This is a genomic window from Mesobacterium hydrothermale (genome assembly GCF_035818635.1).
GTDB lineage: Bacteria > Pseudomonadota > Alphaproteobacteria > Rhodobacterales > Rhodobacteraceae > Mesobacterium_A > Mesobacterium_A hydrothermale.
On the sequence record NZ_JAYLLH010000017.1, the window covers coordinates 1 to 56,831 of the forward strand.

Annotated in this window: 51 protein-coding genes and 1 pseudogene (1 of these 52 running past the window's edge); 30 read left to right on the forward strand and 22 right to left on the reverse strand. The window is 62.6% G+C overall.

From position 1 onward, the window contains the following. The 3 genes from VK792_RS12305 to VK792_RS12315 all read left to right on the forward strand — a co-directional run. Positions 1-321: TrbI/VirB10 family protein (locus VK792_RS12305; RefSeq protein WP_326297807.1), on the forward strand; the 321-nt coding region annotated here is incomplete at its 5' end. Between the two features lies 1 nt (position 322). Beyond that, positions 323-571: a DUF2274 domain-containing protein gene (locus VK792_RS12310; RefSeq protein ID WP_326297808.1), complete on the forward strand. Its 249-nt coding sequence runs from the start codon at positions 323-325 to the stop codon at positions 569-571. Positions 572-619: 48 nt separating this feature from the next. Then, the gene (locus VK792_RS12315) at positions 620-898 is read left to right on the forward strand and encodes a hypothetical protein (protein ID WP_326297809.1); all 279 of its coding nucleotides are present in this window, start codon (positions 620-622) and stop codon (positions 896-898) included. Between the two features lie 113 nt (positions 899-1,011). Here the strand turns inward: VK792_RS12315 and VK792_RS12320 are convergent, their stop codons facing one another. After that, entirely contained in the window at positions 1,012-1,884 is an 873-nt protein-coding gene (locus VK792_RS12320) for a MurR/RpiR family transcriptional regulator (protein WP_326297810.1), read from the reverse strand. Positions 1,885-1,970: 86 nt separating this feature from the next. On the opposite strand from VK792_RS12320, the gene VK792_RS12325 reads away from it, so the two are divergent. Together VK792_RS12325 and VK792_RS12330 are read left to right on the forward strand one after the other, a co-directional pair. Continuing rightward, entirely contained in the window at positions 1,971-2,723 is a 753-nt protein-coding gene (locus tag VK792_RS12325; RefSeq protein ID WP_326297811.1) for a COG4280 domain-containing protein, read from the forward strand. Then, positions 2,720-2,932 (forward strand): hypothetical protein, encoded by a 213-nt coding sequence (locus VK792_RS12330; protein ID WP_326297812.1) that lies wholly within the window; start codon positions 2,720-2,722, stop codon positions 2,930-2,932. The genes VK792_RS12325 and VK792_RS12330 overlap by 4 nt, the downstream gene beginning before the upstream one ends. Positions 2,933-2,970: 38 nt before the next feature. Here VK792_RS12330 and VK792_RS12335 read toward each other — a convergent pair whose 3' ends face one another. Together VK792_RS12335 and VK792_RS12340 are read right to left on the reverse strand one after the other, a co-directional pair. After that, the gene (locus VK792_RS12335) at positions 2,971-3,282 is read right to left on the reverse strand and encodes a rhodanese-like domain-containing protein (protein ID WP_326297813.1); all 312 of its coding nucleotides are present in this window, start codon (positions 3,280-3,282) and stop codon (positions 2,971-2,973) included. 51 nt (positions 3,283-3,333) lie between these two features. Beyond that, positions 3,334-3,642 carry an ArsR/SmtB family transcription factor gene (locus tag VK792_RS12340; protein ID WP_326297814.1) on the reverse strand — a complete coding sequence of 103 codons (309 nt, stop codon included), beginning with the start codon at positions 3,640-3,642 and terminating at the stop codon, positions 3,334-3,336. 81 nt (positions 3,643-3,723) lie between these two features. On the opposite strand from VK792_RS12340, the gene VK792_RS12345 reads away from it, so the two are divergent. The 3 genes from VK792_RS12345 to VK792_RS12355 are packed head-to-tail and all read left to right on the forward strand — an operon-like array spanning position 3,724 to position 5,242. Continuing rightward, positions 3,724-4,578: a sterol desaturase family protein gene (locus VK792_RS12345; protein WP_326297815.1), complete on the forward strand. Its 855-nt coding sequence runs from the start codon at positions 3,724-3,726 to the stop codon at positions 4,576-4,578. Then, positions 4,485-4,904 (forward strand): MerR family DNA-binding protein, encoded by a 420-nt coding sequence (locus tag VK792_RS12350; RefSeq protein WP_435404853.1) that lies wholly within the window; start codon positions 4,485-4,487, stop codon positions 4,902-4,904. The genes VK792_RS12345 and VK792_RS12350 overlap by 94 nt, the downstream gene beginning before the upstream one ends. Continuing rightward, a complete protein-coding gene (locus VK792_RS12355) occupies positions 4,901-5,242 on the forward strand; it encodes a YnfA family protein (protein WP_435404852.1) in 342 nt (113 codons plus the stop codon). The genes VK792_RS12350 and VK792_RS12355 overlap by 4 nt, the downstream gene beginning before the upstream one ends. Positions 5,243-5,363: 121 nt before the next feature. On the opposite strand, the gene VK792_RS12360 is transcribed toward VK792_RS12355, so the two are convergent. The 4 genes and pseudogenes from VK792_RS12360 to VK792_RS12375 form a co-directional block, all read right to left on the reverse strand. Continuing rightward, positions 5,364-5,972, reverse strand: coding sequence for a cytochrome b/b6 domain-containing protein (locus VK792_RS12360; RefSeq protein ID WP_326297816.1), 609 nt, complete (start codon positions 5,970-5,972; stop codon positions 5,364-5,366). A gap of 72 nt (positions 5,973-6,044) precedes the next feature. Next, complete coding sequence (locus tag VK792_RS12365) at positions 6,045-7,415, reverse strand: sensor histidine kinase (protein ID WP_326297817.1); 1,371 nt, start codon at positions 7,413-7,415, stop codon at positions 6,045-6,047. Positions 7,416-7,435: 20 nt separating this feature from the next. After that, positions 7,436-8,106: pseudogene (locus VK792_RS12370) on the reverse strand (winged helix-turn-helix domain-containing protein). Between the two features lie 80 nt (positions 8,107-8,186). After that, positions 8,187-8,561: a PepSY domain-containing protein gene (locus VK792_RS12375; protein WP_326297818.1), complete on the reverse strand. Its 375-nt coding sequence runs from the start codon at positions 8,559-8,561 to the stop codon at positions 8,187-8,189. A 193-nt stretch (positions 8,562-8,754) separates the two neighbouring features. On the opposite strand from VK792_RS12375, the gene mprF (VK792_RS12380) reads away from it, so the two are divergent. The 9 genes from mprF (VK792_RS12380) to VK792_RS12420 all read left to right on the forward strand — a co-directional run bounded on the left by mprF (VK792_RS12380) (position 8,755) and on the right by VK792_RS12420 (position 18,974). After that, positions 8,755-11,340 carry a bifunctional lysylphosphatidylglycerol flippase/synthetase MprF gene (gene mprF, locus VK792_RS12380; protein WP_326297819.1) on the forward strand — a complete coding sequence of 862 codons (2,586 nt, stop codon included), beginning with the start codon at positions 8,755-8,757 and terminating at the stop codon, positions 11,338-11,340. A 4-nt stretch (positions 11,341-11,344) separates the two neighbouring features. Further along, complete coding sequence (locus tag VK792_RS12385) at positions 11,345-13,378, forward strand: bifunctional DedA family/phosphatase PAP2 family protein (RefSeq protein ID WP_326297820.1); 2,034 nt, start codon at positions 11,345-11,347, stop codon at positions 13,376-13,378. A 122-nt stretch (positions 13,379-13,500) separates the two neighbouring features. After that, positions 13,501-14,139 carry a hypothetical protein gene (locus tag VK792_RS12390; protein ID WP_326297821.1) on the forward strand — a complete coding sequence of 213 codons (639 nt, stop codon included), beginning with the start codon at positions 13,501-13,503 and terminating at the stop codon, positions 14,137-14,139. Between the two features lie 7 nt (positions 14,140-14,146). Further along, positions 14,147-14,938 (forward strand): COG4705 family protein, encoded by a 792-nt coding sequence (locus VK792_RS12395; RefSeq protein ID WP_326297822.1) that lies wholly within the window; start codon positions 14,147-14,149, stop codon positions 14,936-14,938. 71 nt (positions 14,939-15,009) lie between these two features. Continuing rightward, positions 15,010-15,756, forward strand: a complete 747-nt coding sequence (locus VK792_RS12400) for an ABC transporter ATP-binding protein (protein WP_326297823.1) — start codon at positions 15,010-15,012, stop codon at positions 15,754-15,756. After that, positions 15,753-16,685 (forward strand): ABC transporter permease, encoded by a 933-nt coding sequence (locus VK792_RS12405; protein ID WP_326297824.1) that lies wholly within the window; start codon positions 15,753-15,755, stop codon positions 16,683-16,685. Before VK792_RS12400 ends, VK792_RS12405 begins: the two co-directional genes overlap by 4 nt. Beyond that, positions 16,678-17,676: an ABC transporter permease subunit gene (locus VK792_RS12410; RefSeq protein WP_326297825.1), complete on the forward strand. Its 999-nt coding sequence runs from the start codon at positions 16,678-16,680 to the stop codon at positions 17,674-17,676. The genes VK792_RS12405 and VK792_RS12410 overlap by 8 nt, the downstream gene beginning before the upstream one ends. A gap of 1 nt (position 17,677) precedes the next feature. Further along, the gene (locus VK792_RS12415) at positions 17,678-18,295 is read left to right on the forward strand and encodes a hypothetical protein (RefSeq protein ID WP_326297826.1); all 618 of its coding nucleotides are present in this window, start codon (positions 17,678-17,680) and stop codon (positions 18,293-18,295) included. A 148-nt stretch (positions 18,296-18,443) separates the two neighbouring features. Then, positions 18,444-18,974 (forward strand): DUF1003 domain-containing protein, encoded by a 531-nt coding sequence (locus VK792_RS12420; protein ID WP_326297827.1) that lies wholly within the window; start codon positions 18,444-18,446, stop codon positions 18,972-18,974. A 1,000-nt stretch (positions 18,975-19,974) separates the two neighbouring features. Here VK792_RS12420 and purU read toward each other — a convergent pair. From purU to VK792_RS12435, 3 genes are all read right to left on the reverse strand, one after another. After that, positions 19,975-20,859 carry a formyltetrahydrofolate deformylase gene (gene purU / locus VK792_RS12425; protein ID WP_326297828.1) on the reverse strand — a complete coding sequence of 295 codons (885 nt, stop codon included), beginning with the start codon at positions 20,857-20,859 and terminating at the stop codon, positions 19,975-19,977. 132 nt (positions 20,860-20,991) lie between these two features. Continuing rightward, entirely contained in the window at positions 20,992-22,827 is a 1,836-nt protein-coding gene (locus VK792_RS12430) for a BCCT family transporter (protein ID WP_326297829.1), read from the reverse strand. A gap of 96 nt (positions 22,828-22,923) precedes the next feature. Continuing rightward, complete coding sequence (locus VK792_RS12435; protein ID WP_326297830.1) at positions 22,924-23,868, reverse strand: PDR/VanB family oxidoreductase; 945 nt, start codon at positions 23,866-23,868, stop codon at positions 22,924-22,926. Between the two features lie 282 nt (positions 23,869-24,150). Here VK792_RS12435 and VK792_RS12440 point away from each other — a divergent pair, with 282 nt between their 5' ends. The 11 genes from VK792_RS12440 to mprF (VK792_RS12490) all read left to right on the forward strand — a co-directional run bounded on the left by VK792_RS12440 (position 24,151) and on the right by mprF (VK792_RS12490) (position 39,313). Then, positions 24,151-25,050: a LysR substrate-binding domain-containing protein gene (locus VK792_RS12440; RefSeq protein ID WP_326297831.1), complete on the forward strand. Its 900-nt coding sequence runs from the start codon at positions 24,151-24,153 to the stop codon at positions 25,048-25,050. A gap of 96 nt (positions 25,051-25,146) precedes the next feature. Then, a complete protein-coding gene (locus VK792_RS12445) occupies positions 25,147-26,301 on the forward strand; it encodes an aromatic ring-hydroxylating oxygenase subunit alpha (protein WP_326297832.1) in 1,155 nt (384 codons plus the stop codon). Further along, positions 26,298-27,749, forward strand: a complete 1,452-nt coding sequence (locus tag VK792_RS12450) for an aldehyde dehydrogenase family protein (RefSeq protein ID WP_326297833.1) — start codon at positions 26,298-26,300, stop codon at positions 27,747-27,749. The genes VK792_RS12445 and VK792_RS12450 overlap by 4 nt, the downstream gene beginning before the upstream one ends. Positions 27,750-27,751: 2 nt before the next feature. Then, complete coding sequence (locus VK792_RS12455; protein WP_326297834.1) at positions 27,752-27,991, forward strand: hypothetical protein; 240 nt, start codon at positions 27,752-27,754, stop codon at positions 27,989-27,991. Between the two features lies 1 nt (position 27,992). Next, entirely contained in the window at positions 27,993-28,346 is a 354-nt protein-coding gene (locus VK792_RS12460; RefSeq protein WP_326297835.1) for a hypothetical protein, read from the forward strand. 80 nt (positions 28,347-28,426) lie between these two features. Beyond that, entirely contained in the window at positions 28,427-29,575 is a 1,149-nt protein-coding gene (locus tag VK792_RS12465; protein WP_326297836.1) for an NAD(P)/FAD-dependent oxidoreductase, read from the forward strand. Further along, a complete protein-coding gene (locus VK792_RS12470; protein WP_326297837.1) occupies positions 29,496-30,848 on the forward strand; it encodes a glycine cleavage T C-terminal barrel domain-containing protein in 1,353 nt (450 codons plus the stop codon). Before VK792_RS12465 ends, VK792_RS12470 begins: the two co-directional genes overlap by 80 nt. A 17-nt stretch (positions 30,849-30,865) precedes the next feature. Beyond that, positions 30,866-32,116 carry a sarcosine oxidase subunit beta family protein gene (locus tag VK792_RS12475; RefSeq protein ID WP_326297838.1) on the forward strand — a complete coding sequence of 417 codons (1,251 nt, stop codon included), beginning with the start codon at positions 30,866-30,868 and terminating at the stop codon, positions 32,114-32,116. Further along, on the forward strand, positions 32,116-32,400 hold the full coding sequence (locus tag VK792_RS12480; RefSeq protein WP_326297839.1) for a sarcosine oxidase subunit delta: 285 nt from the start codon (positions 32,116-32,118) through the stop codon (positions 32,398-32,400). The genes VK792_RS12475 and VK792_RS12480 overlap by 1 nt, the downstream gene beginning before the upstream one ends. Further along, positions 32,397-35,342, forward strand: coding sequence for a sarcosine oxidase subunit alpha family protein (locus tag VK792_RS12485; RefSeq protein ID WP_326297840.1), 2,946 nt, complete (start codon positions 32,397-32,399; stop codon positions 35,340-35,342). The genes VK792_RS12480 and VK792_RS12485 overlap by 4 nt, the downstream gene beginning before the upstream one ends. A gap of 1,388 nt (positions 35,343-36,730) precedes the next feature. After that, positions 36,731-39,313 carry a bifunctional lysylphosphatidylglycerol flippase/synthetase MprF gene (gene mprF / locus VK792_RS12490; protein ID WP_326297841.1) on the forward strand — a complete coding sequence of 861 codons (2,583 nt, stop codon included), beginning with the start codon at positions 36,731-36,733 and terminating at the stop codon, positions 39,311-39,313. A 6-nt stretch (positions 39,314-39,319) separates the two neighbouring features. Here the strand turns inward: mprF (VK792_RS12490) and VK792_RS12495 are convergent, their stop codons facing one another. The 6 genes from VK792_RS12495 to VK792_RS12520 form a co-directional block, all read right to left on the reverse strand. Then, entirely contained in the window at positions 39,320-44,764 is a 5,445-nt protein-coding gene (locus VK792_RS12495; RefSeq protein ID WP_326297842.1) for a calcium-binding protein, read from the reverse strand. A 982-nt stretch (positions 44,765-45,746) separates the two neighbouring features. Further along, positions 45,747-46,952, reverse strand: coding sequence for a multidrug effflux MFS transporter (locus VK792_RS12500; RefSeq protein WP_326297843.1), 1,206 nt, complete (start codon positions 46,950-46,952; stop codon positions 45,747-45,749). A 60-nt stretch (positions 46,953-47,012) separates the two neighbouring features. Then, positions 47,013-47,378, reverse strand: a complete 366-nt coding sequence (locus VK792_RS12505) for a potassium channel family protein (protein ID WP_326297844.1) — start codon at positions 47,376-47,378, stop codon at positions 47,013-47,015. Then, positions 47,375-47,617, reverse strand: a complete 243-nt coding sequence (locus VK792_RS12510; protein ID WP_326297845.1) for a hypothetical protein — start codon at positions 47,615-47,617, stop codon at positions 47,375-47,377. The genes VK792_RS12505 and VK792_RS12510 overlap by 4 nt, the downstream gene beginning before the upstream one ends. A 7-nt stretch (positions 47,618-47,624) precedes the next feature. Beyond that, positions 47,625-48,257: a DsbA family oxidoreductase gene (locus VK792_RS12515; RefSeq protein WP_326297846.1), complete on the reverse strand. Its 633-nt coding sequence runs from the start codon at positions 48,255-48,257 to the stop codon at positions 47,625-47,627. Between the two features lie 235 nt (positions 48,258-48,492). Continuing rightward, positions 48,493-50,007 carry a class I adenylate-forming enzyme family protein gene (locus VK792_RS12520; protein WP_326297847.1) on the reverse strand — a complete coding sequence of 505 codons (1,515 nt, stop codon included), beginning with the start codon at positions 50,005-50,007 and terminating at the stop codon, positions 48,493-48,495. A gap of 66 nt (positions 50,008-50,073) precedes the next feature. Here VK792_RS12520 and VK792_RS12525 point away from each other — a divergent pair, with 66 nt between their 5' ends. Further along, on the forward strand, positions 50,074-50,697 hold the full coding sequence (locus tag VK792_RS12525; RefSeq protein WP_326297848.1) for a helix-turn-helix domain-containing protein: 624 nt from the start codon (positions 50,074-50,076) through the stop codon (positions 50,695-50,697). On the opposite strand, the gene VK792_RS12530 is transcribed toward VK792_RS12525, so the two are convergent. The 3 genes from VK792_RS12530 to VK792_RS12540 all read right to left on the reverse strand — a co-directional run bounded on the left by VK792_RS12530 (position 50,698) and on the right by VK792_RS12540 (position 53,023). Then, positions 50,698-50,931 (reverse strand): hypothetical protein, encoded by a 234-nt coding sequence (locus VK792_RS12530; protein ID WP_326297849.1) that lies wholly within the window; start codon positions 50,929-50,931, stop codon positions 50,698-50,700. Positions 50,932-51,072: 141 nt separating this feature from the next. Continuing rightward, entirely contained in the window at positions 51,073-51,189 is a 117-nt protein-coding gene (locus tag VK792_RS12535; protein ID WP_326297850.1) for a putative periplasmic lipoprotein, read from the reverse strand. A gap of 1 nt (position 51,190) precedes the next feature. Next, the gene (locus tag VK792_RS12540) at positions 51,191-53,023 is read right to left on the reverse strand and encodes an extracellular solute-binding protein (RefSeq protein WP_326297851.1); all 1,833 of its coding nucleotides are present in this window, start codon (positions 53,021-53,023) and stop codon (positions 51,191-51,193) included. A 294-nt stretch (positions 53,024-53,317) separates the two neighbouring features. Between VK792_RS12540 and VK792_RS12545 the strand changes: the two genes are divergently transcribed. Then, positions 53,318-54,091, forward strand: coding sequence for a 3-hydroxybutyrate dehydrogenase (locus tag VK792_RS12545; RefSeq protein ID WP_326297852.1), 774 nt, complete (start codon positions 53,318-53,320; stop codon positions 54,089-54,091). A gap of 80 nt (positions 54,092-54,171) precedes the next feature. On the opposite strand, the gene VK792_RS12550 is transcribed toward VK792_RS12545, so the two are convergent. The 3 genes from VK792_RS12550 to VK792_RS12560 form a co-directional block, all read right to left on the reverse strand. Next, a complete protein-coding gene (locus tag VK792_RS12550) occupies positions 54,172-54,831 on the reverse strand; it encodes a cytochrome b/b6 domain-containing protein (RefSeq protein ID WP_326297853.1) in 660 nt (219 codons plus the stop codon). After that, on the reverse strand, positions 54,824-56,452 hold the full coding sequence (locus VK792_RS12555) for a tetrathionate reductase family octaheme c-type cytochrome (RefSeq protein ID WP_326297854.1): 1,629 nt from the start codon (positions 56,450-56,452) through the stop codon (positions 54,824-54,826). Before VK792_RS12555 ends, VK792_RS12550 begins: the two co-directional genes overlap by 8 nt. 147 nt (positions 56,453-56,599) lie before the next feature. After that, on the reverse strand, positions 56,600-56,831 hold the final stretch of the coding sequence (locus tag VK792_RS12560) for a DUF502 domain-containing protein (RefSeq protein WP_326297855.1). Its footprint extends 464 nt past the window's final position; only the last 232 of its 696 coding nucleotides appear in the window; the start codon falls outside the window, past its right edge; its stop codon occupies positions 56,600-56,602.

Sequence of the window (56,831 nt, forward strand, 5' to 3'; positions counted from 1 at the left end):
TTCCCAGCCATCGCTGATCCTCCAATTGCGGGACAAATCTATCCCAGTTGGTGGACCACTTTCAGGGGGCTATTCCAGGCCAGTATCCTGCGCGCCGCCGGGCTTTCGACCTTGCTGGCGGTCGGCGCGGAGCTCTCCCTCGACGAGGAAGACCGTCTCGCCCGTGCCCTCCGCGACGGAGCCCTCGACACGATCAACGAGTCCGGACAACGCATCGTCCAACGCCAACTCGAGGTCCCGCCGACCCTCACAATCCGCCCAGGCTTCCCCGTCCGTGTGATCGTCACGCGCGATCTCGTCTTCGCGCCACCCGGAGGCTGACATGACCAAGCTGAAACTCGGTCCGATCCCAGATAACAAGCCTGTGAAGCTGAACGTGGAAGTGCCCGCAGAGTTGCATCGCGACCTGATCGCCTATGGTGCAATCCTCGGCCGGGAGGCCGGACAGGGGCCGATCGAACCGAAGAAGCTGATTGTTCCCATGCTGGAACGATTCATCGCGACGGATCGTGGCTTCGCCAAGGCGCGTCGATCGCTCCCGAAACGTGAGATGGCGAAGCAAGAACCATGATCCATGACTCCGGTTCCCATAAACTCCGAGTCGACACAACCGGATGGCTTGACCATCGGTCTGGTGATGGATGGTGGCGATTTGGGCAAGATTTCAATTATTTGGGCGATGCTGTGTGCGATGCATGCTCATGTTTCGATCGCGCAATCCGTGCTGGGTCGCATTTTTTCTTGGATTGCCAGGCTGGAGCCAAGGCGTTCACGAATTCCCATGCGGACAAGTGGCCCACGACGCAGGAAGCGCCGAAACCTGCGGTATGGAATTGGTCGTGTTCCGGAATGGTTCCTTGGTCAGTCCTTCGGAGAAATTTCTGTTGCCAGCGTCTGAGCTCCAGTCGGCACGAGTGTGTTGTTAGCGCCAAACTTGAAGAGCGACCGAAACCGACTGTCCGCGAGAAATGGGTGGAACTGATGCTTTGGGAGCCCAGGGCCCTTGTCCGGTTATAACCCCATGCCGGACCCCGAAAGTGCTTCGCGGGCGGCGTTCAGATCCTCGAGCGCCGCCTTCGTCCTGTCGGGTTCGGCCGCCGAAATCGCGAGGAGGAGACCCTCGAGCAAGGCGAGCGTTCCCGCGTGCAGGCCGAAACCGCCTGTGCGGCCGCGGGGCACGCGCACGAGGATGCTGGCGCGCGGGTCGGGAAGGCGCGGCCCGTTCGAGGTGATCAGGAGGGAGCGAAGGTTTAGGCGCGAGGCCCGGTCGAACAGAGCCCGAACCTCGGGATAGGGGCGATCATAGGCCAGGGCCACGACTGCGTCGCCGGCGCCAATCCCCACGAGATCGTCGGCAAACTGAAGGCCGGTGCGCGACAGGGCTCGCGCGTCGAAGCCGAGTCGCCCCAGCTGCGCCGCGAAATACCCGGCGATGAAACCTGACGGCCCGATTCCGAAGACGTGGATCCGGCGCGCGTTAGCAATTGAGCTGACGATGTCCGAAACCACCGCGTCCTCCAGCGCCTCGATGGCGTCCAGCGATGCGCGCAAGGCCTGTGCCGATGTCTGCAGGCCCGGGACAGTGCCAGGCAGGGCAAGTTCGCTCGCCATGCGGTCCGCCAGCGTCAGGTCGCGGCGCAGATCCTCGGCCAGGGCATGGCGCAGATCGGCCAGCCCGGCATAGCCGAGCTTGCGCGCGGTTCGGATCACGGTGGCGTCGCTGGTCCCCGCGGCCGCGGCGATCTCCGCGGCCGAGGCATGCAGGGCGGTCTCACGATTGCGGGCGAACCAGTCGATGAGGCGCGACTCGGCGGGCGAAACCGCCGCGTCGAGGGTGGAGATTCGGTCGGAGAATGTGGCCTTGCTCATGTTCACGACATACATGTTGCAAACACTACAAGCAAGATGTAGTAATTACGACAAGCGAGTCGCAACCGGATCGCAACCAAGCGCAAGATGGGGAGGATCCCATGCCGCCGGATTTCTGGACTGTCCTGTTTCCCGCCGTCACGGCGGCCTTCCTCGCCTCGATCGTCGAGGTGGTGGAAGCGTTCACCATCGTGCTGGCCGTCGGCACCACGCGGGGATGGCGACCGGCCATCGTCGGGACCGCCGCAGCGCTCGCGGTCCTTGGCCTCGTCGTCCTGATCCTCGGGCCGGCGCTGCGCTTTATTCCGATTCAGGCCCTGCAACTGGTCGTCGGCATCCTGCTGCTCCTGTTCGGCATGGGCTGGCTCAGGAAAGCCGTGCTTCGCTCGGCCGGTGTCATCGCCTTGCATGACGAGACCCTGGCCTTTGACGAGGAAACAGCAGAGCTTTGCGCGCAGACGGGGTCGCCGCAGACATTGCAGTGGATCGCCGGGATCGCCGCCTTCAAGGCGGTGCTGCTGGAAGGGCTTGAGGTCGCCTTCATCGTCGTCGCCGTCGGCGCCGGAAAGGGTCTCTTGTGGGAGGCTTCGCTCGGTGCCCTGGCAGCCTGCGCTCTCGTCCTGATCGTGGGCGCGGCCGTGCACAAGCCATTGTCGCAGGTGCCCGAGAACACGCTGAAGTTCAGTGTGGGCGTCATGCTGTCCGCCTTCGGTGTCTTCTGGATCGGCGAAGGGCTGGGCGCGGAATGGCCCGGGGCCGATCTTGCGCTCCTGCCTCTGGCGGCGCTGTTCCTGCTGTCTGGCATCGGCCTTACGCGTCTTGCGCGCACCACTTCAGAAAGGAGCCTCGCATGACCATCCTCGGCGACGTATTCAAGGAACTTCTCAAGATGTTCGTGGCCGACCTGCGGCTCACGCTGGCGGTCCTCGGCGGCGTAGTCCTGGTGGCCATCCTCATGGACAGGGGGGGACTCGGACCCATTGGCGGAGGTCTGGCGCTCGCTGCCGGGTGCGTGCTGGTGCTCGGCGAAGCGGTCCTGCGCGAGGCTCGAAGGTGTAAATGACCTTGGCAGCGTTTTGAAACCGGCCGGAATCGGTCTCTTCAGTTTGCACCTAGGTGAACCGGCCTTCCCTCCTCGCGCCATTCGGGCAGGCCACCGTCGAGCCGGCGGGCGTTGAGTCCCTTCCGTCGCAGGGCGGCAACGGCCTGGTGGGCGTACACGCAGTATGGGCCACGGCAATAGGCGACGATCTTGGCCTCGGGAGCGAGCCCGGACAGGATTCGCTCCAAGTCCGCCACATTCACGTTGCGCGCGCTTGGGATATGCCCCGTGGCGTATTCGTCAGCCGGTCTCACGTCGATCACCGTGACAGAGTCCTCGGCGAGCCGTTCTGCCAGTTCGGTGCGGCTCATCGGCTCGGGCGCGTCGTCGCCACCAGAGAGACCGCGCAGGATGCGCTCGACTTACGCCAGATTCCGTTCGGCGACGATGCGTAGAAGGTCCATCAACGCCAGGGTCTTCGCGTCCGATAGCCGATAGATCACCGCTTTGCCGTCGCGCCGGCTGGTGACGAGCCCTGACCGGCGCAGCTGCTGAAGATGTTGCGAGCAGTTGGCAAACGTCAGGCCGGTCTTCTCCGCAAGCGTTTCCACGCCGCGTTCCCCCTGTGCGAGTTGCTCCAGGATCGACAAACGTGCCGGTGCGGAAAGTGCGCGCGCGACAAGCGCGTATTCCTCCAGCAGGGCGAGTTTCGGGCTGATTGACACGGGCATGCTCCGGACGATATATCAATCAAGTGATAGATTGAATAATAGCGATTCCATCGCCCATCACAAGGCCTGCGATACGAGCCTATGTCCGAGACGATCCTCGCTGCCGAGCCGACAATCCGCCTTGCCGCCTTTCTGGGCGTCCTTTTGGCCATGGCACTGTGGGAGGTGGCGGCACCGCGTCGACGCCGGGATATTCCTCGGGTGATCCGCTGGACGAACAATATCGCACTCGTCGTGATCGATACGGTGATCCTGAGGCTCAGTTTCCCGATCCTCGCGGTCGGGCTCGCGGTGATGGCCGAAGATCGCGGCTGGGGTCTGTTCAACAACATCGGCGCCCCGGCCTGGGTTGCCGTTATCGTCTCGATGCTGCTGCTCGATCTTGCGATCTACCTCCAGCACGTCCTGTTCCACGCGGTGCCGGGGCTATGGCGGCTGCACCGGATGCACCATGCCGATCTCGACTTCGACGCAACGACAGGGTTACGGTTCCATCCCGTCGAGATACTGATCTCCATGGGCATCAAGCTCGCAGTGGTGACCGCGCTCGGTCCACCGGCGGTCGCGGTCCTACTGTTCGAGGTCGTCCTGAACGTCACCGCGCTTTTCAACCACGCCAACATCGACCTACCGCGGCCTGTGGATCGCGTTCTGCGCTGGTTGGTCGTGACGCCCGACATGCACCGGGTCCACCATTCCGTCGATCCGCGGGAGACCAACTCGAATTACGGCTTCAACCTGCCGTGGTGGGACCGGCTGCTCGGCACCTATGTCGCCCAGCCCGCCAAGGGACATGAGAGGATGGACATCGGCATCGAGCAATTCCGCACGCGCCGCGATCTCTGGCTCGACCGGATGCTGGTCCAGCCGCTGCAAGGACCGGCCAGCGGCCACGCACTCGACCCGCGCATCACGACGAGAGAGCTCGGCGAATGACCTCCCGAGACTTCAGGCGCGATATCCGTGAGAGCATCCGGCACGCGCGCGACCTGGGGTTTACGCTCGAGGCGATCCGCGACCTTCTCAGCCTCTCGGACAACCCCGATCAATCTTGCGCGGCCGCAGATACCATTGCGAGGGCGCAGCTTCTCGAAGTTGAAACCCGCCTCGCGCGGCTGACGGCTCTGAAGATCGAGCTTGAACGCATGGTCGTGCAATGCGCAGGCGGGCGGATCGCCGACTGCCGGGTCATCGAGGTGTTGGGGGACCATTCGCTCTGCGCCACGGACCATCGGCATCCCGAAACCGAGGTCACGTCATGAACATTCCGGCGACACTCGCAATCTACGCCGGGGCTGCTCTGGCGGAAATCGCCGGTTGCTTTGCGTTCTGGTCCTGGATGCGAAAGGGCGCGGGTGCTATTTGGCTGCTTCCCGGACTGCTCAGCCTTGCCGTATTCGCCTGGCTCCTGACGCTGGCACCCGCCGAATTCGCGGGACGCGCCTATGCAGCCTATGGCGGGGTCTACATACTTGCTTCTCTCGCATGGCTTTGGTCGGCCGAGGGCCGCCGTCCGGATGTCTGGGATATTGCAGGCGGGGCTGTTTGCCTGATCGGCGCCGCGATCATCCTGTTCGCGCCGAGAATCGCGGGAGACTGACGAGTTATTCTCAAAGCCTGTTGAACGCGCGTTCGTTTGGGACACCGTAAGTTGCAGGCCTACGTTAATTTTTTTGTGGGCTCGATTCGTTCTTGCCGCCGCCATGAACGTTCGTGCGTCCTCAGCGTTTGAACCTCCACATCTTGCCCAGAGGAGCCGACCTTGCAAAGTGATGAATTGTCGCCATGCCGGCATGGGCGATCAGATAGACCCAGACGAGGTTGGCGAGTGCGAAGTGAACGGTCATGGCCAGCGAACCATCGGGCTCGAGCGATTGAAGGCCCGCCCAGACCTGCGCTGCGTAGACACCGCCGCTGACGGCCATTGTCGTCATCAAGAGTAGACCGAAGCCGTGGACGGCCGATGCGAGGGGGCCGGTTTCCTCGCAGGCAGGTAGGCTTCCCTGGACACCGGTACGCAAGTGGTTGCCCAAGTCGGCCGCGAAGGCGCGGCGACGCTCGCCTGAGAACCATGGGAAAAGTGCCGAGGGAGCCGTCCCCCGACGCCGGAACACTAGGGTCATCCAGAACAGGAAGGCAAAGGCCAGCGCCGCGAAACCGGAATAGCGGTGAAGCTGGAAGATCGCGTCGCCTGCCGCGGTGTCGGTCGGGCCCTGCATGATGAGGCTTGTGGCAAGTTGGGTGGAGATGGACAGGGCGAGCCCAGCATGAACCAGCCGAGTGGCATGTGCGTGTTGATCCGGATCGGGAGTTTCGAATGCGAGGGACATTGGAGAGATGCCTTGCTGGCGGGTTCTTCCCCTCATATGGCAGCCGCCGTCCCGGATTGCCTTGCCGCCACCTTACGCTTTCGTAAGAACCGTTGCCTCCGGCGCGAGCGGCTGGAAAACCATCGAAACCCGCAGCCCTGGCGCGTTGTCCTCTAGAACCAGCTCGGCCCGATGCAGAGCGGCAATGGCTGCGACAAGGCTGAGTCCCAGCCCGGTTCCCGGAACCGACCGACTCGCATCGAGCCGGACGAACCGCTCCAGCACCCGGGCGCGGTCGGCTTCGGGAATGCCCGGCCCATTGTCCGAAACCTCAAGGAAAGGCCGCGCATCGCGCAGGCCAGCCCTGATCCGGACTTGTGCCGGGGGCGGGCAATGCTCGATGGCGTTGGCAACTAGGTTCGTCAGGGCCTGCGAGAGCATGTCCTCGTCTCCCTGCACCTCGATGAGTATCGTGGGCAAGTCGAGATAAAGGGTATGACCCTTTTCCTCGGCCGAGGCCTGCAGGATTTCGTGAACCGAGCTGGCCAGTACCGAAAGGTCGATGGAATCGTTGTGCCGCTCTACCGTGCCGGATTGCAGGCGGGCAAGACGGAGGATCGCATCGAATGTCGCCGAGATTGCGTCGATGTCCATGAGGGCCGAGCCGATTTCATGCCGGGTCTCAGTCGGCACGTCGGAGGACAGGGCCTGAGGCTCAAGCCGCATCCGGAGCCGTGCGAGTGGTGCACGCAGGTCGTGCGCGACATCGGTGGAGACCTGCCGGATCGACGCAACGCCTGCTTCTAGACGTTCCAGCATCCGGTCCACTCGGGCCGCGAGCGCAGCCAGATCATCGTTGCCGCTGTCCGCTATACGGCGGTCGATTCTGCCTTCGCCGACCTCGTCCAGAACCTGATCCATCCTGTCGATCCGCCTTTCGTTCTTGCGGGCTATGATGACCGCCAGGCCCATGGACAGAAGCGCGGCAAGCACCAGCGACGAGGCGGTAGTCTGGATCAGGATTTCGCCGCTTTCAGCCACCCAGGCTTCGTCCCGTGCCGCAATGACCCAACCGAGTTCGGTCCGGATGCCGTAGGCAAGATAGGCCTCGGCACTCTCTGTGCCGGTCACGTCGCTTTCTGGAATGTCCTGACCGACCAACAGCCGTCGCGCGCCTTCGAACGGATCGGTAACATGCAGTGATCCGAGCACCTGACCCGATCCAACATCGACGAATGCATAGAGGCTTGCACCGTCGCGACTGGATCGCACTTGAGCGAGGATTTGTTCCCGCAGGTCAGTCCTGTCCCCTGTCGCCGCGATTTGGGCAAGGCTTTCCGCGCTGGACCGCACATCGGCCGATAGGCGCGCGGTCATCTCCCGCGACAGGAACAGATAGGAGAGCCCTCCCGCGGACAGCGTGCCGATGGCGAACACCGCCGACAGCGCCAGCGCGAAGCGCATCGACCATGACAGAGGCCGCCTCATGGCTGAAGCACGTAGCCGACCCCGTGCAGCGTGACGAGGTAGTGCTTGTCGAAGGGCTTGTCGATCTTGTTGCGCAGCCGGCTGATATGGGTTTCGACGACGCTTGTCTTGGGATCGAAGTGCAACCCCCAGACCGACTCAAGCAGCACGGTGCGGGTCTGAACGCGGCCGGGCCGCTCCATGAAGTGCTTCAGGAGGAGGAATTCACGGGGCTGAAGGTCGATCTTCTCGCCATCTCGCGTCACTTCGCGTTTCAGCAGATCGAGCCGCAGGTCGCCGATCACCAGTTCAAGCACCTCGTCGCGTGTCGCCGGTCGGCGGCAAATCGTGTCAATCCGTGCAAGCAGTTCGACGAAAGCGAAAGGTTTCACGATGTAATCGTCGGCACCACCCCGCAACCCGGCGACCCGGTCATCGACCGCGCCCATCGCGTCAGCAGGATCGTGGGTGTGTCGATCTTGGCCGCGCGCAGCGACTTCAGCACGGAAAGACCGTCGAGCCCCGGCATCATCCGGTCGAGGATCAAGAGCTCGTAGTCGCCCGACATCGCCTGCGAAAGCGCGTCCTTCCCATCGGTCAGATGGTCGACGACATGGCCTTCCCCGGAGAGACCCTTCACCACGTAGGCGGCTGTTTCGCGATCATCTTCCGCCAAAAGGATCTTCATGCGGTGCCGTCTTTCCAATAACGAGTCCCGGCCGCCAGACGCGGCCGGGCAATGGTCTGAATTTTCGAGGGGACGTTGGATCAGCCGTCGTTTGTTTCGCCGTCCTGATCTTCGTCATCCGGGCCGTCGCCCTCATCGTCGTGATCATCCATAGACGAAGACAGTGCCGAGGCGAAGACGTTGCCGGTGTTGGCGTCGATCAGAACGGTCCAGGGCTGTCCGTCGCCGCCGATCACCACCGCCTCGTAGGCCGCGCGCCCGTTCTCGTCGCCAAAGGCGACGGCCGCCAGCGTGCCGGCATGTGCCTGAAGTGCGGCATCGCTTGCCTGCTGGATCGTGAGCGATGCGGAGCGGAACATGTCGAGCTCGCTCTGGTCCATGGTTTCGGCCGATGCCGCGAACGGCAGGGCCCCAAGGAGCGCGGCGGGCAGGAGGATCATGGTCTTGCGAAGCATGGGATAGGTTCCTTGTAGAGCACAGGTCTCGTCGCCTGCATTCTACAATTGAGAACCGGTTCCATGGATCGCTTTTCCGGCTTTTTACAACTTCGTAAGAACAAGGCATTTGGGAGATTTGCGGTTTTCAGATAGGGTTTCCCGAGGGTACTCACATCCCGATCACCGAAACGCCGAGCGGACCGGAGTGGGGATGCCCCGACTGAACTTGCAATTCCTGCGAAGCGCCGCGCCCATCATTCTGGGCGCCGGTCTCTTCGCCTTGGGGCTCTATGCACTCTATCACCTCCTGAAGCCCGTCAACCCGGCTGACGTCGCAGCGCAGATCAGGGCGACTCCAATGGGTGCGCTTGCCGCAGCGCTCGGGGCCACCGCCATCGGGTACGTCGCGCTCATCTTCTATGACTGGTTCGGCCTACGGTTCATCGGGAAAACGCTCGACCGGGGCATCGTGGCGCTGGGCGGCTTCCTCGGCTATGCCTTCGGCAACACGATTGGCGTCAGCGTCATCTCCGGCGGCGCGGTGCGATACCGGATCTATTCTGCCGTCGGCCTGAACGTGTTCGAGGTGGCTGCCGTTTCGGGTTACATCGCCGCCGCCCTCGGCACCGGATTGACCCTCGTTGGCATCTCGGCCCTTGCCGTCCATCCCGGCGCAGTCGGTGCCTGGCTCCCATATGCCCCATCGACTATCCAGATCGTTGCCGCCGGGATTACCGCGGTTTCGGTTGCCCTCATCGCCTGGATGTCCGTCTCGCAGCGTTCGCTGAGCATTCGCGGTCATGAACTGCACCTGCCGCCGCCTGCCGACCTTGCCGGACAACTTGTCGTCACCCTGATCGACATCGCCGCTGCCTCGTTCGCCTTGTGGGTTCTTTTGCCCGCGGGAAAGCCCGACTACGCGACCTTCGTCGCCGTCTATGCCGCTGCGACGATGATCGGTGTGCTCAGCCACGTGCCCGGCGGCATCGGTGTCTTCGAGACGGTGGTCATCGGCACGCTGCCGGCCTCGGTGCCGGTCGGGGATGCGGCCGCAGCGCTGCTCCTCTTCCGGTTGGTTTACTATCTGGTACCATTCGCACTGGCGTTCCTGCTGGTCGCCCTGAACGAGATCCGGCTGGCGAGTGGGTTCGGCAGCCGCCTTCTTGCCCGGGCGCCGGCCCTGCAACCGGCCTTTGCCACGCTGCACGGGTTCTCGCCGGGCCTCGTTGCGACCGTAGCCTTCGGGTTCGGAGCATGGCTCCTGCTGATCACGATGTTGCCTTCTATGCGCGCGGAAGCGATGGCGGAAGGCGACCTCGTCGGTGTGCTTCTGCTCGAAGGCGGAACCCTCGCGTCGGCGATCGCAGGCGTCGCGCTGATCATCGTGTCGCATGGCCTCGCGCGCCGGGTTTCCTCGGCCTGGTGGTTCGCCATCGGTGCGCTGTTGGCCGGGGCTGTCGCGTCGCTGCTGAACGATTTCGGGTTCGAGAACGCGGCTTTCCTAATGGCCGGTGCGCTTCTGCTCCTGCCGTTCAGGAAAGCCTTCGACCGACCCGGCCGCCTGACGGCCGGCGTCTTCGATGCCCGTTGGTTCGCTACGGTCATCGGCGTAGGGGTCGCAGCCGCCGCGTTCTTCTTTTTCGTGCACAAGGCCGTCCCGTATTCGAATGACCTGTGGTCGGAGTTCTCGCACGACTCGAACACACCCCGCGCGCTGAGGGCGGGGCTCGCGGCGACCGCGCTCATGTTCTTTTTCGGGATCTACCTCCTGACGCGTCCGATCCGGCGGAAACCGCCCGAGGAGGCGCGGCCAGAAGTGATGTCCCTGGCCGCCGTCCTGTGCGACATGTCCGAAGATCCGCAGGCCTGGCTGAGCCAGACCGGCGACAAGCGGTTCCTGTTTTCCGAAACGGGTCATGCTTTCATCATGTATGCCGTCCGGGGCGGATCGTGGATTGCGCTCGGCGATCCGGTTGGCGATCGGGCTGAGTTCGAGGCCCTTGTCTGGTCCTTCGCCGACCAGGCCGTCCGGTCCAACGCGCGCCCCGTCTTCTACGAGGTCAGCGCGCGCAACCTTGGGCTCTGGGTCGAACTCGGCCTGACGTTGCACAAGGTCGGAGAGGAAGCGGTCGTCCGGCTTCCCGAGTTCAGCCTGGCGGGCGGTCGGTTCAAGACCATGCGCGCTGCGATGAACAAGCGCCAGCGGGACGGGTACGAGTTCACCATGTTGACATCGCCCCATACCCCCGAACTCACTGCAGAACTTCGTGCAATCTCGGATGCGTGGCTCGGCGGCAAGACTGGACGCGAGAAGGGTTTTTCTGTCGGGCGCTTCGATCCGGACTACCTGGCGCTGTTCGACATCTCGGTTGTGCGAAAGGACGGTCGCATCGTCGCCTTCGCCAATATTCTGGCCTCAAAGAGCGGCGCACACTTGGCCGTCGATCTGATGCGCTATCTGCCCGAAGAGGCCTCGGGCCTCATGGAATACATGTTCCTCAGCCTGATCGAACACTACAAGGCGAAAGGAGCGCTGGAATTCAGCCTCGGCACCGCACCGCTCTCGGGGCTGTCCGATCGCTCGGTCGCGCGATCGTGGAACCGTTTCGGGCGGCTGATCTATCGTCACGGCGGCGCATTCTACAACTTCGAGGGGCTCAGGACCTTCAAGCAGAAGTTTCAGCCGGACTGGCGCCCGCGCTATCTGGCGCTGCCGCCCAACGTCTCGCCGATGCGCGTAATGGGTGACGTGGCCCTCCTGATCGCGGGCTCCGCGCGCGGCCTGATCGGGAAGTGACTTCATGACCTTGTCTCTCGACCAGATCCTCCCTTCACTCCAGGCGCTTGGCGTTCTCAGTTACTGGCTCATCGGCCTGGGTTCGATGCTCGAAGCGTTCTTCGTCACCGGCGTCGTCGTTCCCGGAACACTGATCGTGGATGCCGGCGGCATCCTCGTCCAGCGCGGGTTGCTCGACTTCTTCGATCTCGCCTGGTTCGTCGCGCTGGGGTCGGTCCTCGGATCGGAACTGAGTTACTGGACCGGCAAGCTGGCCATGAACCGCCTTCCGGGCCGCCGACGCATCGGGCAGTCCACCGCTTTTGCCCGCGCCAAAGGACTTTTCGAGAGGCGGGGCGGAATGGCGCTGGTGATCGGCCGGTTCCTCGGGCCGGTGGCGGGGCTCGTGCCGCTCGTCGCGGGCATGGCGGACATGGACCGCCGCAAGTTCCTGATCTGGAACATCTTGGGCAGCATTCCCTATGCGCTTGCCCATGTCGCCATCGGCTTTTTCCTGGGCGATGTCATGGGCCGGATCGGCGGATCGCTGACCCGGGTCGCTGTACTGACCGGTATCGTTCTTCTGGCGCTGCTCATCCTCTGGACCACGCTCTATTCGGCGCTGAGACTCCTGCCGCTCGCATGGGCGGTCATGTCTGCCGCGCTGCGCAATCTCGCGGACCTGCCTGCGGTGCGGCGCCGGATCGCTGACCACCCCGAGACGGCACGCTGGGTCGAGGCGCGACTCGACCGAAATGCGTTTTCGGGGCTGACGCTCAGCCTTCTGACGGTGGTCTTTATCTACATCGGTGCCATCTGGATCGATTCCGTCTTCGAGTTTCTCGTCGGCGATCCATTGCTTGGGCTCGACACACGTCTGTCCGAACTGATCCACCATTTCCAGTCACCGGGTCCGATCCGGGTGGCGTCGTTCATCACCGCAGTTGGCGGCTGGCAGGTCGTTCTGCCGGTCATGGTGGCAGCGCTGATCTGGCTGATGACGGAAGGGCGGCGCGCGCTCGCGGTTGGACTGGCGGTTTCGGTGGCCGGAAACACCGTCACCGTCGCGGTGCTCAAACTTGCCTTCGGGCGTCCGCGTTCGCCCCTCGGTGTCTTCGCCGAGACCTCTGGCAGCTTCCCCTCCGGACATGCTGCGGCTTCGGTCGCAGCTTATGGAATGCTGATGTATGTCGTCTGGCGGGCGGGGAGGCTCCGTGCCGAGACGGCGCTTCTGCTGGCCGGCCTGATGGCCTTCGCCATCGGCGTCAGCCGCATCTACCTGATCGAGCACTACCTCAGCGATGTCCTGAACGGCTGGCTGGTCGGTGCGCTTTGGGTCACTGTCGGCATCGCGATTTCGGAATGGCGTTTGTCGTGGACATCCGTCGAGACGGCGCCGATGGCCCGCAGGGCAAGGCTCGCAGCACTCGCGCTGGCCGCAGGACTGGCCGTCCTGGCCGCGTCAAACGTCTGGCGCTATGACCATCCCCGCAATGCGCCTGTCCAGGTCGCGGATCAGGTTCTGTCAGATGCTGCTGCTCTGGCGCAAATGGGCCTCCCTGCGCAAACCGAGTCGCTGATGGGCTCGCCGGTGCATCCGGTCTCGCTCGTCGTTTTCGCCCGAGACGAGATTGCTCTTGCCGCTGCTGTCCTCGCATCGGACTGGACAGCGGCGCAGCTGCCGACCCCTGGCCTTGTCTTCGACGCAATTTTCGCGGCGGTCGGCGGCAGCGAAGATCCAACGGTCGAGACCGTCTCGCATTTCTGGCGCGGGCAGCCCAACGATCTCGCCTTCGTGCAGCGCGCGCCCGGGGCGACGCCTTCGCTGGCCGATCCGAGACTCCGCTTCTGGCGCACCGAATTCGTCACCGCCGATGGGTTGCGCGCCTTCGTCGGAACCCTGGGTGTCGACGAGGCGGGGGAGACGGAAACGATGCAGACCATTGGGGCCAGCCCGATGCTCCGAGATACGCTTGTTCAGGGCCTTGTGGCACGTGGCGCGACCGTCCTCGCCGCGTCGCACACATCGGACAACGTCGTGTCCCTCGTCCTGCCCTGAGGAAAATCGGCTTCTTACCAAAGTGTAAGAAGCACGCCAGACGCTTCGGGAAAGTCCCTGTCATCCAAGCACTCACGGACCTCGATTGGAGGCCCGTCGTGCATTCAGACAGGATGTCTCCCATGAATTCTACCCTTAGAAACCTTGCCTTGTCGGCGACGCTGATCGCCGTCCCGGCCGCAGGGTTCGCGCTGGCCGAGATGATGATCTCGCCAGCCGTCCACGGGACAGCCGCAGCCCGGTCGCCCGGTCTGGGTGATCTCTCGGCCTACACGAGCATCGTGAACGACACCCAGACCATCGCCGCCACCGGCGATTTCGCTGCCGCCGAACACCGCATCACCGACCTTGAAACCCTGTGGGACCAGAACGCCTCGGCCCTGCGGCAGGTCGACCGTGCCGCCTGGAATACAGTCGATGCGGCAGCCGACGAGACGTTCTCGGCCTTGCGCGCGGGCCTACCCGACCAGGCGACGGTCGATGCCGCGCTTTCGGCCCTGTCCACCGCGCTCGATGCCCCCGTGCCAGCCGCGGCCACCGGGCCCGTTCAATACGTCTCGGGCATCGCCGTGACCGACGAGAGCGGCCGCGCAATCCCCTGCGAGGACCTCATCGGGCAACTTCGCACCGCGATCGGCAGCACCACACCTGTCGCCGCGGTCGCCGATCTGCAAGCCAAGGCGCTCGAGCGCTGCAATGCCGATGATGACGCCCATGCCGATGCCTTCTCGGCGCAGGCGCTGGCCCTTCTGAACGGATGATTTCATCATGACCGACGCAACTTTCGCCGATTTCGACCGCCCCGTACCGCAGCCCGCGGGCGTGAACCGGGTGCCCGAAGTCACACCCGGCTTCTGGCTGATCAAGCTCATGGCCGTGACCATGGGCGAAACCGCCGCCGACTTCCTCGCCGTGAACCTCGGTCTTGGCCTTGGCGCGACGACGGTCCTGATGACCGCCGTTCTTGTCGCTGCCATGCTCTGGCAGTTCCGCCAGAAGGCCTATGTGCCGGCCGTCTACTGGATCGCGGTGATCCTCATCTCGGTCGTCGGCACGCTGATCACCGATAACATGACCGACGCGCTCGGCATCCCGCTCATCACCTCGACCATCGGCTTCACGCTCGCGCTCGCCGCCACCTTCGCGGTCTGGTTCGCGGTCGAGCGGACGCTGTCGATCCACGAGGTCTTCACCTTCCGGCGCGAGGCCTTCTACTGGCTGGCGATCCTGTTCACTTTTGCCCTAGGAACGGCCGTGGGCGACCTGGTTTCCGAGGCCTTCGGCGTCGGCTTCGCGGGGACAGGCGTCCTGTTCGGGCTGATCATCGCGTCGCTCGCTCTCGGCTACTTCGCGCTTGGCCTCGGGGGCATGTGGGCCTTCTGGCTGTGCTACATCTTCACCCGCCCGCTGGGCGCTTCCTTCGGCGACTTCCTGGCCCAACCGGCCGAGTTCGGCGGCCTCGGGCTTGGCACCATCGTCACCAGCCTTGCGTTCCTCGCCGTGATCGCCGGGACCGTCATGCTGATGACCAGCAGGGCCGCGCCCGACCTCGCGGAGTGACCTGCCACCCCCGAAACACCTGCGGTTCCGGCCGACGCCGGAGCCGCGCCTTCCCCGAAAGGACCTCGGCCATGACCAACATCATTCCCGCCGTCTCGACCACCGGCCTCAGCAAATCCTACGGCGACACAGTTGTACTGCATCCCCTGACGCTCGACGTGCCCAAGGGGGAAGTCTTCGGCTTTCTCGGCCACAACGGGGCCGGAAAGACCACGACGATCCGCCTGCTGACCACACTACTCGCGCCCAGCTCGGGAACCACGCGTGTCGCCGGTCATGACGTCGTATCCGATCCGCTCAAGGTCCGAGCCGCGATCGGGTATCTGCCGGAAAACGTGCGTCTCTACGACCGGTTCACGACGCGCGAGAACCTGACCTTCTTCGCCCGCCTGTCGGGCGTCGCGAACCCGGTGGACGCCGTAAGGGAAACGCTCGACTTCCTCGATATCGCACCACTGGCCGACCGCCGAGTCGGCACTTTTTCCAAGGGCATGCGGCAGCGCGTCGGCCTTGCGCAGGCCATCCTGCACGCGCCGCAAGTGCTGTTCCTGGACGAGCCGACCTCGGGCCTCGATCCGATGGGGGTGCGCCAGCTTCGCGAGATCATCGAGAAGCTGCACGCGCGCGGCATGACGATCTTCATGAACACACATCTTCTTTCCGAAGTCGCGCGGAGCTGCACGTCGATCGGGGTGCTGGCCCATGGCAAGCTGGTCTTCCATGACAGCATGCAGGCGGTCGCGGACAAATACGACGAGCGCAGCCTCGAAGACCTCTATGTCGGCGTGGCCGCGCGCACGCCGGAGGTGGCGGCATGACCCCGGCGCGGTTCATCGCGAGGCAGTCCCTGGCCGGGCTCACGCGGGACAGGAGCGTCCTGATCCTTATCGCCTTTTTCGCGGCAATGGTTCTGGTCACGGCCTGGCTCGGCTGGTCTGCAACGAACACCGTCAACGCCATCTATGCCGACGCCGCCACGTACCTGTCCGCCTCGGGCCAGCCTGTGCCGCCAAACCCGGTCAGTCAGACCGCTTCGCTGGCAGTGCTGCGTAACCTCGGCGTCTACATCAGCCTGATCGGCGCCTTCGGATCCATCGTGATCGGTCAGCTTCTGATCGAGACCGACCGGCGAGCCGGAACCTTGCCGCTGATCGGCGCCCGCCCGTTCGAGCGCCGCGACCTTGCCCTTGGCAAGATGCGGGCGCTGGTGACGGCAACCGGGGCGATGATGGCGGTCGCCGGGATCATCTCGGTCGCCACGCTTGTCACCATCCCGTCCCTGGTCGTCGGACCGGGGGACCTTCTACGCCTCGCGCTGTTCCTGGTTGCCGGATGGGCCTACATCACCATCTTCGGGTTCCTGGCGCTTGGTGCCGCCGCCCGGATGCCCGCCACCGCGAGCGGCCTGATCGCGGCAACCGTCGTCTGGCTGGTCGTCACCTTCGTCCTGCCCGAACTGACCGCGAACGTGCATCCGACCGCCGCGATCAACCCGGTCTCGACGCTGGCGAACACACCTGACTTGGGTTTCTTCCATGTGATGTCGCGGGTCCTGGGGCCGCTGTCGCTGGCCGAGGGCTTTGCCTGGCTGTCGGGCGATCTCCTGAGTTTCCTGCCCGATGGTCTCGCGCCCCGGGGTCCGATCCCGCCGGCGGTGACGCTTTCGGTGGCTCTGATCCTCGCCGGGCTCTTCGCCGCGCGCTCTGCCGCGAAACTCGATCTCAATGCCGGGGGCCCCGATGCCTGAACTCCTTCCCAGCCTTTCCAGCAGCGTCACGACCATTGCCTTGCGCGATGCCCGCGAACAGCTGCGCGACCGGTTTCTCCTCTGGGCAGTGCTTTCGCTCGTGGTCGCCGCGATCGTTTCCGCCGTGACCGGCGCGATCGCCCTTCATGGTGATGCGGCAACCTACGCAATGGCCCGCGACCAACTGCTGGCGCTTGGCCGGGACGCGTCCTCGATCGCGCCGCCGGAATTCTATCCGCTCAAGCTCTTGCGCGGCACGATCGAGCAGATCGAGATCATGGGCGCCGTCATCGCCTTGATTGCAGGCTACCGGGCCGCCGCGGCCGAGCGGGGACGACAGACGCTTGCGCTGATCCTGACCCGGCCCATGCCGCACTGGACCTACAAGCTGGCCAAGCTGATCGGGGGGCTGAGCCTTGCGGCAGCCTCGCTTGGCATCGCCTTCGCCGCGATGGCGGCCCTCCTGCCTCTGATCTCCGGGGTCGCGCTGACGGGGGGCGATCTGCTTCGCCTCGCGCTCGCCTGGGGTGCGGGCGTCCTGTATCTGTCCGCGCTCTTCACGCTCGGTTTCGGTCTCAGCCTCTGGGCGAAAAGCCCCGCCAGCGGCCTCATCTACGCCTTCGCGCTCTGGATCCTCGTAGTCCTCGTCGCCCCGCAGATCGGCGACACCATGGACCCCGACAACCAGGTCGCGGGCGGCGTCTTCGCGCAGCTGTCGGTTCCGCGCGCCGAGCAGGACCGGATCAAGGCCGGGTTCGCCGGATACGAGAGCTTTCGCAACGGGATCGAGGTCGCTTCCGTCACCAAGCACTTTGAACGCTTCACCTTCGCGATCCTCGGCATCAAGGACACCTATACCGGCACGCCCATCGCCGACGTGATGGCCGACAAGCGCGGCGACCTTCTGTTCCTCTTTTTCTTCTCCCTCGGGCTTGGCGGCCTCGTGCTGCTCCGGCCCATCAACCCAGACCGTCTGACAAAGGAAAACTGACATGAAGACGATCACCTTGACGACCCTCGCCGCCCTTCTTCTGGGCACCAGCCTTGCGCATGCCCAGGCGGCGTCCACGGATACCGACGGCGACGGCGTGCCGGACATCTCCGAGCCGCTGCTGCACACCGATCCGATGAACCCGGATACCGACGGGGACGGCGTGACCGACCTTGCCGATGCCGATCCGGTGAATGCGCAGAGCCCGATCATGGAGGGCGGCGCGCCCGCGACCTATCGGATCGGCGAGTTGCTGGTAGAGAACAACTACGATCCTGCGACACGTTCCGACGCCCCCGATCACCTGGAAATCCAGGTCTTCAACGACGGCGCCGCCGATCTGACGGCGCTCACGGTCTACTATACGATCACGGACGCCGATAGCGGTGCGATGGAAAGCTATATCTACCATCCCGAGGTTACCGTGCCTGCGGGGGGAGAGGCCCGAATCCATGCGGACGAAGGCACGGCGCCTGGCCATCTGCGGGCCAACCCCAACTCGATCTACCTGACCAGCCTCGCCGGCAAGCATGTCACGGTGTCTGTCCAGGCCGACGGCTTCGCCGCGGTGCAGGGCGCGGTCGAGAAGGATCCGGGCGGCGCCGAAACCGCGGACTGATCGTCCCGGCGCTGGACTGTGATGGGGTGTTCCTCCAGAGATCGGAGCCATCACGTACACCGCCGGGTGCCGAATGGAGAAGCGGATGCCGGGATCATCGGCTCCGCACCTCGGCAGCTCCGGCCGGCAGTTGGCGAAGGAGCCATGCATGAGCGATGACACCGAGGCGCGGCAGCCCTATCCTGCGAGACCAGGACGGCATTTCCACTGGCCGACACACCACGCCACGTCAGTCTTCGGCGATGACTGGTTCGGCAAACGTGCGGAAACCTTTGCCCGGTTTTTCGGAACGCCCGTCTTCCTCATCGCGCAAACCATGATCGTGGGCGCATGGATCCTGATCAACGTTGGCGGGTGGACCAGCTTCGATCCTTATCCCTTCATTCTTCTGAACCTCATGTTCAGCCTTCAGGCGGCATATGCTGCGCCGCTGATCCTTCTTGCCCAGACGCGACAGGCGGATCGCGACAAGCTGGACGCCGCAGCCGATGCCCAGCATCGCGAGGCCCTGGCCGCGGCCTCGGAGCAACGCCAGACCATTGCCGCACAGCAGACGGCTCAGCTTGTCGAGTTGATGAAACAAAATACCGAACTGACAGAGCTTACGCGTGATCTCAGCGAGCGCATCGAAAAGATGACAAGTGAGGTACACGGGAAGGTTCTTGCGGGCGGAAGTTGACATGCTTGCCGCTACAGCATGATCGCGAATTGGTCGTTGCCAGCGCGGGCCCGGCACTCACACCACCGTATTGCTACATCGATCGGCAGTTGGGCCCTTCAAAAGAGCCAGCGGCCCTCGGCCCGGGTTTTTCGTCATGGCGCTTCTTAGCTCGCGCGGCAAGTCCTTCGAGGACTTGGATCTCAGGACGACTTCTGGGACGCGATGCTTTGGGGGATCGGACCGAAGCAGTAACGATATGAGGCGGTTGGGCAGCTCGCATGTGCGGCCGGTGTGCGCGGGATGTTTTTCGCGCCTTTGTAGGCGCCAAGGCTGGAAAACGCGGATCGCCTTATTCTCGAAGCGGCCGACATGTCTACGCCGCAATCCGCGGGACCACCCTCTCAACCAACCGCAGAAATCGTGAGTTGCAAGCCCCCGCAACCAATCCCCTCGAGAAACCATATTGATTTCAGTGTCTTGGCGAGCGGCGAGCAATCGCCCGTCATTTGGTTCCAGCGATATCAATGACTTAGCGCCGTAGGTGCAAATCACCCCGCAACCAACTGTGACGGAGTAGAATAGCGGCCCTTCGGCGCCATTTGGTGATGGGTGATTTCGCCTCGTTGGCGAATTCTGTTTTTTGCAATTTGTGGCCGAAACCCCAGTTCAATTGCCGAGCCAGGTTGCAGCGGCGGGTTTGGGCGTTCATGCGGTCTGCGAAACGAGGGCCGCCGGGTCGCGTGGTTTGCGGGCCGCGGAATAGGAACGCTTTAGATCACCCTATCCCACATGCTTATTGTCTAATGCACAGCAAGAGTCTTGGTACCTACCACTTCATGCACCAAACGCCTGAGATATCGCGATGTTGGTTCGGTTTCCTGAGACCAGACTCACACTCCTGACCGCCGCCCATCGAACAGCACATGGCTTGGAAGCGGCCCTATTGGACATGCACGTTCCGAGCATGAAGGAGTCCATGAACGCGGGCGACATCATCAAAATTTGCCACGCGATGGCGTCATCCCATCCTTTCCGACGCGAAAGTTCCAGGCGATGCGGGGAACACAACCGTCTTGCTTCCATTCAGGAAGACCCGGCCATTGACATGTGCATGGATGGCGCGTGCAAACACCTGCGCCTCGACATCGCGGCCCAGCGACACGTAATCCTCGGGCGATTGGGCGTGGGTCACACGGGTGATGTCCTGTTCGATGATCGGCCCCTCGTCGAGGTCGGCGGTCACGTAATGCGACGTCGCCCCGATGAGCTTCACACCCTTCTCAAATGCCTGCTTATAGGGGGTCGCGCCCTTGAATGAGGGCAAGAAGGAATGGTGGATGTTGATGATCCGCCCCGACATTTCGCGGCACATGCGATCCGACAGGATCTGCATGTAGCGCGCCAGAACAATCAACTCGGCGCCGGTTTCCTCGACCACGGACATGATCCGCGCCTCAGCTTCGGGTTTGTTGTCGGGCGTGACGCGGATGTGGTGGAACGGGATGTCGTGGTTCACGACGAGTTTCTGATAATCCATGTGGTTCGAGATCACCGCCACGATCTCGACCGGCAAGGCGCCGATGCGCCAGCGATAGAGCAGGTCGTTGAGGCAATGGCCAAAGCGCGAGACCATGATCACCATTTTGCGCTTGGCGGTTTCGTCGAAGAACTCGGCCTGCATGTCAAAGGCGGTGGATACGGTGCCGAAGGCTTCGGTCAGGGCGGGGATGTCTTTTCCGTCCTCTGACAGGAAGCTTACGCGCATGAAGAAGTTTCCGGTCTCCGCGTCGTCGAATTGCGCACTGTCGGTGATGTTGCACCCATGTTCGGCCAGGAAGGTCGAGATCGCGGCGACGATACCGCGGCGGCTTTTGCAGGTGACGCGCATGGCAAATTTGGACATTGGACGGCGAGCTTTCGTGTCGTGTGAGAAGGCAAAGGGAAGGGAAGATAGCTGGTGATCGAAGAAAATGTCCTGCGCGTGACCGCGCAGGACCGGGGTAAAGCTAAGGGTCGCAGGACCCGGTGGGCCGGGCTATTCCGCCGGTTCGGCGGCCCCAGTGCCTGTACCGCCCAGCTTATCGCGCAACCCGTCGCGGTAGAGCGCCTTGGCCAGCGCGACCACCATAAGCCCCATCACCATCGTGAAGGGCAGCGCGCCGATGATCATGGCGTTGCGCAAGGCGTCCATCGGGTTGTTGTCGCCCGCCGCCAATAGAAGCGTGCCGATCACCGCCGTCAGGATGACGCCCCAGATGATGCGGTGCTTGATCCCGGTTTCTTGGCTTCCGCCCGACATGATGGTGTTCATTACCAGGATGCCACTGTCGGCCGAGGTGACCAAGAAGGTCATGATCAGCACCACGCACATGATGTTCAAAGCGGTCAACAAACCGCCATCGAGCATCTGCGCCAGGGTCACGAACAGCTTGTTGGTGTTCGACGCCGCGATGATGGCGCCGTCCGCGACGCCGGACATCTCCAGGTCGATGGCCGTGGCGCCCAGAATGGTCATCCAGGCAAAGCACACCAGCGCCGGTGCGAAAACGCAGCCCAGAATGAACTCCCGCACGCTGCGGCCCTTGGAGATGCGCGCCAGGAACAGCCCCACAAAGGGCGAGAACGCGATCCACCAGGCCCAGTAGAACGTGGTCCAGCCCGATTGCCAGCCGAATTGGCGCCCCTGTTCGCCGGCTGCGTAGGCGGCGGCCAGTGTCGCTTCGTCCAACTCGGCGGCCGCGCCGCTCAGGCCCGCGACAAAGCCGTCATAGCTGCCCCAGGCATTGGTGGCCCCGGCCATCAGATCGGCGGCCAATGGTGCGGCAGCCTCAGGCAACGCGGCGGCGAACTCCTCCATCGGGAGGGGGGTGTAGGCGCCAAAGCTCAACCCAATGAAGGTCAGGATATAGTCGACGAGCGCCGTGCCATAGGTGGTCATTGCGAATAGGAACGAGCCGAAGACAACGAAGGTGCCCAGCAGGATCACCGACAAGACCAGGTTGAGGTTGGAGAGGTATTTCACCCCGCGCCCCACACCTGATACGGCCGAGATGATCGACAGCAGCATGATAACCATAAGCCCCGCGATCAGGCCCACCTTGCTGGGCGTCGGCGTTTCCGCACCGAGGTTCATGATCCATTCCATCCCGCTGATGGCGTAGATGCCATCGATGAACTGGCTGACGCCGTAGCCGATGGTCACGGAGACACCGAGGATGGTCGCCACAACACCCAGGATGTCGACGAAATGGCCCACGGGGCCGTTCACGTACCGCCCCAACAGCGGCGTCAGTGCAGACCGGATCGTCAGCGGCATGTCGCGCGTGTAGGCGTAATAGGCCAGCGCCAAACCAGTCACGACATAAATCGCCCAGGCATGAAAGCCGTAATGCAGGAAGGTGTAGCGATAGGCACTATCCAGCGCCTCGGGCGTGTTGGGCGCAACATCGCCCGCCACCGTCACCGGGTTCGATCCCCACAGGCTGAGCGGTTCTGCGGTGGCAAACACCATCAGACCCACACCCAGACCGGCGCCGAACATCATCGAGAACCATGAGAAATTAGAAAACTCGGGCTTCTCGCCCGGTGTCCCCATCACCCGCTTGCCTGTAGCCGGAATGATCGCGACTGCCGCCAAAAAGACAAAGAAAAGGCCTACGATAACGATGTAGAAAGCGTTGAAACTCGCGAGGATCTGGCTGTTCCAGCTACCCAGAGTGCTGTTGGCGTTGCCCGGAAATACCAGCGCCCACAGGACCAGCGCCACCATGATCCCCTTGGAGATCAGGGCGATGGGAACGCTGTAGTCTTCATAAAACCCGTGTGGGGCCTTCTTGATGCTCACATCTGTGAACGGCTTTGGAATTGACACGTCGGTCCCTCCTTGTTGTCGCTGCAGTTTGTTGTGTCGACGCCTTCGCGGCGCTCTCTTTTTTCGGGGCGCCTGGGCAGCGCCTTAGGCTCAGAATCAAAGGTTGAGGACCAGGCGCGCGCTTTTGGCGCGTGACACGCAGGTGCACATGAACCTGTTTGAGGCCTGTTCCTCGGGTGTCAGAATGCCGTCGCGGTGATCGACCTCACCTTCAAACACGTCGACCATGCACGACCCGCACAGCCCCTCCGAACAACCGAAATCCACATGCACGGCGTTGGCTTGCAGCACCTCCAGGATGGATTGCTCGGCGCCGATCTCGAACACGGCGCCGGTTGACTTCAGCTCGACCTCGAAACTGCCGTTCTGGTCGTGAACTTCATCGCTGGAGGCCGTGAAGCGCTCGAAATGGATCGTTCCGCCGCGCATGACCTTGCCCGCATCCAGCACCGCATTCAGCATCGGTTCCGGCCCGCAGACATAGACGTCGCTGCCCGCCGGCATGGATTGCAACGAGGTGGCGAGGTCGAGCCGCCCATGCGTGTCGCTGCAATGGAGGTGATACCATTCGTTCAGGCCCAGTTCGCGAAACTTGGCATCCATCGCGGCATAAGCCTTGGACCGTACCAGGTAGTAGACCTGAAAGTCGCGCCCGTTATTGAGCAATTCGCGTGCCATCGCCACCAGGGGCGTGGCGCCGATCCCGCCTGCGATCAGCGTGACGTAGTTGTCCCCGTCGCGCAGCGGAAAGTTGTTGCGCGGCCCGCCCAGGGCCACGCGATCCCCCTCGACCAGCGCGTGCATCGCCGCCGAGCCACCGCGCCCGTCTTCCTCGTGCTTGACCGCGACGTTGAGCTGCTTGCCGTTCTGGCTCCAGGACCACAGCGAATACTGGCGGATCAGGCCATCGCCCAGATGCACATCGACATGGGCGCCGGGCTCCAACCCGGCCACGCGACCGTCCTCGACCTCGAACAGAAAATCGCTCGTGTCCGGACCTAACGGTGTTTTGCGGACGAGTTTCGCGGTTTTGGTATCCATCCGACCTCTTTTCTCCTGCGGGACCGGTCAAGCTCGGTCTTTGCTTCCGCATATCCGCGATGGAGGCACTTGCGCGCCCGCTGTCCAATCGCTTGGCCCCACCTTGTGCAGCGCCCATGGGAGGCCGGGCGGCATGTTGGAGGGCAAGGTCAGATGCGGCGCGAAAGGCTCCTTCGCGAACGAGGACAGGAGGAGACAACTTGCAATAGCATTCAATCGGAAAAAAACTCATACTCACGTGAACTGTTGTAATCTCAAGCCACCTTTGTCACGAGCCGCCCCATGTCCCGACGCCATTACGATCTGCCGCCCCTCACGACCCTTTCGGCGTTCGAGGCGGCCGCCCGGCACCTCAGTTTCAAGAACGCGGCGCAGGAATTTTCGGTCACGCCCGGCGCAGTCAGCCACCAGGTCAAGGCGTTGGAGGGAGAGTTGGGCACGGTGCTGTTTCTACGCCAACATCGCGGTGTTGCGCTCACGCCGGCGGGGCAGGACCTGTATGAAACGCTGTCCACCGCGTTCGGCCAGATCTCGCGCCAACTGGTGCGGCTGCGCCAGAATGAGACGGACCGTGCGGTTGCGGTCGGCTCGACCACCGCCGTGGCTGCGCTTTGGCTGTCGCCCGCGCTGATCGAGTTCTGGCGCGAATTCCCCGAGATCACCATCCATCAGAAGACCCAGGATCGGCCGTTCGAGCATCTGCGGGACCTGGATTTCTTTATACTTTACGGGCCGGAACCCGCCTCTGACCTCGATCAGGTTGCACTTTACCGGGATGAGCTTGTGCCCGTCGCCGCGCCCGCACTGGCGCAAAGTCTGGCCGGAGTGTCGCTGCCAGAACTGGCGCAAAACCGGCTGATCCATTTGCAGGCGCCCACGAAATCCTGGACCACCTGGACCGAGTGGTTTCGGAAACTTGGCCATAACGGGGATGTGGCCAGCGCAGCTCAAGTCACCAGTTACTCGGTGGCGTTGCAGATGGCGCGCAAGGGTGTCGGCATCGCGCTGGGGTGGCGGCGCCTGGTGACGCCGATGCTGCAAACCGGCAAGCTCAGCACCATCGAGATCGCCACCGTTCCCGCCCCGGAGGAGTTCTTTCTTGTCAGTCAGCCAGAGGCAGACCTGTCGCCCAACGCGCGCAAACTGAAACGTTGGATCGTGGAGGCGTCGCACCAGGGTTGAGGTGAACTCATCTTTGAATGAGCTTTTCCGGTATTGAAGCGGCTCGCAACTGGCTCTCAAGTCTCGCCTTGAAAACGTTGCCTGCAGGAGAGTCGCATGAACAAGCACAGCCCGCTGTCCTCCGTTCTGGCCGAGGTGAACACCGCCAATGGCCTTCCCAACGAACACTACATCGACGCACAGGTGTTTGAGGAAGAAAAACGCTCGGTCCTCTTTGCCAATTGGTCCGGCATCGGCTTTGGCAAGGACATCCCGGAGCCGGGCGACGCGAAGCGTGTGGATTTTCTGGGTATGCCCATTCTTCTCGTGCGCGACCGCACAGGCGAGATCGGCGTGTTTCAGAACACCTGCCGGCATCGCGGCATGATCCTGGTCGACAAGCCTCAGAAAATCCGTGGCGCGATCCGTTGCCCCTATCACAGCTGGTGCTACGGCCTGAACGGAGAGTTGCGCACAACGCCCCATGTGGGCGGACCCGGCCAGAACACCCACGAAGACGTGGACATGAGCCAACTTGGCCTGATCCGCATCCGCTCCCACGTGTGGCGCGACGTGGTTTTCGTCAACATCAGCGGCAGCGCGCCCGACTTCGACGTCGTACATGCCGATCTGTTGGACCGGTGGGCCGAGTTCGATCAGCCGATCCACCATGGCGGCGAAGGCTCGTCCCTGACGTTGGAAGTGGCGTCGAATTGGAAGCTGGCGGTCGAAAATTACTGCGAAAGCTACCACTTGCCGTGGGTGCATCCGGGGCTCAACAGCTATTCCCGGCTGGAAGACCATTACAACATCGAGGCGCGCGGCAAGTATTCGGGGCAGGGCACGCTCGTGTACCGGCAACTGACCGATGAAGACGGCGCGAAGCTGCCCGATTTCGATGGGTTGAGCGACACTTGGGACGAGGGGGCGGAGTATGTCGCGCTTTATCCCAATGTCCTGTTTGGCGTGCAGCGCGACCACAGCTTCGCCATCGTGCTGGAACCCAAGGCATGTGACCAGACGGTCGAACACATCGAATTGTATTACGCCAAGAGCGAAAAGGACACGCCAGAGCTGGACGGTTTGCGCGCGTCGAACGCGCAGCTTTGGAAGACCGTGTTCGAAGAAGACGTGTTCGTCGTCGAAGGCATGCAAAAGGGTCGGCATGGCGAGCTGTTCGATGGCGGCCGCTTTTCCCCCGCGATGGATGGCCCGACGCACAACTTCCACCATTGGGTCGCTTCCCAGATCGAGGCCGGTCGCGCGTCATGACACAGCACATGCGGGACGGTCTGGCCCGGAACTATCTGGCGGGCGACTGGGTCGAAGGAGACGGGGGCGCTGCGATCGCGGTCGAGGATCCCGGCCTGGCCGAGCCGGTGGGCGACTGCGCACAGGCGGGCGAAGCCACGCTGGCCCGCGCGCTGGAGACCGCCCGCGCCTCGGTCGAGCGGGGGGATCTGGCCGATATGCAGCCCTCGGCCCGGGGACGGCTGATGCTACGCGTCGCGCAGGAAATCCGCGCGATTGCGGATGAGGGCGCGGTCATGCTCTGCCGCGAAAGCGGCAAGACGCTGGAGGCCGCCCAGGACGAGTTTGAGGAAGCCGCGCAATACTTTGAGTATTACGGCGGCGTTGCCGACAAGATCGAGGGCAAGTCGATCCCGCTCGGCCCCGACTACGCCGACTACACGGTTTACGAGCCTTTCGGCGTCTCCGCGCAGATCGTGCCGTGGAATTTCCCAGTGTCCATCGCGGCACGCTCGCTGGCGCCATCGATGGCTGCGGGCAACGCCACCATCATCAAATCGCCCGAGCTGGACCCGATTGGCCTTGCCATGCTGGGCACCGCGCTGGAACGGGCGGAGGTGCCTGGCGGCGCGGTGTCTATCCTGAACGGGATCGGCCCGGATCTAGGGGCGCGTCTGGTCGCCAGTTCGGAGATCGACCAGATCGTTTTCACAGGCTCGGTCACTACGGGCCAGGCCATCCTGCGCGCCGCCGCCGATCCTGTAACCCCCTCGCTGATGGAGCTTGGCGGCAAATCTGCCGCTGTGGTGTTCGAGGATGCCAACCTCGACACACTCATGGGCAGCCTGAAAACCGGGATCTTCTATAACGCGGGCCAGGTTTGTTCGGCCATGGCGCGGGTGCTTGTGCACCGGTCCCTCTATGACGCGGCGGTGGAGCGCGCGGCAGCGCTCGCCAATGGGTTGAGCGTGGGGCATGGGCTGGAAAACCCGGATCACACGCCCGTCGCGTCGGCCCAACAGTTGACGCGCGTGGAGGAGCTGACGTCCACGGCCCGCCAAAGCGGCGCGCGGATCGCCGCCGGGGGCGCGCGTCTGGACCGGCCCGGCTATTTCATGGCGCCCACAATTCTGGCCGATGTCGACCCCGCAAGCCGCGTCGCTCAGGAAGAGATCTTCGGCCCCGTCACTTGCATGACGCCGTTTGACACGGAGGCCGAGGCCATTGCCATGGCCAACGGCACGGAGTTCGGCCTGGTCGCGGGCGTGTTCACCCGCGATCTGGCGCGCGCGCACCGTGTCGCGGCCAAGTTGCGGGCGGGGCAGGTCTTTGTGAACGAATGGTTCGCGGGCGGTATCGCCACGCCGTTTGGCGGCGTCGGCAAATCGGGCTTTGGGCGCGAGAAGGGATTGGAGGCGCTCTATAACTACGTGCGCACCAAGAACATCGCGATCTCGCTGAAGGGCTGAATATGGACCGGGAGGGGTTGGATCGCGCGCTGCTCAAGGCCCATGCGGACCAAGACATGCCCGCGCTTGTGCAGCTTTACACGCGCGCCGCCGACGACGCGGAGGCCCATCAGGATATCGACGCCGCGTGTTTTTACCTCACCCATGCCTTCGTCTTTGCGCTGGAAGCGGGGGACCCTGCGGCCCCCGGCCTAAACCGCCGCCTGGCCGAGCGTGGCCGCGCACATCTGATCGAGTTCTGACATGATCTTCCCCGAAATCCGCACCGAGGCCGCCGCTGCCATCTGCCCGCTGGATGTGGCTGCCGTCCATGTCTTGAACGCGGCCTGCGCGCCTGATGGCAAGCGGCCCGCGACCACGGGGATCGTCACCCTCAACCAGCCAGCGCTGCGCTGGTCGCTGCGTGTGGGCGTCGTGGTCCATGTGTTGCAAGGGACGTTTCGCACGCAGCTTGGCCCGGCCATCCGCGAGGTGTCTGCGGGCGCGACCGTCTGGCTGCCCCCGGGCACCCAAGTCTCGCATCTGGGCCAAAGCGCGCGCGCCTTCTTCGCCGCCTATCCCCAACACTGGCGGGAGGCTCTGGCGCCCTATGAATAGACCCATCCCGCTCGGGGCCGACACGGTGCTTGCACCGTCCGCGACCCTGCACGCCCCTATGCCCATTGAACGGAGTTCCCATGCGTAACCAAGCCCAAGCCGTCGTGATCGGAGGCGGTGTGATCGGTTGCTCGATCCTGTATCACCTGACCAAACTTGGCTGGTCGGATGTGGTGTTGCTGGAACGGGACGAATTGACCTCCGGCTCCACCTGGCACGCGGCGGCGAACATTCACGGGCTGCATGACAGCACCAACATTAGCCGCATCCAGCATTACACCATGAACCTCTACAAAGAACTGGAGGCCGAAACCGGCCAAAGCTGCGGCGTGTTCCAGCCCGGCTCTCTGTATCTGGCGCAAACCGAAGAGCGCGAACACCAATTGAAGTTACAGGCGGCAAAGGCCAAGCTCTACGGCATGAACTTCTACGAGGTCAGCATTGAGGAGGCCAAAAGGCTCAACCCGCTGGTCAATTTCAACGGTATTCGCTGCGTGATGTACGAACCCGATGGCGGCAATGTCGACCCGTCGGGCGTGACCAATGCCTACGCTGTGGGCGCGCGGCAACGCGGGGCGGAAATCCACCGCTTCACCCCCGTCACCGGGACCGAGCAGCAGGCCGACGGCACCTGGATCGTGAAAACGCCCAAGGGCGACATTGCCACGCCCTGGGTCGTGAACGCCGCGGGCCTTTGGGGGCGGGAGATCGCGAAGCTGGCGGGAATCGAGCTGCCGCTGCAACCGACCGAGCACCAGTATTTCGTCACCGAAACCATGACGGATGTGGACAGCCACGGCACGCGCCTACCATCGGTGTCGGATCGTGACGGCGAATACTACCTGCGGCAGGAAGGGCAGGGCCTTCTGGTTGGCGCCTACGAGAAAGACGTTGTGTTCTGGGCCGAGGAGGGCACGCCGCTCGACTTCGCGCATGATCTTTTTCCTGACGATCTGGACCGCATCGAAGACAACATGATGAACGCCATCGACCGGGTGCCGGCGGTGGGCGAGGCGGGGATCAAGCGGGTGATCAACGGCCCGATGGATCTGGTCGCCCGATTCCAACGTGCTGATGGGCCCGGTGCCGGAGGTGCAGGGATATTTCTGCTGCAACGGCATCATCCCCGGTTTTTCGCAGTCTGGCGGTATGGGCCTGATGGCGGCGCAATGGATTATCGAGGGCGAGACGGAATACGATATGTTCGCCTGGGACATGGCGCGCTTTGACACCTGGGTGACCAAGGATTTTACCAAGGCGCGTGTGGCCGACCAGTATCGCCACCGCTTTGCCATCCACTTCCCCCACGAGGAACGTAGCGCCGGGCGGCCGGCGCGCACGCGACCGATTTACGAACGGCAAAAAGAGATGGGCGCGATCTTTGGCCTCAACGCCGGGTGGGAGCATCCGCTATGGTTCGCTGACAGCCCCGGCGCCGCCGACACCAACGGCTTTGCCCGCCAGAACTGGTGGGGGCCGGTGGGTGCCGAATGCCGGATGCTGCGGGAGCATGCAGGCATCATCGACATCTCCAACTTCGCCAAATACCGCTGCAAGGGGCCGGGTGCGTCCGACTGGTTGAACGCTGTATTTGCCAACAACATGCCAAAGGCTGTGGGCCGGTCCTGCCTTACGCCGTTGATCTCCAAGCGCGGCGGGATTGCGGGGGATTTCACCGTGACTCGCGTGGCCGAGGATGAGTTTCGGATAATTGGCTCCGGCATGGCGGAGCGGTATCACAAACGCTTCTTCAACGAAGTGCCGCTGCCCGAGGGCACCATTTTTGAAAGCCAGACCGAGGCGATGTGCGGCTTCAACGTGGCTGGCCCCAAATCGCGCGAATTGCTGCAACGACTGACGAATACCTCGCTCGCGACCGAGGATTTTCCGTTCATGCGCTCCCAGATGATCCAGATCGCGGGCACCGATGTGCTGGCGCTTCGGGTCTCGTTCACTGGTGATCTGGGCTGGGAACTGCACTGCGCGACCGAAGATCAGCCGCGGCTTTACGAGGCGCTTCTGGAGGCTGGGCGCGACCTGGGCGCGGGGCCGGTGGGCAGCCGGGCGCTGATGTCGCTGCGGGTGGAGAAGGGCTATGGCTCCTGGTCGCGCGAATACAGCCCGGAATACTGGCCCCATGAGGTCGGACTGGAACGTCTGTGTAAAATGGACAAGGAGTTTCTGAACAAGCAGGCAGCTCTCGATGTGATGGCAAAGACCCCGCGCGAGACGCTGGTGATCCTGCACCTCGACGAGGCGGACGTAACGGCCTCCCACGCCGACGCGACGGGTGGCGAGCCGATCTTCAGGGATGGCGAGGGCATTGGGCGCGTTACCTCGGGCGCTTATGGCTATAGCGTTGGCAAATCTCTGGCACTGGGCTTCGTCAAGGATGCCGCCCCCGGTGACGCGGTGGATGTGATGGTACTCGGCCGTCCGCACAAGGCCACGATCCTGCACGAACCGCCATTTGACGCCAGTGGCGCAATCCTGCGCGCCTGAGACCGGAGCAACCTGTAATGCGGTATTCCGGCTTCCGGGTGATCAAGGAGGCGCTGACCGGCCACAAGGGTTGGCTGCCCGCGTGGCGCGATCCCGATCCACAACCCGATTATGACATCGTGATCATCGGGGGCGGTGGCCATGGCCTGGCGACGGCGCATTATCTGGCCAAGGTCTATGGCCAGGCCAGGGTCGCGGTGCTGGAGAAGGGCTGGATCGGCGGCGGCAATGTGGGGCGAAACACGACGATCATCCGGTCGAACTACATGCTCGACGGGAATGAGCCGTTCTATGAGTTCTCGCTCAAGCTGTGGGAAGGGTTGGAGCAAGACCTCAACTACAACGCCATGGTCAGCCAGCGCGGGATCATCAATCTGATCCATTCCGACGCGCAGCGCGATGCCTTTATCCGGCGCGGCAATGCGATGATGCTGAACGGCGCGGACGCCGAATATCTGGATGAAGCTGCCGTGCGGCGCGAATACCCGTTTCTGGATTTCGACAATGCCCGCTTTCCGATCAAGGGCGGTCTGGCGCAGCGGCGCGGCGGCACCGTGCGCCATGATGCGGTGGCCTGGGGTTATGCGCGCGCGGCAGACAGCCGGGGTGTCGACATCATCCAGAATTGCGAGGTCACGGGGTTCCGCATCGAGGATGGTCGCTGCACCGGCGTCGAGACCTCGCGCGGGTGTATCGGTGCGGGCAAGGTGGGCTGCGCCGTTGCGGGCAATTCCAGCCGCCTGATGGCGATGGCCGGGATGCGCCTGCCCATCGAAAGCCACGTCTTGCAAGCCTTTGTGTCCGAGGGGCTGAAGCCCGTGCTGCCGGGTGTGATCACTTTCGGGGCGGGTCATTTCTATGTTAGCCAGTCCGACAAGGGCGGGCTGGTCTTTGGCGGCGACATCGACGGCTATAACTCCTACGCGCAACGCGGCAACCTGCCGGTGGTCGAGGACGTGTGCGAGGGCGGCATGGCGCTGATGCCGATGATCGGGCGCGCGCGGCTTTTGCGGATGTGGGGCGGGATCATGGATATGTCGATGGATGGCTCGCCCATCATCGACCGCACCCATATCGACGGGCTCTATTTCAACGGCGGCTGGTGCTACGGCGGGTTCAAGGCCACGCCCGCCTCCGGCTATGCCTTCGCCCATCTGCTGGCGACCGACACCCCGCACGAGATCGCCACCGCCTACCGCTTGGACCGGTTCCGAACCGGGCACATGATCGACGAAAAAGGGATGGGCAATCAGCCCAATTTGCACTGATGATCATTCCGCACCCTCTGCTTGGCCCCCGCGACGCCGCCGAGTTCGTGTATCTCGGCGACGCGGCCTTGATCGACCGGCCCGATCCCGACACCGCCAGCGATGAGGATTGGTACGCCTACGCCTATCTGCGCGACAACCCCGCAGGCGCCCATCGGGAGTTGTGGTTTCACGAAGGAGGCGATCGGTCCTGGCTGGTCGTTACGCGCAACACACTTACGCATGAGATCACCGATGTGCAGTTGGCGCGCGATGTGGCGCGCGCCAGGGGACGGTCGAAATGAGACAGGTCAACCGGCTGCCCGGCGGTCTGATCGACCGCTCCAAGACCCTGCGCTTCCGTTTTGATGGCAAGGACTATGCGGGTCATCCCGGCGATACGCTCGCCTCGGCGCTGTTGGCCAATGGCGTGCGGTTGATGGGCCGGTCGTTCAAGTACCACCGCCCGCGCGGCCCGCTCACCGCCGGGTCGGAAGAGCCGAACGCCCTGGTCGAATTGCGCAGCGGGGCGCGGCAGGAGCCCAACACGCGCGCCACGACCGCCGAGTTGTTCGAGGGGCTCGAGGCACGCTCGCAGAACCGCTGGCCCAGCCTCGCCTTCGACGCCATGGCGATCAATGACCGCCTGTCGCCGTCTTTGACGGCGGGGTTCTACTACAAGACCTTCATGTGGCCAGCGGCGTTCTGGGAAAGGCTTTACGAGCCGATCATTCGGCGCGCGGCGGGCCTTGGGTCGCTGTCGATGAAAGCAGACCCGGACAGCTACGACAAAGGCTATCGCCATTGCGACGTGCTGGTCATCGGCGCAGGCCCCGCCGGATTGAGCGCGGCCTTGACCGCAGGGCGCGCCGGCAAGCACGTAATCCTTGCCGATGAGGATTTCGTCCTCGGCGGGCGGCTCAACAGCGAACGTCAAAGCATCGCCGAGCAGTCCATGCAGGACTGGGCCGCCGCCGCGGTGGCCGAACTCAGCAGCCTGCCCAACGTGACTGTTATGGCGCGCACCACCGTGATCGGCGCGTTCGATCACGGCATCTACGGCGCGGTGGAGCGTGTGGCCGATCACTTGCCCGTGCCGCCCGAGGGTCTGCCGCGCCAGATCCTGTGGCGCATCACCGCCGACCGCACGATCCTGTGTGCGGGTGCCACCGAACGCCCCATCGCGTTCGAGAACAACGACCGCCCCGGCATCATGCTTGCCTCTGCGCTGCGTAGCTACGCCAACCGATGGGCCGCGACCCCCGCACGCAAGATCGCGGTGTTCACCAGCAATGATGACGGCCACCGCACTGCGCGCGATCTTCACGCGTTGGGCGTGCGGATCGCCGCTGTCATCGACACCCGGGCCGAGGCGCCCGGATCGACCGATTTCAAGGTCATCGCGGGCGCGCAGGTCACGGACACGCGCGGGCGGCTTGGCCTGTCGTCGATCACCGTGCGGCACGGGGACGGGCGCGAATATGCGGTATTCTGCGACGCGCTTGGGGTTGCGGGCGGCTGGAACCCGAATGTGCATCTCACCTGCCACCAACGCAGCCGACCTGTATGGAACGCCGACCTCGCGGCTTTTGTGCCGGGCGCGGCGCTGCCACCGGGCATGGCGGTCGCTGGGGCGGCGGCGGGACTTTTCTCCACCCATCAGGCGCTGCAGTCTGGCGCCAGGACGGCGGCGGAGGCGCTGGACCTGTCTTTCAACCCCTCAGAGGTGCCGCAGGCAGACGATACGCCGGTGGTGCAGACCCCGTTCTGGTTCGTGGAGGGCTGCAAACGTGCCTGGCTCGATCAGCAGAACGACGTGACGGTCAAGGATGTGGCGCTGAGCCATCAGGAAGGCTTTCGCTCGGTCGAGCACCTCAAGCGCTACACCACGCTGGGCATGGCGACGGATCAGGGCAAGACGTCGAACATGGGCGGCCTTGCCATCATGGCCGAGCTTGCGGGCAAATCCATCCCCGAGGTCGGCACCACGATGTTCCGCCCGCCCTATACGCCCGTGGCCATCGGTGCGTTTGCAGGGCGCGAACGCGGCAAGGATTTCCGACCCACGCGGCTTACCCCCTCCCACCGCTGGGCGGAGGAGCGGGGCGCGGTCTTTGTCGAGGTCGGCAACTGGCTGCGTGCGCAGTACTTCCCCATCGCTGGCGAGACTCATTGGCGCCAAAGCGTCGATCGAGAGGTGACGCAAACCCGCAATGCCGTTGGTGTCTGCGATTGCACAACCTTGGGCAAGATAGATGTGCAGGGCAGCGATGCGGCGGCATTTCTGAACAAAGTCTACTGCAACGGTTTTGCCAAGCTTGCGGTGGGCAAGACGCGCTATGGCCTGATGCTGCGTGAAGACGGTATCGCTTTGGATGATGGAACCGCAGCGCGCTTGGCCGAGGATCATTTCGTCGTGACGACGACGACGGCGAATGCAGGCAAAGTCTTTCAGCACATGGAATTCGTGCGCCAATGCCTGTGCCCGGACTTGGATGTGCACCTTATCTCAACCACGGAGGGCTGGGCGCAATACGCCGTGGCGGGGCCAAAGTCGCGCGCGCTCTTGCGGAAGATTGTTGATCCCGGTTTTGACATATCCAACGACGCCTTCCCGTTCATGGCCTGCGCCAACATCACCATTTGCGGAGGTCTGCGCGCGCGGCTTTTCCGCATCTCTTTTTCCGGTGAGTTGGCCTATGAAATCGCCGTCCCCACGCCCTTTGGCGATGCTCTCATGCGGCGGCTGATGGAGGAGGGTGCGGAGTTTGGTGTCGTCCCCTACGGCACTGAAGCGCTTGGCGTGATGCGGATCGAAAAGGGGCACGCGGCAGGCAACGAGTTGAACGGCACAACCACCGCGCTGAACCTGGGGTTGGGGCGCATGGTCAGCAAGGCAAAGGACAGCATCGGATCGAAGCTGTCGCAGCGCCCTGGCCTGGCGGCTGAAGACGGGCTGCGCGCAGTGGGGGTCAAGCCCGTCGATGCCGCGGCCAAGATCACCGCAGGAGGCCACTTGATGGCCGCGACCGGCCCCGTCGATGCCGCCCACGATCAGGGCTATGTGACATCGGCGGCCTACTCCCCGACGCTCGGCTCTATGATCGGGCTTGCATTCTTGAAAAACGGCGCGGCGCGGCAAGGGGAGGTCATGCGCCTCGTGTCCCCGGTGACAGATCTGAGTGTGGAGGTGGAAATCTGCTCCCCGCACTTCATCGACCCAGAGGGGGAGCGTCTGCGTGCCTGACCTCACACCAATCACAGCCCTTGGCGGCAAGAGGCCCCAGGTCGACACGATCGGCGATCTGACATGCACCGAGGTGCCACACCTAGGCATCTCCTCCGTCGCCGCGCGGATGGGACGGGAAGCGGATTGCCGACGCATCCTCGAAGCACTTCTCAGTGACGCCGTGCCCGGCCCCAATGAGGTTCGCGGTGGCCCGTCTTGCACCGGTCTATGGCTCGGGCCGGAGCAATGGCTCCTTTTGGCGCCCACCCCCCCGGAGGAGGATTTCGCCGCCGTCTTACGTGAGCGCCTCACGCCCACAGCCAGTGTAACCGAGCAATCGGGCGCTTGGAGCTGTTTCGATATTGCGGGGCCCGGCGTATTGGCGTGTCTGGCACTCCTGGCCAATATTGATTTACGCCGGTTTGGCCCCCGCAATGGCACCCGGACGCGCATCCATGGCCTCGGTTGCTATGTCCTGCGTCTGACGGATGGGAACGGCGTAACAGTGTTGGGACCAAGTGCATCTGCGGTGACGTTGCATCACGCTATACGCGCGGCGATGCTGTCCGTGACGTGCGTGACGCGTGATTGAGGGTTGGGTGTTCATTGGCAGCGCCAAAACTTGGCATGCGCGCCCGGTCAACGGTGACTTTTCGCGGGTCAGCCGTTTCATGTGCTCGTGGCACAGAGGGACGGCACGTCATGATCCAGCCTTCGATCCATGGGAAAGGGCATGGACATATACGTCGTAGACGTTTGATGCACGGTCCTGATCTGCCCCTCACACTGGTGCGTCCACGGGATAGCGTCCCACGTCCTTGAATACAGCCACCACGGCCATGTGCCTTTCCGTGGTCCCTATGGAGAATCGGACCGAAGCCGTCGTGATCGTGATATGAGGCGGCCTGGGCAACTTGGACGTGCGGCCCGTCTGCACAGAATGGCTTTCGCACCTTTCAGGCGCCAAGGGTGGAACAACGCCAATGGCCCGCTGAACGACGCGACCGACAACTCTACGCCGCAACCCGCGGCACTATGCTCTCAACCAACCGCAGAAATCGTGAGTTGCGAGCCCCCGCAACCAACGATACTTGCGATGCCTCCGCCGGTCCTGCCGCGGAGGTTTTTGCTTTTGTGGCCCCCGCGCGCCGGGATCGTCTGCTGCGCCCTCCCGCAACCAACCTAAGACAGGCCCGGCCCAAGTGGAAACACTGGTCGGGCCTGTTTGCTTCAGGTGTTTGGCCCGCAGCCCATATCGACCGTGCAAGAGGCCACCAAGCCTGCCGAGCGTTTCCCCGGATTTACAAATTCGTAAGACTGCCGGTTTTCAGTGAATTGGCGTTTCATGTGGGGCAGGGCTTGCGTATCTGCGTTGTGGACAGACGCACAAACCACAGGTGCTTGGCATGGCCAGAACGTTCCAGACAATTCGCAACGCAGCGCCGATCCTGTTGGGGACTGCGTTGTTCGGTCTGGGGTTGTCTGCGCTGTTCCACCTTCTGCGCCCGGTCAACCCGGCCGATATCGCGGCGCAGATTCGGGCTGTCCCGCCGGGGGTGTTGCTGTCGGCGCTTGGCGCGACCGCCTTTGGATATGCGGCGCTGGTGCTGTATGACTGGTACGGGCTTCGGTTCATCGGGCGCAAGCTGAGTTTCGGCGTGGTCGCCCTGGGTGGCTTTCTTGGATACGCCTTCGGCAATACCATCGGCGTAAGCGTCGTGTCCGGCGGGGCCATGCGTTACCGCATATATTCCGCGTCCGGCCTGAACGCGTTCGAAGTGGCGGCAGTTTCGGGCTACATCGCCCTGGCGCTGGGCACAGGGCTGACGCTGGTCGGGGTGGCTGCATTGGCCTTTCAGCCGGCGGCAATCGCCCCGTACCTGCCGTACTCGCCCGGATTGATTCGGACCATGGCGGCTGCAAGCGTCGCCAGTTTTGTCGCGTTGATCGTCTGGCTGTCATTCAGCCAACGCAGCCTCAGCCTGCGGGGACATGCGGTGCGGTTGCCGCCCCTGCCGGATCTGGCCGGGCAGCTTGTGGTGACCTTGATCGACGTTGCGACGGCAGCCTTTGCGCTGTGGATCCTGCTGCCCGCGGGCAAACCCGATTTTGCCAGCTTTCTGGCGATCTATGCCACGGCGACGGCGGTGGGCATCCTTAGCCATGTCCCCGGGGGGATCGGCGTGTTTGAAACCGTGGTGATCGGGGCTTTGCCTGCCTCTGTGTCGGTCGGCGATGCCGCGGCGGCGCTGCTGCTGTTCCGCCTAGTCTATTACCTTGTACCGTTCACGCTTGCCTTCCTGTTGCTGGCGATGAACGAATCCCGGCTGGCCAGTGGACTGTGGTCGCGGGCGCTGGCAGGTGCGCCGGCCATGCGTCAGGCGCTGACGACGGTGCATGGGCTGTCACCCGGACTGGTCGCCGTGGCGGCCTTTGGGCTTGGGGCGTACCTTTTGCTGGTCACGATGCTTCCCACTGTGCGCACGAATGCCATTGCCGACGGCGACCTTGTCGGTGCGTTGCTGCTGGAAGGCGGAACCATCGCGTCGGCGATTGCCGGTGTGGCGTTGTTGATTGTGTCGCACGGGCTGGCACGACGGGTTGCGTCGGCGTTCTGGTTTGCTCTTGGCGCGTTGCTGGCGGGCGCGCTGGCATCCCTGTTGAACGATTTCGGGGTCGAGAACGCCACGGTTCTGTTGTTTGGCGCGTTCACGCTGTTCCCGTTCCGCAACGCGTTCGACCGGCCCGGGCGCCTGACCGAAGGCGTTTTCGAGCCGCGCTGGTTCATGACCGTGCTTGGCGCGGCACTGGCCGCCGCGGCGTTTTTCTTCTTTGTGCATAAGGCGGTGCCGTATTCCAACGACCTGTGGTCAGAATTCTCGCGCAGTTCCAATACGCCGCGCGCGCTGCGCGCGGGGATGGCAGCCACAGCTGTCTTGTTCTTCTTTGCCGTCTACCTGCTGACACGGCCAATGCGCCGCGTCTTGCCGGTCGATGCCGATGCTGCGACGCTGGCCACCGCTGCGCAATTGTGTGCCACCGGCGATGATCCGCAAGCCTGGTTGAGCCAGACCGGCGACAAGCGGTTCCTGTTTTCGGAAAATGGCCGGGCGTTCCTGATGTACGCGGTGCGCGGCGGGTCCTGGGTGGCGCTGGGGGATCCGGTTGGCGATCCGGCGGAATTCGAGGCGCTGGTGTGTTCGTTCGCCGATTGCGCAGCACAAGCCAACGCACGCCCGGTGTTTTACGAGGTCAGCGGTCGGAACCTTGCCTTGTGGGTGGAACTGGGACTGACGCTCAACAAGATCGGAGAGGAGGCGATCATCGACCTTGCGGGGTTCAGCCTGGCCGGCGGACGGTTCAAATCCATGCGCGCGGCACTGAACAAGCGAAACCGCGATGGGTATTCCGTCGCGATCCTTCCGGCACCGCATCCTGCGGCGCGGATCGACTGTCTGCGCCAGATCTCGGACGCCTGGCTTGGCGGCAAGACAGGACGGGAGAAAGGGTTTTCAGTAGGGCGGTTCGACGCGGACTATCTGAACCATTTCGACATTGCCGTGGTGCGTAAGGACGATCGGATCGTCGCTTTTGCCAACATTCTGTCCGCAGCGGGCGGTCAGACGGTTTCTGTCGATCTGATGCGCTATCTGCCCGAGGAAGCCTCTGGCCAGATGGAGTACATGTTCCTGAGCCTGATCGAGCATTTCAAAGCCGCTGGGGCCTGCGAATTCAGTCTGGGCAACGCGCCATTATCCGGCCTGTCGGAACGCGCGGTCGCGCGGTCGTGGAACCGGTTCGGGCGGTTGATCTATCGGCACGGCGGGGCATTCTACAATTTTGAAGGTTTGCGTGCCTTCAAGCAGAAGTTTCAGCCTGAATGGCGGCCACGCTATCTGGCCTTGCCACCGAACACATCCCCCATGCTGGCGATGGGAGACGTGGCCTTGCTGATCGCCGGCAACGCACGCGGCTTGATCGCCAAGTGATCCGGGTCAGACAAACAGGTTCACATCATAGCCGGAAACCGTCGAAGCGGTGGCAAAGGCGAAGTAATCGACATCCTCGCCAATATGCGTGGTTTCCGCGTCCGCGCTGGTGTCCTCTTCAACCGACAAGGTCAGGCTGTTCATCGTTGCGCCGCTGCCGCGTGCCCAGGCCGGGTCCGCCCCGTTGAAGGTTGAGAGGCTTGCCACGAACTCTGCATCGTCCGACAGGCCCTGCGCCCATAGGGGGCCACCGCCGGTGTCGGTCACGTTCCCCACGCGGCCCGCGATCCATTCGAAATCACCGATCTGCCCCGAACCCTGTTCGATGGCGATCCAGCCCACGGTTTCCAGTGCGTGCTTCCCTGCATTTTGCGCCTCTTCTTCTTGCAGCGCCAAGCGCACGCCGTTTACAGTCGCGTCGCGTTGTCGTGTCGTGACGAAGTCTGCGCCATTGTTGGTCTGAACCTGACTTAGGACGACAGGTGCCTCATCGAAGCTTGAGGTATAGGTCACGTCTGCAAAGCCTGCCGACGTCAACAGGCTTGTTTGGAATGTATCTGCCTGCAGACGTTTGCCATCTTCCAGAACCCATGACCCAGATTCCACGACGACGAATGCCACGTCTTCGGCCGCGTGTATCCCGTCCTCGTTGCCTGGCTCCTGCAAGAAAATGGTCAACTGATTTCCCGCGACCTGAGTAATCCGAGCGGTCACAGGGGCTGCGCCATTTTCAGACATTACAAAGGCCATTGCGACCGGGTTTTCGTACGACCGCTGCAAAGTGACAGTGCTGGACGAATGCGCCAGAGACACACTGCCGGTCTCCATGACATGGCTTAGGGGCAGTGCTTCGACCACGTTGCTGCCTTCAAATGCAAAGTAGTCGATCTGCTCAGGAGCAACATGCGAAGTTTCCGCATCTGAGCTGGTGTCTTCCTCGACCGACAGGGTGATCGAGCCTGGTGTGGTCGAACTGCCTCTGGCCCAGGCTGAGTCATTTCCATTCTTGCTGGTAAGGCCGGCGACATAGTCGACCGGCCCAGAGAAAGTGCCCGGAAGGGCAATGGTATGATCGGCATGTGTCACACCGTTTGCATTGCCTGCAATCCAGTCGAACCCGCCTATACTTCCGGAACCTGCTTCAATCGCGAACCAACCGATGCTTTCGGTGGTGTGATACCCTGAGTTTCCGGCTTCCTCCTCCTCCATAGCCACGCTGAAGCTGTTTGCCGACGTGCGGTTCTGATGCGTCACGACGAAATCGACACCGTTGTAACTTTGCACCTGGCTCAGAACGACCGGGGGTGCGTCGAATGCAGTGGTAAACGCCACGTCTTCGAATCCAGAGGATGAGAGCTGGTTGCTATTGAATAGCCCGGCTTCGACAAGCGTGCCATCGGGCAGGACCCAATTGCCTGCTTCGATCACCACGTATGCCACGTCTTCCGCACCGTGGATCCCATCCTCGTTATTGGGTTCCTGCAGAAACATCGTGAGTGTATCGCTTGCAACATCAGTGATCCGCACGTTGACAGGCTGAACACCGTTTTCGGACATGACGAATGCCAGCGCGACGGGGTTTTCAAAGGCGCGTTTCAGCGCGATTTGTTGACCATTGCTGGTCAGCGTGACGGTTCCTGTCTCAAGAATGGTTTGGCGTGCGACCTGAGCCAGCGTCCGGCTGCCATCGAATGCCATAACGTTCGCCGTTTCCGCCCTGTTGTGCAGAGTTTCAGAATCGGAGCTGTCGTCTTCCTCCGCAGACAGCGAAACGCTGCTGTTGGTCGATGCAGTCCCACGCGCCCAGACGGGATCTGCCCCTCGGAAAGAGGACAGGTTTGCAATGAAATCAACCGGGCTTTCATGAGCGACTGGCGTGTTCAATGTCGTGGTCGCGTCGGTGACCCCGCCCGCCTGCCAAGCGGAGAGCTGAAACCCTGCGATGTTACTTGTCCCGGCATCCAGCGCCACCCAGCCAAGGGTTTCGGTTGCGTGTACGCCGCCATTTCCGGCTTCTTCTTCCTGCATGGTCAACTCGAACCCATCTGAGTCCGATGCGCGTTGCCGGGTGGTCACGAAATCGCTGCCGTTGAAGCTTTGCACCTGGCTGAAAACGACAGGAGTCGCACCGAATTCGGTTGCAAACGTCACGCTTTCGAAACCGGACGGGGACAGTTTGTTGCTGTTCAGCAATCCCGCTTCCAACAGGCGCCCGTCGGGCAATTCCCAACTGCCTTCTTCGACGATCATATAAGCCACGCTTTCCACACCGTGGATGCCGTCTTCGTTGTTGGGTTCCTGCAAGAACATGGTCAATTGGTCGCCAGTCACGTCAGTGATCCGGGCGTTGACCGGCTGAACCCCGTTCTCTGTCATGACAAAAGCCAGCGCCACCGGGTTGTCATAACTGCGTTGCAGCGTGACGGTCAGCGCCGCATCGGTCATCGACACCACACCGGTTTCCCCGAAACTGCGATCCGCAATTGACGCGGTTATGATTTCGTCATCGGCGAACCGGATGCGTTCGATCCCGGTCAGTTCGTCCAGCCCTTCGTCCCCGTTGGCTAGGTTCAGATCCTCGACAAAAACAGTGCCCGACGCATCGCGCGACAGGGCAAATTCATCGCGCTTGCCGGAATAGACCACCAGATCGGCATCGGACCCGCCGTTCATCGTGTCGTTGCCCGCGCCGCCGCGCAGCGTGTCGTTGCCGGCATTGCCAAGCAGCAGGTCGTTGTCGATTCCCCCATCAAGAGAATCCGCCCCCGAACCGCCGCGCAGGGAATCCTCGCCCCGCTCGCCGCGCAGGGTACTGCCGTCGTCGCTGGCGGTGATGTCGTCGTCGGCGCGGGTACCGCGAAAAACCTCGATGCCGCGGATAAACCGCGAGCCGCCGTTGCCGGACCAGACCTCTGTTTCCAGGTTGACGGTGACGGCGTGGATTCCCTCTTGCGATATGTCGAGCGTGTCGATCCCTGTGCCGCCATCAACACCGTCGATGCGGTCACCATCCCCGAAAAAGATCAGGTCGTTGTTCGCGCCGCCATAAATCGTGTCGTCCAGCGCGCTTCCGTAGAGCGTGTCGTCACCGTCGCCCCCTTCCAGCAGGTCACCCGCACCACCGGCATACAGCTCATCATCTCCGGCGTTGCCCCGCAGCGTGCTTCCATAGGTGTTGCCAACCAGCAAGTCGTTCGACTGCGTGCCGCGCACCTCTTCGATGTTGACGATCAACCGGGAACCGCCCTGTCCGGTCCAGGTCTGCGCGGTCAGATCCAGTTTGAGGCCAAACGTGGTTTCGGCGCTGGCATCCAGCGTGTCCGTGCCAGTGCCACCGTTCAGGATGTCGATCATCTGACCGTCGCTGTGCACGATCAGGTCGTTGTTCTGGTCGCCGTTGATCGTATCCAGCCCATCGCCGCCGTAAATCGTGTCGAGCCCCCAACCGCCTTGCAGGTTGTCGCCCGCACCACCCGCACGCAGGATGTCGTTGCCGTTGTTGCCCTTCAGCGTGGTGCCATAGCTGTTGCCGGTCAGGTCGTCAGCGGCGCCAGTGCCGCGCACCTCTTCGATGTCGCGGATGACCTCGGTGCCCCCCAGCCCGGTCCAGGTCTCGGCGGTCAGATCCAACGTAATGCCGTGCGTGGTTTCGGCGCTGGCATCCAGCGTATCGGTGCCGGTACCGCCATCGATACGGTCGATCAAATCACCGTCCAGATGGATGAACAGATCGTCCTGCGTTCCGCCATACAACACTGCGCGGTCACCGCCGCCCACAAGGGTGTCTTCGCCCGCATCGCCATAGAGCGTGTCGTAAGAGGTGGAATAGGTGTTGTTGTTGTCAGAGACGTACAAAAGGTCGTCGCCACCGCCGCCTTCGATCCGGTTCCAAGAGTCATTGCCGGTGATCGTGTCATTCCAGCCAGAGCCGATGACGCGTTGAACCTGGGATACCTGGTCGGTTTCCTGAACGCCGCCGGCTGTGGTCCGCACTGCAACGCCGGTTGTCAGGTTGATATCCCACCACCCGACAGGCTGACCGTTGCCCGGCCCGGAATAGCTATAGTCGACCCAGTCAAACTGTGTGCCACCGATGATCGTATCATTGCCAAAGCCGCCCGAGAGCGTGTCGTCTCCGCTGTTACCGACGATCGAGTCGTTGCCATCCCCGCCAAAAATCGAGTCCGTCCTGCTCTGGCCCAGAATGGTTTCATCAGCGGCAGAACCGGTGATCGTGGAACTGGCATCAAAGCGCGCCGCGATGACCCCTTCGGTTCCGTCCGCGACGATCACATTGTCGCGGTAGTCCAGGATCACACTATAAATATCGCCCGTATATGACTCGTAAGAGGCAAGAAGTCGTCCGTCGGTCGCCAGATCAAACTTGAAATTTTGACCAAAAGGAATCTCGAACAAACCGTCCAAGGACCCACTTTCAGCGTAGAATTGCACGAACACCTGTTGCGTCGTCGTATTGCGATACGAAATTGCAAAACCGCCGTTTTTCAGCGCGACAACATCCGGCTCGGCAAAATTGTCGGTGGCATGATTGGCAACCGTTCCGTTCAAGACAACGGTCGTCGCCGGGTTGTCGCGCACCGCATACCGGATGGCGTCGCTTGACCCGTCGTTGTCGACCCAGACGAATACATAGCCGCCCCCTTCGAGCACAGCAATTTCCGGATCAGATTCGCGATCTAAGCTGTAGGTCCCAGTCGCAGCGGTGTTCACCAGGTCGGTAACGGGGTCATATCTTCTGACCCTGATCAAAGAGTTCGTGGTCGAGGTGTAGTCCTCGAAGGCAACCGCGAAAGATCCGTCAGACAGGGCCACGGCATTCGGATCATAGGCCCCGATCACGAAATTCGACGTGTCGCCGTCCGCCCCGATGACAAGCCCGTCGGCGGCAGTTGTCAGGATATTCAGGTTGGCATCCAGCAGCTTGCCGCGAATTTCGTCTGTTGCACTGTCATCCCATTGATAGGCGACGAAAATCTGTCCGCTTGCGTTGCGTGCAATCGACGGCTGGGACACCACGGCGGATGTGGGTTCCAGTTGCACGATTGTGCTGGCGATGACCTGGCTCGAAGAATCCCGATGTTCGACAACGATGCGTTTGCCAGGGGCGGTGCCATCCTCTGCGACGTAGGCGATATAGAAACCACCATCGTCATCCGCAACAAGCGACGCAGAGTTCATGTTGTAATAGCCAGACTGAACCGTCGATATGCTGCTGGGATAGACCCCAATGTTGCTTTGGATTGGCCCGTAGACGTATCCCAAAACACTTTCATCGGTCGCGCCAAGTGCGGAAGCATTATAGTCGGTAATCGCAACGATATATTTGCCGTTTGACAGCCCCAGAATGCTGTGATCGTACTGCGCAGACCCGTATGATGTTGAACCCGTCGCCTGCTGAATTTCTCCCCCAAGGGTAAGGTGCGTCGGCATCTCGCCATCTCCTTCAATCTGCGTGCCCCACGACGCCTGTCGCATGACAAAATCTGGTATTTTCAAAAACGCCATGATCGCGCCACCGCAAGGGAGTCACGGTCTAGTTAATCCCGTTCAGGATATTTGATCGATATCGACAAACAACCTTTTTTTGCCACAATTCAGAGGAGATGCGCCCGCTCGGCAACCTGACGTGGGGGAAGGTGCTACAGGTCGGATCGCGCCGCCGCAGTCGGATTTCGCTTGGCGCCGGACATCGGCGATGGCGTCAGTCTGGCCCATTTGCGCGGCGGTTTGGCGCGATGCCCCGCAAGATCAACGCCGCCGAACAAGTGTTCGACCTGCCTGGAGGTGATGCACAGACTGTCTGATGATGAGGGTGAGCGCCCCGAAGCCGCAGCAGGCAAAGTGCCGCGCCGGCGTCGAACCCGATCGGGACAAAGGGGGTCGGGTTCCTGGAGCGATCCGCGCCACTTGCAGATTGTTTGCAGTTCGGAAACAAACCGATTTTTGGTCCAGGCAAGTCCGGAAGTACCTGGTCTGCCGACGTGCGGTGATCGGCGTACTGCACCAGAATGGTGCCCTGCAAAGAAAAGCCAGAAATCAAAAGTATTTTAAAATTTCAGGGCGTTAGCCCCTGACTGGTTCAGTCCAGTGAAACCGGTGATTCGCTGTTGTTGCCGCCAAAAACCGCCAGATCCAAAGCTGCAACCGCTGCCATGCCGATGAGGAAGATCATTACCTTATTCCTTCTCAATTCGGCCCCCACGAACTTGATAGGAAAAAGGCGGAAATGTGGCAAGCAAAAGACGCGCTTTTGCCGTATTTGGCAGGCTTTGCCTTATTTTCGTCCCGGTCACTAATAAAAAGCCGATTCTTCGGAAACATTGTCGCTTTTTTCGAAACGCTTCAAGCAAAACTTGCCCAGATTCGCGATTCGAATCTGGGCGCGAACCGGGCAATTGGGGCAGCGAGTGCCTTAATTGGGCTGGGGCTCGACCTTGCGAAGGTACAGCATGAACCCAAGTGCAAGGACCGCTTCGACCAGCACACCGGCATAAAGCGGCAGTGGCGTGCCATCAAAGGCCAGGCCCACCGGCACGGCAAGCACCACCGCGACGACCGTCGCAACCGCACCAATCACGCTGGCCGCCATCCCCGCGATATGGCCCATCGGCTCCATCGCGATGGCGTTGATGTTGCCGATGGTCATCCCCGCCTGGAAAAACAACGCGGTCTGCCAGACCACAAAGGCGGCAAAGGCCGCGGTGCCGCTGATCCCCGACAACCACAGCAACACCATCCCCCCCGACAGTCCGACCTGAACCGCCAGCGTGACCGTCACCAGGAACCGCATGCCCAACCGCACCACCAATGCCGCATTCAGAAAGCTGGCGGTTCCGGCAATGATGGCGATTCCGCCAAACCACATGGGAAAGCTGTCGGCGCGGCCAAAACTGATGTCAAACACCTGTTGCGTGGTCGAGATGATGGTGAACAGCATCGCGAAACACAGCGATTGTACCAGGATCGAAATGCGGACAACGCGATGGGCGAACAGCTCTGCCACGGCCGCGCGCAAGGCAGACAGCCGGAACGGGCGTCGGTTTTCAGGCGCCAGCGTTTCCGGCAGCCGCAGCGACATCCAGATCGCGATGATCAGGGCGAAAATGACAAAGGCCACGAAAACGCCGCGCCAACCGGCCACGGTGATGATCCCCGCGCCGATGGTCGGGGCCATGGCGGGCACAAGGGTAAACACCATCATCACAAAGGACATGATCCGCGCCATCCCGCGTCCGGCGTAAAGATCGCGGATGATCGCCAGCGCCACAACGCGCGGGCCCGCTGCCCCCAATCCCTGCACCAACCGCGCAACCAGCAGCATTTCAAGCGACTGGGCAAACGCCGCCGCCGCCGCCGCAAGGCAATACAGCAACACACCGCCCAGAATCACCGGTTTGCGCCCGAACGTATCCGACAGCGGCCCCGTGAACAGCGTGCCCACGCCCATACCAAGGATAAAAACTGTGACCACCAGTTGTGTGCGGTTCAGCGCCCCGGGCGTCAGGGTTGCCCCGATTTCCGGGAACGCCGGCAACATGGCATCGGTCGAAAAGGCGATGGTGGCGAACATCATCGCGACCAATGCGATGAATTCGACCCGGGACATGCGCTGAGACATCTGGCCGCTCCTAGGGGAATGCCAAGGGCCTATCCCGCCGATGATCCGGGCACAAGCGCCTCAGGGCGCTTTGGGCGAATCTTCCGGAGCGTCATCCTCGTTCGCGGGCGGTTCGGGGTTGGCCAGCATTGCCATCAGGCTGTCGACATGTTCCTCGCGCTTGCGCATGGCAAAGGCGCCGAACTGCTGGACGGCGGCCACGAACACCCCAAGCCCCAGAAAGATAAAGATGGTGGTGCCGATCTTGCCGGCAGCTGTCGCGGGAACAAGGTTGCCGTAACCCACGGTGGACAGGGTCACGACGGTAAAGAAATAGCTGTCCAGGTGGCTCCAGCCCTCGACCCAGGCGAAATACAACGTCCCGCTCAAGATGATCAGCACCAGCGTCGCAACCAACGTCAGCGCCCGCAACCAGGTCTTCGTCATGTACGTGCCAGCCCCATGCTGTTCCGGGTGGCCAACAGCCAGCCCAAGGCGATCCTCACCAGAAGTTCCCGCGTGCGTACCGGGTACAGCACAAAATTCAACACCCCGAGACTATGGCGCGCCATCGGCGTCACCAGGTGGAAATCGTTGTCCTCGCACGGTTCGACCCGGACCGCCGGGCCCGCCACGGCAAGGCCACGGGCGGCCAGCAGGTCTCTCGGTGGCAGGGGTGTGGGCATCTTCGGTTCAGGCCTGCTCTGCCAGTTCGTCCAGAACCTTCAGCCACAGCGCGGTCGGCTGGGCGCCGGGCACCGCGTGCTGCCCCGCCACGATGACCGTCGGCACGCTGGTCACCCCCATGCCGCGCGCTGCCGCGTCGCGATCGACAATCTCTCGCACGTCGGCGTCAGAGCGCAGCAGGCGCTGGATCATCGCCGCGTCCAACCCGGCACTGTCCGCGATATCGGCCAACACCTCGGCGTCACCGATGTTGCGGCCGTCCTTGAAATAGGCACGATAGAGCATCGAGACCACGGCGGTCTGCCGCCCCTCGATGCCGGCCCAGTGAATCAGGCGATGGGCGTCCAGCGTATTGGGCGTGACCGAGATCTGGTCCAGGTTTATGTCCAACCCGGCCTCCTTGGCCTTTTCGATCACCGGAAGGTAGGCCTCGACCGCGCCTTTCTGACCGCCGAACTTGGTCTCCAGATAGCTGCGCCGATCCATGCCGTCTTTCGGCATGTCGGGATTCAACTGGAACGGATGCCACGCCAGGATGAACGGATGATCCGGCCGCTGCTCCAGCGCACGATCAAGAAAGGCCTTGCCGATATAGCACCAGGGGCAAATCGGGTCTGCAAGTATGTCGAGTTTGACCATGTCGGGATCCTTCGGGTTTGATGCGGTGTATCAGGTCACCGCGGGTTTGAGAACACGGCAGCGACGGACGTGTCCGGTACGCGCCCGCGGCCTCACCATCTTGCCGGAAATATCCCGGGGGGTATGGGGGGCTGGCCCCCGATGTTCGCGGCGCGCACATGCCGATGGAACGTCGGGCAAGGGCGATGGCAACGCGATCCCCCGACCGGTCGGACCGCAGACGCGATCCGAACCGTCAGGTGTCGCGTCGCCACAACGCCTTCAGCTTCTGGCGCAACAGCTTGCCGTTTGGATTGCGCGGCAGCGCGTCCAGATGCACCCAGATCCGCGGCTGCTTGTACCGCGCCAGGCGCTCTTCTGCCCAGGCCGCCAGTTCCGCCTCCTCAAGCGGCGCCGGCCCGGTGTAGAACGCCGCGATCAGGCGGACGTCCTCCTTGATCTCGACATCCGTGGCGCCAACCTCGGTGATGCCGGGATGGCCCGCCAGGGCATGTTCAACCTCCAGCGGCGACACGCGGTAGCCGCCGGCATTCATCATGTCGTCGGCCCGACCCAGGTAGGTGACCACGCCATCGGCATCCATCATCCCCTGATCACCGGTCAGGTACCAGTCGCCCCGGAACTTCTCGGCCGTAGCCTCGGGCGCACCGACATAGCTCAGCATCAACCCCGGGTCGCGGCGGTCGATCGCGATCACGCCGGGTTCGCCCAGCGGCACCGGCCCGTCGTCACCCAGGATCGCCACCCGCCGCCCGGTCTGCACCCGGCCCAGCGTGCCGGGCACGGTGGGATGATCCGGTGATGACGAGATGAAGGTTGAACACTCCGACATGCCGTAGGCTTCGAAAATCGGCGTACCGGTGGCCGCAAGCCAATCCGCCCGGATATGTTCAGACAGTTTTTCACCTGCCGCCAGCCCGTGCCGCAGTTTGGGCAGGGGCATGACCGGCTGTTTCAGGATGTTGCGGTACACCCCAGGCGCTGCGGCCAGGATCGTGGCATCGTTGCGCGCCAACAGAAGCGGCAGCTGCGCATGGTCGATACCCGCCGCAGGGATCAGCGCGGTTGCGCCCATGGTCCAGGGATCCATCAGCCCGGTGCCCAGCGTATAGGTCCAGTTGAACGCCCCCGCGTGCAGCAGCCGGTCGTCGGCACCCAGCCCGTACCAGCCCTGCATCATCATCTGCCGGGCCCATATTGCCCGATGGGCATGCCCCACGGCGCGCGGAATGCCCGAGGTGCCAGAGGTGTAGATGATATAGGCCAGCCGGTTCGGATCGCCCAGGTCCCAGTCGGCGGGCGGCAGATCGCGCCAGCGCTGCATCTGCCCCTGGGTGAACACCGGCAGCTCTGTGTCCGGACAGGCCACGCCATCGCCGCGCAGCACCGCTTTGGGTTGCAGGTGATCCAGGATGCCCTGCACTTCGTGTTCGGTCAGTTGCGACGACGTCGGCACCGGCACGATGCCCACGGAAATCGCCCCCAGGTAGGCGACGGGGAAATCCACCGTATTGCCCAGCCGCATCAGCAGCACGTCGCCGGGGGTCATCCCGGCGGCCAGCAGCCCGGCGCCGGTTCCCCGGACTGCCGCGATCAGCCGGGCATAGCTCCAACGTTCGGCGCCAGACAGGCGCAGCACCGACAGCGCGATCTTGTCTGGGGTGGCTTCGCCCGCCGCCAACACGTGGGCGGCAAGGTTGAATGGTGCGGGGCAGGGCGGATGCGCCCCTTGATCGAATATGGACAGCATGGCTTTGGCGTAGCCGCGCACCGCCGCAGTTGCAAGAGCCGGGACACGGCCTTATAGACCGCGGGCATGAGCGAAAACGACCCCCGTTCCCTGATCCGCATCGCGCGCGAGGATGGCGGCACCGACACCGGTGAACCGTTAGATTTGGGCGCGCGCGTCCGCGACCTGCGCAAGGCGCAGGGCTGGACCATGGAACAGGCGGCGAAACAGGCCGGGCTGGCGCGGTCTACCTTGTCCAAGATCGAAAACGGTCAGATGTCGCCAACCTATGACGCCCTGAAGAAACTGGCCGAAGGGTTGCAGATCAGCGTACCGCAGTTGTTTACCCCGCCGCAGCGCGACCAGATCAACGGGCGGATGGGCGTGACCCGCAGCGGCGAGGGCGCGCAACACGCCACCGCCACCTATGAGCACGAATTGCTGGCGGAAACCCTGAGCAAGAAGCAGATGCTGCCCTATCGCACCCGCGTGCGGGCGCGCACGCTGGACGAATTCGATGGCTGGGTACGCCACGACGGAGAAGAGTTCCTCTACGTGCTGACGGGGGTGGTGCGGCTTTATACCGAATTCTACGAACCGGTAGACATGCGTCGCGGGGACAGCGCCTATTACGACGCGGCCATGGGGCATAACGTGGTGTCTGTCAGCCCCGACGATGCAACGATCCTGTGGGTGACATCGCTGGTGTGATCAGCCGGCGCGCATGTCCTGGGCCTGTCGGGCCAGGTCTTCGACGAACATCCAGTCTCGCAGTTCTTCGTCCGCTTCAAGCAGCGTCAGGTCATGACGCTCTGCCAGGTGCTGGGTCAGGTGCTGCGGCAAAAGCGGGGGCTCGTCCAGCACATCGCTGTCGATCTGCGGAAAACGCTTGTGCAAGCGCCTGACGACTTGCGACCAGTTCGCGACGATGTCGTGCCATGTCATTTGTGGCGTTCCTCCCAAAACGCCCCTCGCACGACCGAATGTATAACAAAATCGGAAATAAGATAACAGAAAAGTGACACGGTGAAAGGGCCGGGCGGCGCAGGGCCATCCGGTGGGAAAAGCGCGACGCCTTTGGGCGCGTCAGAACCAGCTTTGAACGCGGCGTGCGCTGCCGGAAATGTCCTGCCCGATGCCATCGACCGTTGCACAGCCGCCCAAGGTCAGGGCGGCCACAAGGAGAATGCCTGCTGCTCTCATCTTATTTGTCTTCTTCATACCACCAGACGTCTGTCTGCCAGTTTATCCAGTCCCCGTAAATTGGCAGTTTCTCAGGGTATTTCAACTCTTTGGCATGGGCAATCCGACTGATTGCCCACTGATATGTGGGAATCACGTAACGTCCGGTGGTCAAGACCCGATCCAGAGCCCGGGTCGCGGCAAGGAAATCCTCCCGGCTTTCTGAGGTCAGAAGCTTGTCGATCATCGCCTCGGCCGCGGGGGACGTCATTCCCATCCAGTTGCGCGACCCCGGTTCCATCCCGGCGGCAGCACCCCAATATGCCTTTTGCTCGTTGCCCGGCGACAGCGACAGGCCGCGCCGATACCACGTCATGTCGAAGTCATAGGCGTTGGTGCGTTCCTTGAACTGGGCATCATCCACGGTCGATACGTTGACCGCGATGCCCAGGCGATCCAGCGCCTGAACATACAGATCGGCAATCGCCTGTTCCTCGGACGCACCCTGCGTCAGCAGGATTTCAAAGGAGAAGGGCGTGCCGCTGGCATTCTTCATCACGCCGTCCTGCACCGTCCAGCCGGCCTCTGCCATCAGGTCCATGGCACGGGCGATGTTCTTGCGGTTGCGCAGGGTGCCGTCGCCCTCGGGCAGGGCATAGCCCTCCAGCGCGCCGGGCAACAGCTGATCGGCGTAAGGTGCCAGGAAATCGCGCACCTTGCCCTCTGCCGGGCCGGGGCGCATGCCCAGCACCGAGTTCGAGAAATATGATGTGATGCGCGGTTGGCGGCCGCCTGTCATGGTTTCGTTGATGAACTCGAAGTTGAACGCATGCAGCATCGCATCGCGCACACGCCAGTCGCGAAACTGGTCGCGGCGGGTGTTCATTACAAAGCCGGTGATGCCAGAGGGACGTTCATGCGGGATGATCGACTTGATCACATCACCGCTGTCGATCGCCGGGAAATCATACTGGGTTTCCCATTTTTCTGCGTTGCTTTCACGGTTTGTGTTCAGTTCTCCAGCCTTGAACGCTTCGAACACGGCGGTACCTTCGCCGAAATACTCGATCCGGATCTCGTCGAAATTGGCCTGGCCGCGCATGAAGGGCAGGTCGTTGCCCCAGTAGTCGGGGTTGCGCTTCAGGCTGATGAAGCGCCCGGCCTCGAAATCACCGACGACATACGGCGCCGAGGTGATCGGCGCCATGTCGGTGCCATCGGTTTCGGCAAAGTCGATACCGTCATACTGCGCCTTTTTCAGGATCGGGCGCATACCCACCAGCAGCGCCAGTTCGCGATCCTCGGTATTGAAGGTGAACCTGACCGACGCGGGACCTGTCTGTTCCATCGTTTCGATCTTGTCCCACAGGCTGGCATAACGCGGGTTGCCCTTGGTCCCCAGAGTCTCATAGCTCCACATCACGTCCTCGACCGTGACCGGGCTGCCGTCAGAGAATTTCGCCTCGGGCCGCAGGGTGAATTCCACCCATTCACGGCGCGGTCCGACCTCAACCGATTCGCACAGGAGGCAATAAAGCGTGAAGGGTTCGTCCCAACTGCGACCCATAAGCGATTCAAATCCAACGGTTCCGGCAAAGCGCAACTGCCAGGGCGCGCGCCCTTTGCGGACAAATGGGTTCAGGCTGTCAAAGCCGCCGCGTTCGCCAAGGACGATCCGCCCGCCCTTGGGCGCATCCGGGTTGGCATACGGCAAAGACACAAAATCCGGTGGAAGCTGTGGCTCGCCGTACATAGCTATGCCATGTTTGGGCTCTGCCGCTGCGAATCCCGAACACGCGATCAGCGCCAAAATCGCACCAGTTGTCCGCAGGCTGGCAAAATAGTTTGTTCTCATTTTGGCGACGATCCCTGTTCTGCCCTTGTTTTATTGGATGCTACCGTAGCGGGGGATTTACGCCTTTTCAAACTTTTAGCTTGGACTCCTAACGAAGATTGCTTATAACGGGGGCACTGCTCGATAGGTTTCTTGCCTGTATGAAACCTGCCTCAATGACTTAACCCCGGCCTTGTGCCGGGGTTTTTTTCTGCGCGAATTCCCCGCAAGTCGGAACAAATCTTCGGCACCCCCTTATGCTGCGACCGCGTCGGTGTCATGCTGCGCGCGCAAACATAAGGGGAGCATCTTCACATGTCATTGAACGGCAAGACCGCGGTCATCACCGGATCGAACTCGGGCATCGGGCTGGGGATCGCCCGCGAACTGGCGCGGGCCGGGGCCGATGTGGTGCTGAATTCCTTCACCGACCGCGACGAGGATCACGCCCTTGCCGCCGGGATCGGCAAGGAATTCGGCGTGACCGCGCGCTATATCAAGGCCGACATGTCCCGCGGCGACGAATGCCGGGCGCTGATCGAACAGACGGGCGGCTGCGATATCCTGGTGAACAACGCCGGCATCCAGCACGTCGCGCCGATCGACGAATTCCCGACCAAAAAATGGGATGCGATCATCGCGATCAACCTGACCTCGGCGTTTCACACCACGGCGGCTGCGCTGCCGGAAATGCGGGCGCGCGGCTGGGGCAGGGTGGTCAACATCGCTTCGGCCCACGGGCTGACGGCGTCGCCATACAAATCGGCCTATATTGCCGCCAAGCACGGCATCGTCGGCCTGTCCAAGACCACCGCGCTGGAAACCGCTGAAGAGCCGATCACCTGCAACGCGATCTGCCCGGGCTACGTTCTGACCCCGCTGGTCGAGGCGCAGATCCCCGACCAGATGAAGGCCCACGGCATGGACCGTGACACCGTCGTGCGCGACGTCATGCTGGCGCGCCAGCCGTCCAAGCAATTCGCCACTGTCGAACAACTGGGCGGCACCACCGTGTTCCTGTGCTCCGATGCGGCCGCGCAGATCACTGGCACGACGATTTCCGTCGATGGCGGCTGGACGGCGCTGTAAGGTCTGGCACTTCCAGAAAAACGCAAAGGCCGTACCGGTTTCCCGGTGCGGCCCTGAACGTGGTCCCATGCAGCCTTGTGTCAGGACTTCAGGCGCCACGGCTCGTTGGTTTCAAGATAGGCTTCCTGTTCCGGCGTCAGGTTGATGCATTCATACCCGGTGACCATCGGGCGGACATGTTCGCGGAACCCGTGACCCACCGTCAGCAGGTAGATGTGCACCACCACGAAGGTGGCAATCACATAGGCCGCGAACAGGTGCAGGTTGGCAATGACCGTCAGCAGGAAGGTGGCGTTCGGCACGTCTTCCCAGAAGTTATAGGTCAGGTACAGGATGCCGGTGATCCAGATTGCCGGGAACACGAACATTTTCAGACCGAAATAGGCCATGATCTGCAGCGGGTTGTGCTTGCGCCAGTACATCTTGCGGTGCGGATGGCTTTCGCCCTTGAAGATGCCGAAGGCATAGAACCGTGCGACCTGTACCATCCCGTCCAGCGTCGGTACGAACTGTTTCCACGTGCCGGTGGTGAACAGCCAGAAGGTGGCGAAGATCCACACCGCCAGCAGCACCAGCGCGGCCATCGTGTGCAGCATCACCGCCGGACCGAAGGGCAGGATGTGATGCAGGCCGTTCAGCCCCATCCCGGTGAACAGCAGCGTCATGATGAGCGCCATCTGGGTCCAATGCCACAGCCGTTCAAAGCGCGGATAGACCTTGACCATACGGGGCTTAGTCATGGGAGCCTCCTTTTTTCTTACCGGTGAAGATGCGCAGCGCGCCATGGCCGAGGACACCCAGAAGCGCCATCACGAACATCAGCTTGCCCAGAAGGCCGACGTGCCACTTGTCGCCGGTGCCGGGCATGAAGACGCCCGCGATGTTGGCCAGGCGGCCATCTTCGGCGTGGCAGGCCTGGCATTCCAGCGCCTCGTTTGCCGGAGCCACCATGTGGGTGGTCGGCCAGTACATGTAGGTATCGACAAAGCCGAACTGGCCGGAATATTCCGCGCCCGCGGCCTTCATGCCCGCATCAATCGCCTTGGCCCAGTCGAAGTTGGTCCAGAACGCGGTGTCGGTGGTCGGGCCCCAGACATGGGTATAGACCAGCTTGTTCAGCTCGCTGTCGTAAGCCTGACGGCCTTCCATGCGCTTGAACGGCCAGATCCGCGAACGGCCGTCCTCGGCATCCCCCGCGATCTTGTTGACCTCGACGACCTGGGTCGGGTCGATGGTGTGTTCACTGTCTGAGGTGGTGTATTCCACCTGGCCGTTGAACCATTCATAGATCGGCTGGGCGTTCTCTTCCCATTTGAAGTCGCCCTTGGTCGACAGATAGGTGTGTAGATGGTTGCCGTTGGAGTCGACGAAATCGTTTTCGTGATAGGGCTTGCCATCCTTCAGCTTGCCGGCGGTCGACCAGTCCCAGAAGGTCTTGGTGGCGACGCCGCCCTTGGCCATGCTGGGGATGTGGCAGGTCTGGCAGGCGACCACGTCGGTGTGGTCGTTCAGCTTGATGCCCTTGATGTTGACCGGATGCGGTTCGTTGCCGTGGCAGCTTTCGCAGGTGGCGACGTGACGGCGCTCGCCGGGCTTGCCGGTGCCTTCGGGGTCGGTGGCATGCACATCATAGCGCGACCCGGCCCACTGGTGGCTTTCGGTGACGTGGCAATCGGTGCAAACCATGTTGGCACCATCGGGCGACATGTGCACATCGGTGTGGATCGACGGGTTGATCAGCGCCGAGGACAGATCCCCGTGCTTCACGTTGTCGCCACCACCACCGTAAAAGTGACAGTTCCCGCAGTTTTCACGAGTCGGCTTACCCACCGACATCGCCGCCTTGGACAGGTCCACCGGCCAGGCGGGTTTGCCCGTGATGGTCTGGGTACCCGGCTTGACCGGGGCCAGGGGCGGATTGCCCGCGCCGGTCGCGGACTTTGTGTATTGCCCCGAGGTGTCGTGGCAGGCCAGACAATCAACCGCAGTCGCCTGTTGCGGCGGCGGCTGGTTCATGTCCTCCCAGCCATAGCCTGCATGACAGGACGTGCAGCGCGGCTCGTTGCCAGCAACCGAACCACAGAAGGCGTTGATGACGTTCTTCTTGCCCAACTGCTGGCCGGTCGTCTGATGTTGATAGTCCCACTGGTAGTGCAGCGTGTGCATCACCTGGTCGCTGGCTTCGGTATGGCAGGACAGACAGGCCGCCGTCACTTCGGGGCCTGACTTGAACTCCTGCTTGAGAATCTCGAACTTGGAATGGTCGGCGGTACTGCCCGAGCCTGGCATCTGCGGCGTTTCCTGCCCGAAGGCAGGCGCAGCCATGGCCAGCAGCAGTGGCAAGAGTAACGGTGCGCGCATACAGAATCCTCCCGGCAATACTTATGCCTTTCTGCATGTATGCAGCGTGCGGAGGATTCTTTGATCTATCGCAAATTCAGGTTTCGACGGCAGGTGCAATCGAAAAAATAAAATTGAGTCACCTTTTAACGCGAACGTGAGCGGCCGTTACGACGCTTTTCGCATCGCTTCGATCTTGGGTTTGCCGCCCGGTTTGTCCGGCGGATAGACCAGCCCGGCCGAGATCACCAGCTTGGCCGCTTCCTCGATCGTCATTTCCAGTTCGACGATGTCCTCGCGCGGGAAAAACAGCAAGAACCCAGAGGTCGGGTTCGGAGTGGTGGGGACGAAAACGGACACAAGGTCCCCTGTGGTGTCTGCCCGTTGCGCCACTTCGCCC

Excerpts from the sequence above, each read along its gene's own strand:
- VK792_RS12310 (WP_326297808.1), top strand. The coding sequence starts at position 323 with ATGACCAAGCTGAAACTCGGTCCGATCCCAGATAACAAGCCTGTGAAG.
- VK792_RS12320 (WP_326297810.1), bottom strand. The coding sequence starts at position 1,884 with ATGTATGTCGTGAACATGAGCAAGGCCACATTCTCCGACCGAATCTCC.
- VK792_RS12325 (WP_326297811.1), top strand. The coding sequence starts at position 1,971 with ATGCCGCCGGATTTCTGGACTGTCCTGTTTCCCGCCGTCACGGCGGCC.
- VK792_RS12330 (WP_326297812.1), top strand. The coding sequence starts at position 2,720 with ATGACCATCCTCGGCGACGTATTCAAGGAACTTCTCAAGATGTTCGTG.
- VK792_RS12335 (WP_326297813.1), bottom strand. The coding sequence starts at position 3,282 with ATGAGCCGCACCGAACTGGCAGAACGGCTCGCCGAGGACTCTGTCACG.
- VK792_RS12340 (WP_326297814.1), bottom strand. The coding sequence starts at position 3,642 with ATGCCCGTGTCAATCAGCCCGAAACTCGCCCTGCTGGAGGAATACGCG.
- VK792_RS12345 (WP_326297815.1), top strand. The coding sequence starts at position 3,724 with ATGTCCGAGACGATCCTCGCTGCCGAGCCGACAATCCGCCTTGCCGCC.
- VK792_RS12355 (WP_435404852.1), top strand. The coding sequence starts at position 4,901 with ATGAACATTCCGGCGACACTCGCAATCTACGCCGGGGCTGCTCTGGCG.
- VK792_RS12360 (WP_326297816.1), bottom strand. The coding sequence starts at position 5,972 with ATGTCCCTCGCATTCGAAACTCCCGATCCGGATCAACACGCACATGCC.
- VK792_RS12365 (WP_326297817.1), bottom strand. The coding sequence starts at position 7,415 with ATGCGCTTCGCGCTGGCGCTGTCGGCGGTGTTCGCCATCGGCACGCTG.
- VK792_RS12375 (WP_326297818.1), bottom strand. The coding sequence starts at position 8,561 with ATGCTTCGCAAGACCATGATCCTCCTGCCCGCCGCGCTCCTTGGGGCC.
- mprF (WP_326297819.1), top strand. The coding sequence starts at position 8,755 with ATGCCCCGACTGAACTTGCAATTCCTGCGAAGCGCCGCGCCCATCATT.
- VK792_RS12385 (WP_326297820.1), top strand. The coding sequence starts at position 11,345 with ATGACCTTGTCTCTCGACCAGATCCTCCCTTCACTCCAGGCGCTTGGC.
- VK792_RS12390 (WP_326297821.1), top strand. The coding sequence starts at position 13,501 with ATGAATTCTACCCTTAGAAACCTTGCCTTGTCGGCGACGCTGATCGCC.
- VK792_RS12395 (WP_326297822.1), top strand. The coding sequence starts at position 14,147 with ATGACCGACGCAACTTTCGCCGATTTCGACCGCCCCGTACCGCAGCCC.
- VK792_RS12400 (WP_326297823.1), top strand. The coding sequence starts at position 15,010 with ATGACCAACATCATTCCCGCCGTCTCGACCACCGGCCTCAGCAAATCC.
- VK792_RS12405 (WP_326297824.1), top strand. The coding sequence starts at position 15,753 with ATGACCCCGGCGCGGTTCATCGCGAGGCAGTCCCTGGCCGGGCTCACG.
- VK792_RS12410 (WP_326297825.1), top strand. The coding sequence starts at position 16,678 with ATGCCTGAACTCCTTCCCAGCCTTTCCAGCAGCGTCACGACCATTGCC.
- VK792_RS12415 (WP_326297826.1), top strand. The coding sequence starts at position 17,678 with ATGAAGACGATCACCTTGACGACCCTCGCCGCCCTTCTTCTGGGCACC.
- VK792_RS12420 (WP_326297827.1), top strand. The coding sequence starts at position 18,444 with ATGAGCGATGACACCGAGGCGCGGCAGCCCTATCCTGCGAGACCAGGA.
- purU (WP_326297828.1), bottom strand. The coding sequence starts at position 20,859 with ATGTCCAAATTTGCCATGCGCGTCACCTGCAAAAGCCGCCGCGGTATC.
- VK792_RS12435 (WP_326297830.1), bottom strand. The coding sequence starts at position 23,868 with ATGGATACCAAAACCGCGAAACTCGTCCGCAAAACACCGTTAGGTCCG.
- VK792_RS12440 (WP_326297831.1), top strand. The coding sequence starts at position 24,151 with ATGTCCCGACGCCATTACGATCTGCCGCCCCTCACGACCCTTTCGGCG.
- VK792_RS12445 (WP_326297832.1), top strand. The coding sequence starts at position 25,147 with ATGAACAAGCACAGCCCGCTGTCCTCCGTTCTGGCCGAGGTGAACACC.
- VK792_RS12450 (WP_326297833.1), top strand. The coding sequence starts at position 26,298 with ATGACACAGCACATGCGGGACGGTCTGGCCCGGAACTATCTGGCGGGC.
- VK792_RS12455 (WP_326297834.1), top strand. The coding sequence starts at position 27,752 with ATGGACCGGGAGGGGTTGGATCGCGCGCTGCTCAAGGCCCATGCGGAC.
- VK792_RS12460 (WP_326297835.1), top strand. The coding sequence starts at position 27,993 with ATGATCTTCCCCGAAATCCGCACCGAGGCCGCCGCTGCCATCTGCCCG.
- VK792_RS12465 (WP_326297836.1), top strand. The coding sequence starts at position 28,427 with ATGCGTAACCAAGCCCAAGCCGTCGTGATCGGAGGCGGTGTGATCGGT.
- VK792_RS12470 (WP_326297837.1), top strand. The coding sequence starts at position 29,496 with ATGGGCCTGATGGCGGCGCAATGGATTATCGAGGGCGAGACGGAATAC.
- VK792_RS12475 (WP_326297838.1), top strand. The coding sequence starts at position 30,866 with ATGCGGTATTCCGGCTTCCGGGTGATCAAGGAGGCGCTGACCGGCCAC.
- VK792_RS12480 (WP_326297839.1), top strand. The coding sequence starts at position 32,116 with ATGATCATTCCGCACCCTCTGCTTGGCCCCCGCGACGCCGCCGAGTTC.
- VK792_RS12485 (WP_326297840.1), top strand. The coding sequence starts at position 32,397 with ATGAGACAGGTCAACCGGCTGCCCGGCGGTCTGATCGACCGCTCCAAG.
- mprF (WP_326297841.1), top strand. The coding sequence starts at position 36,731 with ATGGCCAGAACGTTCCAGACAATTCGCAACGCAGCGCCGATCCTGTTG.
- VK792_RS12495 (WP_326297842.1), bottom strand. The coding sequence starts at position 44,764 with ATGCCGACGCACCTTACCCTTGGGGGAGAAATTCAGCAGGCGACGGGT.
- VK792_RS12500 (WP_326297843.1), bottom strand. The coding sequence starts at position 46,952 with ATGTCTCAGCGCATGTCCCGGGTCGAATTCATCGCATTGGTCGCGATG.
- VK792_RS12505 (WP_326297844.1), bottom strand. The coding sequence starts at position 47,378 with ATGACGAAGACCTGGTTGCGGGCGCTGACGTTGGTTGCGACGCTGGTG.
- VK792_RS12510 (WP_326297845.1), bottom strand. The coding sequence starts at position 47,617 with ATGCCCACACCCCTGCCACCGAGAGACCTGCTGGCCGCCCGTGGCCTT.
- VK792_RS12515 (WP_326297846.1), bottom strand. The coding sequence starts at position 48,257 with ATGGTCAAACTCGACATACTTGCAGACCCGATTTGCCCCTGGTGCTAT.
- VK792_RS12520 (WP_326297847.1), bottom strand. The coding sequence starts at position 50,007 with ATGCTGTCCATATTCGATCAAGGGGCGCATCCGCCCTGCCCCGCACCA.
- VK792_RS12525 (WP_326297848.1), top strand. The coding sequence starts at position 50,074 with ATGAGCGAAAACGACCCCCGTTCCCTGATCCGCATCGCGCGCGAGGAT.
- VK792_RS12530 (WP_326297849.1), bottom strand. The coding sequence starts at position 50,931 with ATGACATGGCACGACATCGTCGCGAACTGGTCGCAAGTCGTCAGGCGC.
- VK792_RS12535 (WP_326297850.1), bottom strand. The coding sequence starts at position 51,189 with ATGAGAGCAGCAGGCATTCTCCTTGTGGCCGCCCTGACCTTGGGCGGC.
- VK792_RS12540 (WP_326297851.1), bottom strand. The coding sequence starts at position 53,023 with ATGAGAACAAACTATTTTGCCAGCCTGCGGACAACTGGTGCGATTTTG.
- VK792_RS12545 (WP_326297852.1), top strand. The coding sequence starts at position 53,318 with ATGTCATTGAACGGCAAGACCGCGGTCATCACCGGATCGAACTCGGGC.
- VK792_RS12550 (WP_326297853.1), bottom strand. The coding sequence starts at position 54,831 with ATGACTAAGCCCCGTATGGTCAAGGTCTATCCGCGCTTTGAACGGCTG.
- VK792_RS12555 (WP_326297854.1), bottom strand. The coding sequence starts at position 56,452 with ATGCGCGCACCGTTACTCTTGCCACTGCTGCTGGCCATGGCTGCGCCT.